Here is a 57,052-nt window from a genome sequence, read left to right on the forward strand (position 1 = left end):
AAATTGAACGTGGTTCCGCTAACCCTTCCATCCAAACATTAAAAGTATTAGCTAAAGCTCTTGATGTTCCAACATTTAGTTTTTTACTCGAAGAAACAAATACAGATGATTTAATCGTACGGTCCAATCAACGAAAAAAAATGATTATTGATAATTTATCCTATGAATTGTTATCACCAGATTTCACAGGAAATTTAGCAACAACACTTATGACTGTGCCTCCGAACACTTCTTCCTCGGAAAATCTTCTAGAGCATAAAGGAGAAGAAGTTGCATTTGTTTTAGAAGGGAAGATTACAGTGTATTTAGATGAAGAAGAGTATATATTAGAAACTGGTGATAGTGTAAAGATACCAGCGTATTTAAAACATAAATGGATAAATAATTTTAATCAAAATGCAGTTGTCTTATTTTCAGTTACCCCACCTATCTTCTAATACATTCAGCTAAAAATACAGTAAAAGGGCAATATATAAATAATATGTATTGCCCTTTTACTGATGGTTGTAAAGAGAGACAAAATAAAAAGATATCGGTTCATACAATGTATAAAAATACTAAAAAAACAGCAACACACGAATAATCGTTCGCGTGTTGCTGTTTTTATTTTTTCGGAAGCAATACAATACCTATACTAATCATAACAAAAATAAGTAACTGCTGCATAGATAGACCAAATAATAACGGAACTTGATCACTTATAAGCGAAATAAAAATATGGGCAGTTCCTTCTACAATTAGAAAATAACTTATGTATTTTCTAGTTCCTAGTCTCTCCTTTTGTACCCACAACCATCCCATTATACAAATTGCTATAATGATTTCATACATGTATATAGGATGATAAGAAAACTTTGAATCATAAAGTTTCATTCCCCACGGCATTGTTGTCTGCAAACCAACCTTTTGATGGAATAAAAAATAGAAAATGATGATGCTCCCTATTCCAAATGGAAGTATGTCTAATAAAATAGAAAGCGAGTAATCAACCTTTTTACTACGCCATACAATATATCCGCTTGCAATGAAACAACCAATTATAATGTGATGAGTACTCCCTACAGCTAATAACGCTTGCCATGGCGATTGAAAAGCCCACCCTGGATTCAAAATTACTGGTGCGAATTTCCATGTTAAAATAATGATTAAAAATCCATTTGTTATGGCATCCATCATTCTTTCATATAAAAGACCTTGACTTTTCATTTTTAATTTCATGAGCATGAGTCCAAACAAACTTCCCACTATGGGAGAAATCGGCTGTATTTTTACCATCCATTCCATCATTCCATGAACTCCTTTTACTGCTCAATCAATTGTTTAAATTTCTTTTCCAATTGATCCGGGGGTAATACTCCGCGTGCTTGGTCTACAATAATTCCATCTTTATCAACAAAAAACGTTGTTGGTAATGAAAAAACTTTATAATCAAGACCAGCCACTCCATCCATGTCTAGTAAAACAGGAAACTTAAATCCGAAACGATCCGCAAATGCCTTTGCTTCTTGTACTGGATCGCTCACCGTTGCATTAACCGCAAAAATTTCGATTTCTCCTTTATATTTATCATAAAGATGTACTAAGTCCGGTGCTTCCATCTCACATGGACCACACCATGATGCCCAAAAGTTAATAATATACGGTTTACCTTTTGCATCATTTAATGAATAAAGCTTTCCATCTAATCCTTTAAGTGTAATTTTCGGTGCCTTAAATCCTACTTGAGGTAATACTTCTTTCTCTTGCTGTGCTGCTTGTTTCGCTTTCCGTTCTTTTTCTTCTTGCTTGGAATTATAAAAGTTAACTCCAGCCCAAATAAGTACTCCAGCCAGTATAATTGCAATTAGTTTTTTCACTTTCTTTCCCCCTATTTTTTAAAATCCTGTAAATCCATCAAATAACCTGATAAAGAATGCTGTTATTTTCGTCATTTGGTTCGTATAAAGTAAAATACCTGTCAAAATCATCATGCTACCGCCAATTTTCATCATGGCACTGGCATATGTAACGATCCATTTGACCTTACTTATAAAAAATGCCATAACAAAGAACGGAACCGCAAACCCAAGTGTATAAGCTGTAATATAAAGAAGTGCCTCATCTGGGTTAGTTGCACCGAGCATTAATACTGCTGAGAATATTGGTCCCACGCATGGTGTCCATCCAGCTGCATATGTCATACCAACAAAAATAGAACGAATATATCCAGTTGATTTACTTTTATAATGAAATTTCTTTTCAGACATAAGCCATTTCGGTTGAATGAGCCCTGTCATAAATAAACCCATAATAATAATAAAGATTCCACCGATTTGTTGAATAAGTCTTTGATTGGATGAAAATGTTACACCAATCCAACTTACAGATAAACCTAATGCATAAAATATAACGGAAAAACCGATTATAAAAAACAATGTGTGCATCAGTGCTGTTTTTTGCATCATACCGCGTTTTTCTTTTAAATCTTGAATAGAAACACCTGTAATATACGATAAATAAGATGGATATAGTGGCAACGAACAGGGTGATACAAACGAAAGAATCCCTGCACCTACTACAAGCCATATCGTTAAATCTGCTGCGTTCATTTTACTCCTCCTACAAAACACTACAAAAAGTAGTGTTCGATATTAAAAAAAGAGGCTATATGCACTCTCCAATAATCAGTACAAACGAAATAAGAAATAGCCCCATAGTCATGTAAACAGAATTCGTATGTAACGGCATGCTGAGCTTTATAGATGACGGGCTAACAATTTGTTCAATACGTAAATTGATTGCCGTCTTCGCAAAAGAAGCTGTTATAAACGGATTAGATGCTGTTTTTATTTTCATTAATTTTAACAGTGCACTACCTAATTCAAACGATGATTTCATTTGATCCATCGCATATTTGTCCGCCAATAGCTCCTGATACGTATGATAACGCTGTAACATCCCTTTCAATACCGGGATATATACCATTCCTTCAGCTAACACCGTAAACAGAAACAATTTTAAGGGATCAAGATTTTTTTGATGATATTCCTCATGTAATACAATTGCATCGATTTCTTCTTCTGAAAAAGATTGAAATAGACCTTCTGAAAGGACAATTTTTGGATGAATGACTCCGATAGTAAATGCTGCAACTTCTAATGACGGCAACAAGTACAATTGTTTTTCTTTACGAGTAATCCTAACTAGATTCCTCTTTAATTTTTGGCTATAGAAAAACTGCTTCCATACTCTTTTACACATAACAAATAAGGTGAATAATAACAAGCTTCCCATTACGATGCGAATGATTGATAATTCTCTCATGTGCTTTTGCAACTCAAATAGACAAAACTGTGATAGAAAAAATGCCTTATTTCCGAAGAAAAATGGATATGTAACGTAGTACACTAACATACCAAAAAAGAGAATACTAATGATGCTTGCTAACAATATCATTTTTCGTATTTGCCACTTCATCACACTAGTCCTCTTTTTTCAGTTGATTGAGTTTTTCTTCTAACTTCTTTATTAAAACTGGATCAGCTTGGTCTAGTTCATCTAACATGTGATTCACAACGAGATCACCAAATTCCCCCATCAATTCCTGTGTCATTTTCTTTGTTTGATTTGATAAAAAGGACTCTTTTGTTTGTACAGCACGGTATACACCGCTTCTTTTTACCATTTGTTTTTGCAAGTGTCCTTTTTCTACTAAGCGATTCATTACAGTCATTACTGTATTAAAATTCACAGGAGAATCTTCACCTAGTTTTTGCTGAACTTCTTTGATGGTAATATCCGGGGTATTCCAAATAATCTCCATAATCTTCGCTTCGAGCGGTCCAAAGAAATGGTTTAATCCTTGCTCATTTAATTTATAGTTTTGGGTAAACATACTATGTCTCCTTTCACACTACAAATTGTAGTATAAAATAAACGAAAGGTCAAATATAGATTTAGTGAACTACCCACCACTTAACGACCTTACAGTCTGTTTGAAGTGGGAGCTTCAAAAGTCAACAGACTTTCTCTTTTATTGCTAATTCTCCTCCACAAGCCTACTCGCTGGGCCACGCCCTTCTCGTTCCTTGAGGAAGGGGACTTCTTTTCGGAACATATGTTAAAATACCGTACATCCCTTTTCCTTATTCATGCACGCTTTTTCATTTTCATCTTTTGTTACAGAAGGAAAGAAACTTCTCTACAGCGAAACTTTATCAATAACAAAAATCTATTAGGTGGTGATTCATTATGAAATTAGCTGTAATTGGTGGAGGTTACTTTGAACAAACAGATCATTTCCATATAAATCAACGACTTATAGAGGTAACTGGGAAACAATCTCCAAGAGTATTGTTTATCCCAACAGCAAGCAATGATGATGAAGAGTATATAAAAGACTTTAGAGAAACATTTGAAAAGCAGTTACAATGTGATGTTCACATTCTATGCTGCATAAAAGAATGTCCTAGCGAAGATAAAATAAGTGAAATGATCCATTTTGCGGACCTTATCTATCTAGGCGGAGGAAATTATATCAATATGCTTGAAAAGTGGAAGGAAAACAAAATAGATGAAAAGTTAATAGCTGCCTTGCACAATGAAACATTCATTGCAGGGTATAGCGCTGGTGCTATGTGCTGGTTTACAACCGGGCTTCGTTCTAATTATAAAGGAGATGGTTATGTAGAAAGCGATGGCTGGAATATAATAAATAAACATCTCTGTCCTCATTACAATCAGCCAGATAGAGCAACCGCCTTCCATCTATTCTTACAAAACCACGCACGTAACATCGAAGGAATCGCTTTAGAGGATAACTGTGCTTTATATATAACCGAAAATTCCTTTGAGATTATCGGAGATCCAGAGAAAGCTTGGGAATTCTATATGCATGATGGAACACTCATGAGACACCATTTCGATGTAACTTTAAAAAGTTATTTATGAGTACTCATATAAAATAAAAGTGTCCCTAAACTAGAAAGCCCAGGGACACTTTTATTTGTTTTCTATTTAACTAACAAGCCTCGCAATCCGTTTCTTCTGCCATGAAAATTTATAGTACGCGTATTGTAAAATTAAACTTACAATAAACGCTGCTGGATATCCAATCCATATACCTTCTATACCAAGATCCGTATGGTATGATAAGAAATAAGCAACCGGTACTTCCACAAGCCAAATCGATACAACACCGATAATAGTTGGCCATAGTACGGTTCCGCTCGCCCGCATCGTCGCACCAATAATTTGTGCATGACCGAAAATTAAATAACTCCAAAGCGTAATCATAACTAAACTATGCGCAATTTCAATTGTATCTGGATTTGTTAGGAACAGTGATAAAATCTCTCTTGAAAACATGTAAATTAGAGCGATTAATACACCACCGATAATATAGTTCAGCACAATCCCAGCTCGAACGACTTTCTGTAATCGATCGAATTGATTCGCACCAATGGATTGTGCAGCAAAAATAGATACAGTAATCCCAAGGCTAACTGCTGGCATTTGTACATAACTTGCGACTTGGTTCACGACTCCATAGGCTGCAGTCGCATCAGAACCGAAGCGATTTACAAATGCAATTACTGCAATTTCAGATAACGAAACTAAGATCATATTAATACTTGCAGGAATACCAAGGCGTAATAATAACTTTAATAATTCCCAATCCATACGAAGGTATTTTCGGACTGTTTCATCCAATTGCAATGGATGGTTTTTCTTCTTTAAATAAATAAGCATGACAACAAATGTTATAATTGTTGATATAACAGAGGCATAAGCAGCGCCATACACATCAAGCTTCGGCATTCCGAGCCAGCCAAAAATAAGAATAGGTAATAATATCATGTTCAGTACTGTACTAACAATCAAGAAATAAAATGGCGTTTTAGAATCTCCTGTACCTCGCATAAATGTTGTATATGCAAAATATAAGAATAAAACCGGCATGGAAATAAATAAAATACGTGCATAATGTACACTCATATCAATAATATTTTCCGGTGTCCCCATAAAGCGCATAATATCCATGGCAAATACATTTCCTACTACTGCCAAAACAACTCCTATGATAAACGTAAATGTAAGTGTTGTACCAACAATAGCCTTTAAACGCTCCTCATTACGCGCTCCAAAAGCCTGACCAATTAAAATGGAACTACCAGATCCGATTCCAATTACAAACGAAACAAGTAAGAAAAACAATGGAAAGAATGCTGAAATAGCAGCTAAATCTTGTTCACCAAGCCATCGTCCTACCACTACCATCCCAAACAACTGTCCAACTGATTGTAATACATTACTTAAAAGTAAGGGAACTAAAAACATGGACATTGATTTCCATATTGGCTTCCCTTCTTTTTGTTGATTTTGTGATTCTACACCTTCTTGAATATTATTTGCCGGTGATTTCAACTTTCATTTCTCCTTTTATTAAGAGATTGCTCGGTTGTACCCGCGCTCTCCATATGGCTGCAATTCCTCCAGCCACTTCTCTTCTAATTTTTTCAATTCTTCCTTAGCATTAAAATACCCAGTCTCTTTCTTTTTCAAGACTTCTAGCACTTCAAATTCAAAGGCATCTGCACCGTATTGCTTCCAGTCTTCTTGCAATGTTCTATTTGTATGAGAACCTACATTGAGTTCAAAACGTCTACCACTCATCGTCTTTAAATTCGTCGTACTCTCAATATACATTTTTTGGTTTTTTGTATTTGTAATACGATAAATACCTGCTTTAACCTCTATCTCTTTGTATCGTTGTTTTAATTCTGCTCTTCTATTCATTTTCCTTTCCCCTTCCTTATAACTTCACCCAATATTGACTTCCATCAGGCGTTCGATCTAAAAAACCATATTCAATTAAATACCTTCTTAAAGTTACAAAGTCTGGATATACACTTTCCAAAACTTCATTCACTTCTTTTTCTGTGTACTTTTCGTTACTATTAAATTTTTTTATTAAATGACGTAATATAATTAATTTACGTTTTTGTTTTTTCGGAAATTTTGCCAGTGGACCGTCTAATCCTTCTGTAAAATGCAACTTTAATACTTCATCATTTTCTTCTTCCGTAATATTGTACCGATCGTCCACCATCGTAGCTGTTCTATGAATAGGTACAAATTTAGATGGCACTTTTGATTTTTCTTCGGACAGTTCCATGAGTGCTAAAAATACTTTCGCTTGCTTCATCTTCTCACGCAATGTGAAGCGATGATTACGAATTGTCGATGTACTGCCCCCATCCATCTCTTTCACAATTTCTTTATCATTGAATCCCATGTAAAAAAATTGAACCATCTTCTTTTGCAAATCCGTTAAACCTGTATATTTTTTATCAAGGTTCAATAAATAATCAAACATAGACGTATGCTCATTTTGAATGTGTAATTGTACAAACTTCTCGGCTTCATATAAAACTTGATTGTCTTGATAAATTACACCTTTTATAAATGACTCCCCACAAGCTAAACAAATATATTCTTCTGCTTCTTCTTCAAACACATACCCTTTCTTTAATTCTTCGATTGACGCATCCCAAAACTTCTCTGAAATATCATTCATACTAAACAATCCTCCAAGTAGTTTATTATAAACACAAACAAATCACGATATCGTTTATTATCACTTCATCATCTTAACACAACTAAAATAAACATTTCAATATTTTGTTTATCCATTTTATAAACATTTTTAAAATCGTTTAGATAAAAAACAAATCCCTATTAAAGGAAAAATATCCCCATTTGAAAGTATTAGATAAACTCGCTAATAAATATTATTAGCGGGTCTTTACTTATAAACAAAATATAGTTAACTTAATAAAAATGTACAATTCCTCACTTTAAACCTCTATATGCATATATTATAAATAATTAAGAAAGGAGGAATATAATGGAGAATACAGACAATAAACCTTATGTAAACACTGGACAAGGTGTATTTACATCATTAAAACTTCAGGCTGCTATAGATCAAGCTTTTCGAATCCCTGTATTTTTAAGTACTATAAATACGCTTAACCAACTACAACAACAATTTCTAGATCGATTGATTCTTGAAATTGAACAAGCTCTTCTTTTCCCACGTACAATCCCACGAAGTGATCAATACCCTGAGTCACCATTAACAAGTATACGACGAATGATTTTATCAAGTTATGGTTTAGTAGCAGTAAATTTCCAAATGTTTTTTGTGCAAGGAATTAGAACCAATGTAGGAGCATTTCAACCTCAAGATCCATTTTGGGAAGGAACTCCTTTTTCACAGATTGAACCTTCCATGGGGTATCAATATGGGCTTCCGTTATTATTAATTCGAGAAACAGGAACTGATGTTAACAGAGGAATTTGGCAATTAGGAAATGCTCCATTTTTAATTTTAGATTGGAATTCTGAAACACAATCCATAGATTCATTTTTTAATAGTGTTTCATGGAGGCAGTTTTTTGCAAACTGGACTGGTCATGTAAGAAATGGCTATTATCTTCAAACAGAACCACAGTTTAAATATTAACTTTTAATCTTCTTTTAGGACTAACTCTCTCTTTTGGTTAGTCTTTTTTCATTATTTCACCATAAAAAAAGCCAAAATTCTCAATTTAGAATCTTGGCTCTTCATTATTCATTAATGCTTATTCTTTCGGTGCAATCATTTTCTTCGGATCTACAATTTCATCGAACTGTTCTTCTGTTAATAATCCTGATTGTAATGCTGCTTCTTTTAACGTTAATCCCTCTTTATGAGCATGCTTCGCAATTTTCGCTGCATTTTCATATCCAATATGTGGATTTAATGCTGTAACTAGCATTAAAGAACGATTTACATTCTGGTTAATCACTTCTTCATTCGCTTCAATACCGACCGCACATTTATCATTGAACGAAATCGTCGCATCGGCTAATAAACGAGCTGATTGTAAGAAATTATATGCAATTACCGGTTTAAATACGTTTAACTCAAAGTTACCTTGGCTCGCTGCAAAGCCAATCGTTGCATCATTTCCCATAACTTGCGCTGCCACCATTGTTAATGCTTCACTTTGCGTTGGATTTACTTTACCCGGCATAATTGAACTTCCTGGCTCATTTGCAGGAATAATAATTTCACCAAGACCACTACGTGGACCACTTGCGAGCCAACGTACATCGTTTGCAATTTTCATTAAGTCAGCTGCTAATGCTTTTAATGCACCATGTGCAAACACAGCCTCATCATGACTTGTTAATGCATGAAACTTATTTGGCGCTGATACAAATTGCTTACCTGTAAACTGGCTAATTTCCTCTGCTACCATCTCACCAAATTTAGGATGAGCATTAATGCCTGTTCCAACTGCAGTACCACCAATCGCAAGTTCCTTCATATATGTATTGCTATCAGCAATCATACGCTCCGTTTTTTCTAGCATACGATGCCAACCACTAATTTCTTGCCCTAATGTTAAAGGTGTTGCATCTTGCAAATGCGTACGACCGATTTTAATAATATTTTGAAACTCATTTACTTTTTTCTCTAACGTTTCCTTTAATTTTATAATTGCTGGTAACACTTGATTTTCTACCGCGATCACGCAAGCAACGTGAAGCGCTGTTGGAAATGTGTCATTTGAACTTTGGGACATATTCACATCATCATTTGGATGAATATGTACATCAAGTCCTTTTTCTTTTAAAATTTGATTTCCTCGGTTTGCGATTACTTCATTCACATTCATATTCGATTGTGTTCCGCTACCCGTTTGCCATACAACAAGTGGGAAATGTTCATTCCATTTTCCTGCTAAAATTTCATCAACCGCTTCTACGATTGCATGAGCCTTCTCCTCGGATAACTTTCCTAACTTCTCGTTGCTAATTGCTGCACTCTTCTTTAAAATTGCAAATGCTTGCACAATTTCAAGTGGCATATGCTCCGTTCCAATCGGAAAGTTTTCTTTACTGCGTTGTGTTTGCGCTGCCCATAATTTATCAGCTGGAACTTTCATTTCTCCTAAAGTATCTCTTTCAATTCTGTACTCCATGTTTTCATCCCCTTGAAAATATAATTGCTACGTTTTTATTGTAACAGACTTCCCTTCAAATGATAAGGATTCTCACTCTTATTTACTCATAATTCTATATTTAAAAAATTATGTTTCAGATGGATCAGGTGATAAAAACCAACCGCAAACGCCAATCGCAATTAATACGATATAAAAAATAGCTTTCCACGTAACTGATTGAGGGAAATCCTTATCGATGATTCCAACCATAGGATGTGCTAACGTTGAAATAATAAGCTTCACACCAACCCACCCAACAATCATAAATGCCGCTGTTTCAAGACCAGGTCTTTCACGCAACAACTTCACAAAGTAGGTAGCTGCGAATCGCATAATAATTAAACCAGCCATTCCACCAGTTAAAATGACGAAAAATCTTCCTGCATCAAGACCACCTACCATCCCTTTATTTAGTGGTGTAATAGTTAAAGTAAGAGCCACTGCAGCTAAAATTGAATCAATCGCAAATGCAGTATCTGTAATCTCTACTTTCAGAACTGTTAACCAAAAACCACTTTTCTTTTTCGAAGTATGTTCTTCAATCTTTTTTCCCTGCTCTCCACGCTTTTCTCTTTGCCACTTCTTTTTTCGATATACTTTAACCAAACTTCTAGCAGAAAGAAACAATAAATAAATCGCACCAATCGCTTGCATCTGCCATACATTCACAAGAAATGAAATTAAAAATAATGATCCAAATCGAAATAGGAATGCTCCAAACAATCCATAAAACAATGCCTTTTTCCTATCATCTTCAGGTAAGTGCTTAACCATAATAGCAAGCACAAGAGCATTATCCGCCGATAAAACCCCTTCTAATGCGATAAGAATTAATATAATTCCCCCATACTCCAACAATAATGATTCGGCCATAGCTCTCCTCCTGTTTTTGATACTATATATTTTGCTTTCTCATAGGGGAAATATACGAATATCACCAGAAACGAAACAACCCGTAAGTTCGCATTGAACTTACGGGTTGACTTAATATTATAAGGTAAAAACATCTCTAATGAACCAATAATAGAGATAATTCTATATATTATGATGCCTGTTTTCCTTTTTTAGCATCATCAACATACCAGATGAATTTCCCTGTATATCCGTATATAACTGCTAGTGCTAATGATACGAAGCTCATCCACATGAATGGAATGTATGATAATGTTGCGACACCTAAAATACCAGCCATAAAGATACCATTATCAGACCATGGAACCATACCTGAAGTTAGCGTTCCACCTACCTCTGAATTACGTGCTAATATACGGCGATCAAGTTTTAATTTATCATAGCTGTCTTGCATAATTTTTGGTGTTAAAATAAGTGATACGTACATCGCACAGCCAAATACGTTTGCTAGGAAAGCAACAATTAATGTAGACAGCGTTACATTTCCTGCAGAGTTTAGTTTCTTCTCAAATTTTGATACAATTACTTTTAAAACACCTAGTTTTTCAAGTAACCCTCCGAAACCTAATCCAAAAATAATAACAGCTACTGAACCAAGCATACCATTGATTCCGCCGCGATTTAGCAACTTATCAATGAAATCCACACCTGATTCAATAGAGAAACCGTTATATGCTGTTCCAATTGCATCTCCAAAGTGCATACCTTGGAACAATGTTGCCCAAACTGCACCGAGAAGCGCACCCATCGCAATTGTTGGCATTGATGGTTTTTTCATTGCTAATAGTGCAATAACAATAACAGCTGGAACAAGCATCCATATTTTAATATCAAATTGCTTTAATAATGCCTCTTTTAAAAATTCAACTCTGTTTAAATCAACATTGTCTCCACCATACATCCAACCAGCAACTGTAAACATAATTCCGGTAATAATGTACGCTGGAACATCTAGTACAAGCATCGCACGAACGTGCGCAATAACATCTACTTTTGCCATTGAAGCAGCAAGTACTGTACTATCAGAAAGCGGAGATAACTTGTCCCCAAAGTATGCTCCTGAAAGTACTGCTCCGGCAACTAATGGAAGTGGTAAGCCAAGACCTTCACCGATTGCCATCATGGCAATACCAGCTGTACCAACTGTTCCCCACGATGTACCTGTTGCAATCGAAGTAATGGAACAAATAATTAATGTTGCTAATAAGAATATGCTCGGATGAATGAATTCTAATCCGTAGTAAATCAATGTCGGTACAACACCGCCAGCAATCCATGTTCCAATTAGTGCTCCTACAGCAACTAAGATGAGAATAGCTTCTAATCCGTTGGAAATTCCCTTTGTAATTGCATCTTGCAATTCTTGATAACGAAACCCTAGCCTTAGTCCAAGCGCAATTACTAAAAACCATGAAATAAATAGCGCTAATTGGATAGGCAAATTAAAGATCGTTTGAAAGGAAAAGACAACAGCAAGAAACAGTAATAAAAGAATAATGATTTCTGGAATCGATGGTAATCTTACACTTTTCATTTGCTTCTCTCCTTACAAGTCGATAACATGATGTATGTCGCCTAATATGTACTTTTGTATAAAATGCACACAAGCAAAATACAATTTTCACATTATTCCGATTTGTTTTTTTAGTATAATAAATATACACCTTTTCTATTGTAAAAGTAGAGCCGATATTTCGCAATGAAAATTATTAAAAAACCGTATTTTTATTTATACTTGCCTAAAAACAACCTAAAAGGCAAAAAAACTGCTGAACTAAATCGTTCAACAGTTTTGTGTTTTTTCTATCATTTCATTATATAGATATCCCCTTAATATATGAAAGAAAACCTCCATTAATGCACCAGGTCTTTTCTTTTAAAATCATACAAGCTTAATGCTAAAAAAATTGAAAAGTGTAAAACTAAAATTCCCACTCCTAAAAGTACACCATCATGATTTAAGATTTTCTCATGAAACTTTGTGTAACCAAAAATGTAATAAGAATTCAAGGATAGCCCTAAACTTCCGAATATATTCTGTTATTCTTTTTTAATTAATAATTTATATATATTTCTTTACGTCTTCTACCTTTATTCCTTAGCAGTACTAATAACTATTTCAAATTATCACTGCGGCAAAGCATCATACACATATGGGTCCTTCGGCGTTTCTATTTTTTCTGCTTTATTTAGTTTTACAAGTGGAAATAGCGTCCCTTTATATGTCGTTTCATCTAGTGTCCCTGTTACTTTCACCCATATTTCTTCTGGAAGATTTTTCACATCTTTACCTGAAACAATCATTCCCCAAACAGAAGCATCAGCAACACAACATGTAATTCCATAACGAGCAACTACTATTTCATCCCCCTTTACTTCTTTATCATGATAAACAAAACCCGTAAATGTGATTTCTTTCCCTTTAAATCCAAGCACATCTTGACCAATTACATTCATCGTTTGAATATAAGTTTCATTATTTACTTGAATTGTATTTTGCTTCATTAAGCTTTTTTCTAATTCTTCTTCCGACTGCTTTGGTTTAGGAAGTTTTTGAATGGGTTCTTCTTCTTGATCAACTAATATCTCTCTCCAGTCGGAATTTTTGGACTGTTGCTTCGCTCCTGCACTTTGATTCATACCACGATTTGCTGCTACGCTACCATCAATTGTTACATTAGAAAATAAAAAGGCACTTACAATTGGAATAAAAAATATTGCATATAACGTAAAAATTCCAATTTTTGATTTTGGCACGGTATGATTTTCGCAGCAATCACATTTTCTTTTTTTCTCCCCTTTCCCATTCCATACTTGTAAGCAACCTAAAATGAGCGAAAGAAAAAACGCGAAATAGATAAATTTTATCATTTTAGGTGCAATAAAATTAGCAATATTCCCTGTTACCAATAATTTGAACAAGAGCATTGCAAACCCAAGTAAAATAACACCTCGAATATATGCATGAAATTCTTGTTTACTTTGCTTTTTCATTATCATCATCTCCTAACTCATCGCAAACTGAACAACGATATATACACTCATCGTGACAATTCCAATAAAGAAGAAAACAAATCTTTTTTGAAAGTAAGCAAATAACATCAATGTATTTTTCAAATCTAACATCGGACCAAATACTAGAAAAGCAACGAGTGCTTTTACTGAAAATATATGACCAAATGATGCTGCGATAAATGCATCTGCTTCTGAACAAAGTGATAGTACATATCCAAATGCCATCATAACAAATGGTGAAATCACTTCACTATTTGCAACTTCTGCAAGCACATTACGATTTAAAAATGTCTGAAATAAACTGGCTAAGAACGCACCAATTAATAAATACTTGCCTGTATCAAAAAATTCATCCACGCCATGACTTATTACATCTCGCCAACTTTTTTTCTTCTCATCATGAGAAATGACCTTTTGCTCTTTCACAATGCTTTTATTGCGGTAAACATAATACATAACTAAACCTATCAATAACGCAACGAATAGAGCCAATCCAAAACGAGCATATACAATATGAAGATTTGTTCGAAATGCATAATACGTTGATAAAAACACAATTGGATTTAAAATTGGAGCACTTACTAAAATCACTATTCCTATATGCGTGGGTAAACCTTTCTGAATGAGACGTCTTACTACAGGAATGATGACGCACTCACACATAGGAAAAAGGGCACCAACAAATGCCGCAGGAATCATCGCAACAATTGCTGATTTTGGTAATATTTTTCGAATCATCTCCTCTGTCACAAACACTTGAATGACTGAAGAAACAAGAACTCCTAATAAAATAAAAGGTACTGCCTCAAAGAAAATACTTAAAAAAATTGTATTTACGTTCAGCCATTCTTTCGGAATACTCTTGTGTAAGTTTGATAAACTTGTAAAATCTACAAAAAATAATAAAAAAAGAAAGATTGCAATGAGGAACGTGCCAATTAACTCTTTTGAAATTCTATTAAAAACCAACTTCCCCGCCTCCATTTTATTCATATTTAAACGTATGCTTGTCCTCTTTTTCTATGACAACACCCAAACATTTTTCATACTTCATTTTTATTCACAAATCGGAACCATTATGATTTATTCTTGCATTTCTTTATAAAGTCATTTATCATAAAACGTAATCATTACGATTTAAAAGGAGGAATATACAATGAAAAAGGTACCCATTACCGTATTAAGTGGTTTTTTAGGTTCTGGAAAAACAACATTATTGAATCATATTTTGACAAATAGAGAGGGCTTAAAAGTAGCTGTCATTGTAAATGATATGAGCGAAGTAAATATTGATGCTGCTCTTGTGAAACAAGGAGGTTTTTCTCGTACAGAAGAAAAATTAGTAGAGATTCAAAACGGTTGCATTTGTTGCACACTTCGAGAAGATTTAATCATTGAAGTAAATCGTCTTGTTGAGGCAGGAGATATTGACTATATTGTGATTGAATCTTCTGGAATTAGTGAACCAATTCCTGTTGCACAAACATTTACATATATGGACGAAGAACTTAGCATTGATTTAACAAGTACATGTCGCCTTGATACAATGGTTACTGTAGTCGACTCCAATCGATTTTGGGATGACTTTGCTGCCGGGGAAAGTTTACTAGATCGAAAGCAAGCAATCGATGAAAGTGATACACGAGAAGTTATCGATCTACTAATAGATCAAATTGAGTTTGCAAATGTTATTCTTTTGAACAAAGTGGATTTACTAGAAAAAGAAGATATCCTCGAACTCCATCTTCTATTACAAAAATTAAATCCTAGTGCAAAAATTATTGAATCTTCATTTAGCACAGTACCACTAAATGAAATTTTAAATACGAATTTATTTAATTATGATGAAGCAAGTCAAGCAGCTGGTTGGATTCAAGAGTTAAATAATGATCACCATACGCCAGAAACAGAAGAATACGGCATTAGTTCCTTTGTTTATCGCCGCAAGCGTCCATTTCATCCTGTTCGACTTATGCATTGGTTAAAAAAATGGCCTTTGGATGTTGTAAGAGCGAAAGGCTTTTTTTGGCTCGCATCTCGTAATCATATGATGGGACTTTTATCTCAAGCTGGTTCTTCGATTACCATCCAGGGAGCTGGTGAATGGATTGCAGCATTACCAGAAGCTGAGCAGCAGCAAATACTTATAGAAGAGCCCGGAATACTAAAGAATTGGGATGAGCAGTACGGAGATCGAATAACAGAACTAGTCTTTATTGGAGTTGAAATGAATCAATATGAAATTGAACGTTCTTTAGATACGTGCTTATTAACCGAAGAAGAAATGAAACAGAATTGGGACAATTTTGTTGATCCAATTCCACCTTTCACCGTTGTATCATAATATAAAGTAAAAAAATAAGATGGTTTCCTTAAATGGTTATCATCTTATTTCAAATTATTTTTTAGGTTTATTTATTACATTCCCCCATATAATAAGTACAATTGTACTTATCACAACAAAAACCCCATAGCTAATCTCCGCAGCGTCACCAATTGCTTCTAATCCAAATGGCAAAAGAGCGGTAGCAATTCCTATTACATAAGAAAAAAACCCTGCTATTTTAGCAAGTTTTTTCTTATCTCCTATAAACGTCTCTTCTTGATATCCAGTAAGAAGAAATAACCTCTTTTTTATATGAGTTTGGTATCCTAGAATAATAATTAACATACCTACAAGAAAACAAATGATAAATCCGCCAATCATCAAATCCCCCCCTTTACAATATTTTATCATAATTACATCTAGCAGTTATTGTTTTAAATGTTTTAAATGTTTTAAAATTCCGTTTATTTTTTACATTACTTGTGATATATTGCATATTGTATTCAATATTCAAATTAAATTTCCTTTCCGAAAGGAGGATTTATCTATGGATTCAGGAAGATTGAAAGGCATTATTATGGTCATTACGGGGGCAAGTTTATGGGGATTATCTGGAACTGCTGCACAACAACTTTTTCAACAAGAAAATGTCTCTACAGAATGGTTAGTTACAATCCGCTTACTTATATCCGGAAGTATTCTGCTCTTATTCTCCTCATTTGGTAGTAAAAAATCAGAAGTATTCGGCATTTGGAAACAAAAGGCCGATGCAAACAAAATGATTCTGTTTGGATTGTTAGGAATGCTTGCAGTACAATACACCTATTTTGCATCTATTAAGGAAGGTAATGCTGCAGTTGCAACATTATTACAATATTTAGCGCCGATATTTATCACTGTTTACCTTATCTTTAAATGGAATATTCGTCCTACGAAAATCGATTTTATTTCTATCGCCCTCTCTTTAATCGGAACCTTTTTCTTACTAACGAATGGATCCATTGATAATTTGGCTGTTTCAACACCGGCTATCATTTGGGGTATTTTATCTGGTCTGTCACTAGCATTCTACAGCCTTTATTCAAAGGAATTATTAGAGAAATGGTCTTCATCTGTCATTGTTGGATGGAGCATGATTATTGGAGGAATTGGTGTAACCACCTTACACTTTTTATCCACGAACGAGTTTATTTTATTATCAGGCATGAAATATTTACAGCCTAACAACCTGTTTCTCATTGTATTCGTTGTGATTTTCGGAACACTCATCGCATTTTATTTATATTTAGACAGCATACGGTATCTTACACCAAAAGAAACTACATTATTTGGTTGTACAGAGCCACTAGCAGCTATCATTTCTTCGATTTTAATTTTGCATGTTCCGCTTCAATCATTTCAATTATTAGGCGCTCTTTGCGTTATTGTAATGGTACTTGTACTAAGCCAAAAACCAGATGAAGGAAAACCTAAATTACAACTTGTCGAGACAAAAAAGCAAAATATTAAATGAAAGGAAATATTTTATTATGCCTATTCCTCCAAACTATCGAAAGCAAGAAAGAGTATCCGCTAAGTCACTTGTGTTAAATCAATTACAGAATTGGATTATTGAAGGTGTTTTACAACCTGATGAAAAAATTAATGATGGAGAGCTAGCAGAAGCCTTAGGTGTCAGTAGAACACCCGTTAGAGAGGCGTTACAAGTCTTAGAGCTTTCGGGTCTAGTGGAGATGATCCCTGGTCAAAAAACGAAAATTTCTCCTATAAAATTAAAAGATGTATCTGTCATTTATGAAACGATCGCTGGCCTTCATACTATTATTGGAAAACAAGCAATTCATCAAATAAACGAAACTGACCTGATAAGACTTTCTGAAATAAACAAAGCGTTTCAAAATGCCATAGATGAAAAAAATTCAAAACAAGCATTACACTTAGATATACAATTTCATAATACAATCGTATCCATCGCTAAAAATACATATATCGAACCCTTCTTAGCAAACATACAACTTCATGTATTACGTCTTGAATACCTTTTTTTCCAGAACTTCATTCCTGCACGTCAATCGATTGAAGAACACAATTTAATCATCGAAGCATTAAAAAACCAGGATGCAGCACATATAGAACAAATCATGTCTCAAAACTGGCTACGGCCGATGAAAGAAATCCAAAAAATAATCTCTATGGAATAATGAAAAGAGCCGTTTACGTATTCTCTCAACACAAACGGCTCTTTCTTTACAATTCTATATGACTATGCACGAATCTCGGCATATTTCTCAATGTCGCTATACTCTTTTTCTAGTTCCTCTAAGGAAAGCTCGTATAATTGTCGGTCGAGAACTTTAAACACCCCTGCCCCAATTAACTGATCAATTAACTGCCTTTTACGATTTTCAACAGCAAAACGGAGTTGACTACTCATCTTTTTAAAAAACTCCTTTCTACAATTATTGAAAATGATAATCTTTGTCAATTACCACTTTGATTATAAAAGATGATACTTTATAAGTAAAGTAATTTGATGAAATATTTACCTTACAAACTGTTTGTGGCCACATTATATATATGTATGTTACCAGAGGATGTTTATGACACTTTTTATCATCTTTTTTCTTTCATAATACGCAGTCTGCTTCAATATGACTAAATTTCCCTTCCACTTCCACTTGAATTGTCACATGTTCTACATGAAACTTTTCTTTCAATACATTTGATGCCTGAACTAATACAACTTGTGTATCATCTTCCTTTTCTACAACAAGATGACAAGTTAAAACTTGAAAATCCGATGTCACCGACCATATGTGTAAATCGTGGACCTCTTTTACAATTGCAATGTTTAATAATGTATCTTTCACTTCTTCTATATTAATATGCCCCGGTGTACCTTCCATCAATATATGAACGGTATCACGTGTTACACGCCAGCCACTTATTATGACTAATATGGAAACGAGGATACTGGCAATTGGATCGGCAGCCGTCCATCCAAAAAACTTAATGAGTAATGCAGCTATAATCGCTCCTACTGAACCTAGCAAATCACCTAATACATGTAAAAATGCGCTTCGTACATTTAAATTTTCTTTTACATCTCCGCCTCGCGTTAAAATCCATGCTGATGTAATATTAATAAATAACCCAAAAACAGCGATGAGTAACATCCCATTACTAGCAATCTCTACTGGTTCTTGAAAACGGCGAATTGCTTCGATAAAAATGTATATCGAAATAACGATAAGAACGACACCATTACATAATGCGGCTAACATTTCAATTCGCTTATACCCGTACGTTTTTTCTAAAGTCGTTTTTTTTCTCCAATTTTAAAAGCCAGCAAACTTAAAGCAAGAGATACTGCGTCACTTAGCATATGCCCAGCATCTGATAAAAGTGCTAAACTATTCGTTACAAATCCGCCAATGACCTCGGCAATCATAAATCCCGTCGTTAATATGAATGCTATCATTAATGCTTTTTTATTTTGTGAATGACCATGATGATGTGAATGTCCCATGTAGATCCCCTTCAAAAACAATATCTACATATTATCATGTGACAAACCTTACTAATTTATCCAAGTCTATTCACTTATACCCCTATCTACGATCCACCCCTTCACTTATACCCCTTTCGTTATTCCTACTACTATTTCCTTTTTCTCAATCAAAAATAAGACTACTTCTTTTTCTTTCTCATATTATTTAATACTGTTAAGAAATGAAAAGGAGGCTATAAAATTGAAGCGATTATTCCTTTGTATGGAACGTGAACTTCTTGTCGTGGAAGAAAGAAATGAAGAACTTCAAGTTCAATATCACTTACAAAATATGCAACCTACTTGTATTGCGGTTGACCCATTTCAACCAAATCGTATATATTGTGGAACATTTGGCCGGGGATTATGGCTAAGCGATGATAGGGGCGAGTCTTGGAGACCAATTGGAGATTCTTATCGTTATTTTGACTTTCCTAAAGAAGATGGCATTTTACATTCTGCTATTACTTCTATCTCTATAAGTCCTATTAAACAAGTTAATGGCTATGGTGTTGTTTATGTAGGAACAGAACCTAGTGCTTTGTTTTATTCAGAAAACGGCGGAGAAACATGGAGCGAGTGTAAAAATATGAAATCATTACTTTCCTCATATACATGGGCATTTCCACCACGCCCATTTACACATCATGTTCGCTGGATTACAGTCGATCCAAATAAACAAGATACGCTACATGTATCAATTGAAGCAGGAGCTGTTATCCAAAGTAAAGATAATGGCCAAACATGGGAGGATAAAAAATTCGGTGCTCCTATCGATGCTCACCAACTACTTATGCACCCACTGGCTCCAAATCGTCTTTACGCATCATGTGGCGATGGGTTTATGAGTGGTTCTGAACGTGCATACCTCGAAAGTTATAATAGCGGAAACAGTTGGATTTCTTGTAGCGAGGGCTTAGAACATCACTATTTATATAGTATGGCTATCGATCCAGGTGATTGTGATACGATACTTGTCTCTGCTGCACCAAATGCTGACCTAGCTCACCATCGTATACCTTATGAATCTTATATTTATCGAAAAACAAAAAACACTCCTTTCCAAAAAGTGCAACACGGGCTATCGTCAGCAATCGGAACTGTCATCTCTATGCTTGCAACAAATCCTGCCGAACCTCATACATTTTATACTTTAAATAATAATGGTGTATTTCAATCATTAGATAGCGGGCAGACTTGGGAGCAATTAAACATTCCTTGGAAAGAAGAATATAAAACGCAGCACCCCCACGCCTTATTAGTTACAACTTCTTAATAAAAGAAAAAGGACTGCTTATTTACAAGACAGTCCTTTCCTTTTTTATTTCTTTAAATCAATTATAATATCAGCTAAAACAATATCTCTACTTTTCGGCGCATGTAGACTAAGACTAAAATTCCACTCTCCTTTTATTTCTCTTTGATTTTCTGAAACATTTATACTCTGTATATCCCACTCAATATTTACCGCAAGTTATTTTACTACCAGCAAAATAACTTGCGGTCACTAAACCTACATATTTCCCTTCATCAACTTTAAAAATTTGATTACTTCCTGATACCCCATCCGATTCTTTTATTTTTAGAAAATCAAAAGTGCTAGGATTTTGCCCTAAGTCCTGATTACTTTCTATAGAATAGGTTAATGAAACTGTTTTCTCATCAAAAACCGCATCATTTACCGTAACTTTAATTCCGTTACTTTCTTTTGTCATATTTATTTCCGTGGCATGCTGTTTATAATCATAATGAGGCCCATTTTTTCCATCTGTATTCGTTTTATGATTCTCATAAAGACCTGTTCTGCCATTATCTAAAAATTGAAAAATATCTCCTACTATTGGAAGACTTCCGGCATAAGTAGGAAATCCCAATCCAAGCGTTGCAGCCTTTTTACAAAATTTCTATCGTTTGATTTCATTTCACAATTCCCCTTATTTTTTTGTAAAAGTTCTTATACCTTATATAACGTACAGGATAAATTTTTATCTCATCTTTTATGAATGAATTTAATTAATTGGAATATTATCCCTTCCTCTGTCCTATTGTCTCATACAAATATGGAATCGGAGAAAATTTTCTCAAGTCTACGATTTATTTAATATAGTATACTATTTATGATATTATTTTTTAATTTTGTGTACATTTTATTTCATTAATCTATTGTCATTTTACAATTTAAATTTAGGAGATGAGATGTATATGTGCGGAATTACGGGTTGGGTAGATTGGCAAGAGGATCTTTCAAATCAACATCATGTTTTAAAAGCTATGTCAAAGAGTATTGAGCATCGCGGTCCTGATGCAGAAGGCTTTTGGTTTTCACCGCGAGCTGCATTTGCACATCGTCGTTTAATTGTCATTGATCCAAAAGGTGGGACGCAGCCAAAAACATTTAAAGCGGGTGATTACACCTTCGCCATCACATATAATGGGGAGATTTACAATTTCCGCGAACTGAGAGAAATGCTCCAAAAACGTGGTCATACATTTCAGACACATTCAGATACAGAAGTACTATTGCACGCTTATTTAGAATGGCAGGAAGATTGTGTACAACATTTAAATGGGATCTTCGCATTTGCAATATGGGATGATCACAAACAACAGCTCTTTTTAGCAAGAGATCATTTAGGTGTCAAACCACTCTTTTATACAGAGCATAATCAAAGCATTATTTTTGGTTCTGAAATAAAAGCATTATTCGCTCATCCATCTGTCTCTGCTGAACTTGACACAGATGGTATCAATGAAATATTTGGATTAGGATTGTTTCGGACTCCAGGATGCGGCGTATTTAAACATATTAAAGAAGTACGTGCCGGGCATTATATAACATTCACTCGGGATAAAAAAGAAATGAAAAAATATTGGAAACTTGAAAGTAGACATCATATGGATAATTCAGAGCATACGGCTTCACATATTTTTTCCATCTTACAAGATACAGTAAAAAGACAATTAATTGCTGATGTACCTCTCGTTTGTATGTTATCCGGTGGTCTAGATTCTAGCGGCATTACCGCTCTAGCAGGTATAGAATTTGCTAAACACAACAAAACGCTTCACACCTATTCAATTGATTTTGTAAACAGCGCCAAAGATTTTGAACTAACGTTTGCTCGTACCGGCTTGGATGCTCCTTGGGTAAAACGCGTATCCGAGCATGTTGGAACTGCTCATCACGATATTGTTGTAAATGCAGAAGAATTAGCAAATCATTTATTCGTTCCTCTACATGCAAAGGATTTACCAAGTGCAGGTGAGATGGAAACTTCACTATATTTACTATTTCAAGAAATGAAAAAGGATGCAACTGTTGCTCTCTCTGGCGAATCTGCTGATGAAGTATTTGGTGGATATCCTTGGTTTCATCAAGAGGAGCTTTTATATGTCGATCAATTCCCTTGGCTCACAAATTGGCAACATTCATCCTTCATTTTATTAGACGATGTACGGCAGCAGTGCAATCTCGATTGTTATATCAATAATCGGTTCCAAGAGGCTGTTCTTGAAGTCCCTATCCTTGAAGGGGAAAGTAAAAAAGAAGCAAAACAGCGTCAAATGTTTTATTTATTCTTAACAAGATTTCTGCCATTTTTACTTGATCGAAAAGATCGCATGAGCATGGCTGTTGGTTTTGAAGTTCGTGTACCATTTTGTGATTACCGGCTTGTTGAATACTTATGGAACATACCTTTTGATATGAAAAGTATTGATAATATTGAAAAAGGAATTTTACGCCGAGCATTGCAAGGTGCATTACCTGACGATGTCCGAAACAGAAGAAAAAGTGCCTATCCTACTTCACAAGATCCGCATTATTTACAGTCCATCCGTAATTTGACGCTCGATATGTGCAGCAATAAAAACAATCCCATCTTCTCTCTCATCAATCATTCCATACTGCTTACAATGGCTAATCAAACAAACAAGGAAATCGATGACCTTGGAGCGAGAAGTGTAATGGAATACATGCTACAAATCAATGAATGGTTAAAAACCTATCACATTCATATTCATTAATAATAAAGAGAGCTTAGAATCTATATGTTCTAAGCTCTCTTTATTCGTATATTAGTTTGCACATTCTCTATTTTCTGTATCAATTGACCACCCAATAATAGTCGCACAATCTCTTCCCTTCCATTCAAGCACGTTCGCTAATGCAGACTCAATTTGAAGACAATCTCCTTTATATAGCACTTCAAGTAAGGAGCGATCATCATCAAACGTTTGCTTATCACACTCTAACACACCGTCTGTCGCCAAAACAATATGATTGATTCCCTTCTCTAATCCACGAACCCCAGAAGTGAAACATGGCGTATTAGCAGCAAACACATTTTTTCTTCCAATATACTCATAGAATTTACGTTTATTTAATCTCCCTTTTCCATTCTGTAATTGTTCTGAATGAAATAAATAAGCAAAGCACTCTCCTACTGATAACCAATACAAGAACTCACCTTTTCGTAAACAGATTAAACAAGCTAGTTCTTCATTTTCTTGTTCACTTTTCTCAATAAACGATTCATCTGTAAATAACGCCAATAAATACATATGTGTATGATGAAATGCAAGATGAATTGGGTATGAGAACAATTCCTGTAACTTCTCTTTTCTTTCAGAAATTGCTTCTATTATATAATGTATATTTTTCGTTTTATGATGAGCGTCAAAAATCATAACAAATTCAAATTCTAATTGCGTGTCCCACCAAGCTAGGACTGCATCTCCTCTTTCATACGCATCGCTCTCTTGATTCCCGCCATATATACCAACTGAAAGAGGACCGCATTTTTCAACATGCACTTGGTCTAAATACATCTTTTCATGACTAATCCATTTAAATGTATGCACTTCAATCATCCTCTCTCTTGCTATTTGTATGCCTTTACACTAAGAGTACCGTATATTGCAAGAAAAATAAACTTTTTCAATTTTTCTATGTAAAATAGAAGGAATTTAAATCTTACAAAACGAATATATCGTATTATAAGATATAAAAACTAATGGAGGAACTTAAATATGAAAAGTATTAATGCAAACTGGGAAACCATTTATTATCACTTACGATATGAATATGAAGGCAATCTTTCTCACCAAGCCATCCGAATTCTACAAATCATTTTCCGAGAGACGGAACCTACAATCGGCAAAGTAGCATCTGAATTAGGGTTATCTCATAATACAGCATCCGAACATGTGAAACGACTTATTCAAAAAAGATTCGTTATAAAAGAGCGAAATAAACATGATGAGCGAGTCGTTAATCTTGCATTGACTACAGAAGGTAAAGAAGTGTTAACGAAACATACATTATTAGATGAAGAAAAATTAAAAGTATTAGAATCCCAATTTTCAAAAGAAGAACAACAATTAATCGAAAAGGCCTTTTCATTACTAGCAAAGGAGTCAAAATATGCATTTCCTCGTTAAAGTCATCGTCTCTGCTTTAATTATTGGCGGTGTAACTGAATTTGCGAAGCATTATAGTACGCTTGGCGGTTTCATAGCTGCCCTTCCACTTATTAGTTTGCTCAGCTTGTTTTGGATTTCTGTTGAAGGCGGGAGCAAACAAGAGTTAAGTCAATTTGCTTTAGGAGTATTATATGGATTTCCTGCATCAGCACTCCTATTATTTATTGTTTATATTGGACTAAAAAATTCTTTTTCGCTAAGTACATCTGTACTATTCGGTATCGGTATTTGGTGTATCGCACTTGCTTGTCAAAAAATATTTCAATCCTAGAGGAGAATTACGATGAATCATTTTGTAGAAGTACTCGGAAAGAAGATGGAAGTTTGTATAAAAGGAACTGGTTCTCAAATCGTAGTGATTCAAACCGGAATGGGCTGTTCTTTTTATGATTGGATGCCAATTGCAGAGAAGCTTGCTCTCCATTATAAAGTTATTCTCTTTCATCGCCCCGGTTATGGGAAAAGCGAACTTCGTGACGAGCCGCGTACAACACTACAAGCAGCAAAAGAATTACGCGAATTATTACATGTGCTTACGAGTCGACAACCCATTATTTTAGTTGGGCATTCTTATGGAGGACTATGTGTACAGCAGTTTGCTATGTTGCACTCAGAACAATTAAACGCTGTTGTGCTTGTGGATTCTACTTCTATGGATTTACATCGATTAGGTGATCTTGATTTACCTGTCTCGGATCAAACCGACTCGGATGAAATATGGTTACAAAAATACATTGCCTATTCCAAGATGGATCAAAGCACTCTCTATACAGAATTACAATCTATGTTATCAAACCAATATAGTCATTTAACATCTCATGACCAAAAACAATATATGGATTTCTCTACTTCACCATCATTATATAAAGCGACTGCTTCAGAGCTTTTGAATTGGAAAACCTGTGCAAAGAAAATGAAACAACTTGAAGTAACATTAAAAACTCCATTGATTATCATCGGGAGGGATCCAAATTACTCCATTGAACAAATGGTTGAGAGTGGAATGCCATCTGAAGAAGCAATAAAGCTTGAAAATATGTGGCAAGAACTTATTCAAGAACAACTTATGCTCTCCCAAAATAGCCGGTATATCTTCGCTCAACATGCTAGTCATGGGATTGAACATGATAGACCAGATATTATTATTGATGCAGTTCATTCCATACAAAGAGGCGAAAAAAGTAACATTAGAAACCATGAATATTTCAATTAAATCTAGAAAAAAGGAAGCAGTTCTCACTGCTTCCCCACTCATCTATTCATAATCTTCCTCGTCTTCATCACCATCATAATACGAGTTTCCATTATTCACATATATAGGTCCATTGGCAACATCAACACGAAGTACCCATGCCCAAGGTACAGCTAACCGTTTATGTAACGCGCGCCAAAATTCCATTGATTTTCTTTCATACTCTTGGAATTCCTGGAGTATGTCTTTATAGGAGGAACCGTCTAACTGAACATTTGCTTCTAGCAAACGAGAATAGGCATAGTGCTGTAATTCTAGTTCAGCAGCAACTTCCATCTCTTCTGGCGTTGCCATTCCAATAATTGTTCCGTCAGGTGGTACAATTTCATATACGTTATGAACTTCAACGAGTCCTTCTGGATGATCTACTAACCCCTTCTCTTTTTCAAACATGTAAACAGCCTCCTTTATAACAAAATTTTTATGGTACAAAGGCATATTTCTCTAACAGCCGCTCTCTTTCCTTCTTTTTTGATAAAAAATTACAAAATATTCAACAGATGACCAGATTATTGTGCTGTCTTACTCATTTCCATCTTTTTCGCAGATATAAGCTTTTCTCCAACAAATGATAATTTATATACATCTGGCATCTCTAATTCTTTCCAAAAATCAAAACCGTATTGAGCATCAAAATAATTCATCATTAACACCATAATATTCCCATGCATTCCAATTACGATATTTTCCCCTTTATATCGCGTTAATATATGTTGTATACACTGAATTCCTCTCTTCTGCGCCGTATCATTTGATTCTCCCCCTTCAAAGGAAAAGGTCCAATTCTCCCATACTTTCATCATTGCTTTCTTAAAATCTATTACTGGCTCTTTACTTAATAGTCTTTCCCGTAAATTTTCTTCAATCTGTATTGGTAAGTTAAAGTGTTCGGCAACCCCTTGAACGGTCTGAATGGCTCGTTTATATGGACTAGATAATACAACATCTATTTGTTCCTCTTTTAATAAACCTGTCACAGTTTGTGCATCTTCCCATCCTTTTTCAGATAATGGACGTTCTCTTTCTTCTGGGGTATATGTAGAATGGGCATGGCGGACAAAATATATTTGAGTCATGAAATTCCCTCCTTTTATTTTCTATTTCAATTATTTCGATTCCATCTAGAGCAATTTCTTTCACTAGTTTTCACTGTTCAAAAACAAAAAGTGCCCTACAACACGCATCTTTTGTTTACATAATAAAATTATTTTTCTATATTTTTTTAAAATATCGTTACTGTATAATTTAAATTGTTCGGCTAACCCCCTTTTTAAATAAATAATGCACGATTAAATAGAGAATATAAACAATTACAAATACTCCTACAGCACTGAATATATCTATAGTGAAAGGCATGTAGTCCTTTGTTTGGATAGATATAATATGATGAATTTTATCAGATACTAGAATACTAAAAGGTAGAACAATCAAATAAAACAACGAAATCAGTGGCTTGTAAACATTTAATATCATACGATCTATTTCATCTAGTGAATAATCTAGCAGTTTCAATACATGAATGTCTCTCGTACTATCTTGGAAATTTAAAAGTAAAACAAAGTAAATTAATAAACATCCAAATACAGCACCAAGTACTTGAATAATTACAGCACTAGCACGATTAGAAACCGAATTCTTTTCTAACGTCTTTATTTTATCTTCCTGACCGGTAACTTTTGCATCTAAGTTGTTAGCATTTTGAGGCTTATCCTTAAAAAATATAACATTGTAAGATTCTCCTGGAATACCCAACCATTTTGCAAGTGATTCTTTTTTTGTATAAATCATATTCAGATTACCATTCATGCAAATATCTATTACTTTTTTCTCATACTTTTCAGAATCAAGAACAATTTGAACTGTATCACCTATCTTAATATTATAAATCTCACTTAATGCTTGATTCATGATGATACCGTTCGTTTGTTGTATGTCTATTACTTTATTCTTTTCATCTAATAATTTAAAATGATCAACTTCAGATTTAACTCCTAATATTTTAGTTGAAATTCGTTCATTATCTTTCAGTATCGTCACATTTTTTTCTATTCCCTTTGTAATGTTCTTATCTTCCAAATCTTTTTCTTGAAGCACACGAAAAGAAGCCGAGTACCGGTAATCTACTCCATTCGTTTGTAATTCCAATAGCTTCCCACTAGATTTATATAAAGAATAACTTGTTATAAATAAAACACTTGTTATAAATATAGTAAGAAGCAATAAAAAAACAGAACTCCATCTTCTTACAACAAATCGTAATGACATACCAATATTTCTCGGTAGTTTAACCGTATTTTTCCAGATTACTCTTTCTATCCAACTCTCACTTTCAATTGAAACATTATTTAAGAAGTTTGTTGTTTCTTGTTTTTGAAACCTTATAACAATTACATATGTAAAAAGTAAGACCAGTAATACTGGTAATACCACTCCTATCAATATGGTGATAGGAGCAACACTTTTCTCAAAAGAAGGAAAAAGAAAAGATTGCTTATACAAATTAATCATCACAGTGGAAGCTGGGTACCCTATTATTAAACCTAAAACGGACCCTATAAATGAAATCCATAAAGAAAATGCAAGAAACGCTTTGGAGACATCTCTGTCTGTAAAGCCAAGTGCGTGATAAATACCTATATCCACACGATTCATATCAAAATATTTTTTTAAGAACACGAAGTAAATAAATAGCGTAATGAGTAAAAAGCAAGTTAAAAACACAATCGCTAATATTTTATTGGATTCTAAACTCTTTTCTAATTCGGATTCACTTTTCATATCATATTTATTAGCATAATTTGTAATATCTTTTGAACTCAAAATTCTCTTTTCATTCATAGTAGGATTACTCTTATATTTCGCAGAATAGTAAACTTGTGCTTTTCCTGTTATCTCGTGAATTGTGTCATTTGAGGTTATAAACATTGTTCCCTTTGTTAAGTCTTGTTCCGTATCGTCGTATGGGATGAAAATTTGATAATCCGGTAAATACACTGAAGCAGTAATTTTCAACTTTTCCCCATCAATTTTCACAGTATCACCAATCTTTAGTTTCTTTTGCTCTAAATACTCTGGAAATACTGCAATCTCATATTTATTTTTGGGTAAATTTCCATTCATAACAATTGGGAAATTTATTTTTTGAGGGGTATTTATAAAATAATATACACTTCCTTGTTCAGTAATTTTTTTCATTTTCCTTTTCTCTGAATAAAACTGATACTCCTGCTCTAAATTCATTAAAGTATGTTCATTATCACCCTGTAATGAAAACCTAAAGTCTTCTTGGTTCTGATTTTGATAATATGTTCTTACTTTATTAAGGTTATTGTCAATTGAACATCTGACGAAAAAATACATAAAGGAAGTTAAAAATGACAGTAAAAGCAAAATAACAATATATTTTTTATTATGTAATAGTGTTGTTTTCATTTGCTTATTTATATTGTCCAATAATTTTGTCCTCCCTATATCTCAAATTCATTTTATCTGGATCTAAAGGATTTTTATTTTCTAAAACAGAATATATTTCTCCATTATTTACTGTAATAACTTCATCAGCTGTTTTAGCAATTTCAAGATTATGAGTAATAAAAACGATCGTAATATTAAACTTTTTTTTCACATTATGAACTAATTTCACTACGTTTTTACTATTCTCTTCATCCAAGGCTCCTGTTGCCTCATCACAAAATAAAATTTTAGGTTTTTTAATTAATGCTCTTCCTATAGCGACCCTTTGTTGTTCTCCACCAGAGAGTTCCGCTGGAAATTTATCTAATATATGATTAATCTTTAATAAGTTCGCTAATTGATCCAAATTTTTTAAATCTTGATTCTTAAAAGCCCCAATTTCAATATTTTCTCTAGCCGTAAGATAGGAAAGTAGATGATAACTTTGAAAAATTTGTCCAACATGCTCTCTTCTGAAAAGTCGAATTTGATCTTTACTCATGTTTGTAATATCTTTACCGTCTAAAATCACTTCTCCTGAACTTGGTGTTAATAATCCTGACATCACATTAAGCATAGTTGATTTTCCTGAACCACTTGGCCCCACAACCACTGTAAACTGATTCTTTTTTATTGTTATGCTAATATTTTTTAGTACTTTTTGATTATTGAATATTTTTGTTACGTGATTCAACTTTATAATTTGATCTGTCACACTCATACGCTTCTACACTCCATTCAATTATTTAGATTATGTAAAAACACATTTCCGACACTTATGTCGGTTTTGATTTGATAGTATCATATTAAAAATACCCCATCAATACATTTTACATTTTTAGGGAAATTAACTTTTTGAATTATTTTGTTTTTTATTATAGAATTACAAAGACGTACATTCTATATTTCGTATGAATATATGAATTTCAATTTTCTTTCATCGCAATTTTATTCCCTTATAGATATAAAATGTTGATTTTAAGAATCGATATACATTAAAAGTTCAATGCAGGTATAGGAGAAAAAGGTATGACAAAAAACGAAGTTAAAAAATCTGAAATGAAAAAAACACTAATTCTTGAATCAGCAAAAAAGGTTTTTATGAGAAAAGGTTATAACAATGTAACTATGCATGATATCGTTCAAGAAAGTGGAATTTCACGAGGAGGATTATACTATTACTATCAATCGGTTGAGGAAATTTTCCTCAATTTAATAGCATATGTACAACGAGCTGATGACCTTTCTTTACTTCCCTTAAATTCTTCTTCATATTCTTTCGTTGAAATATTTAACATATTTTTGAATGAACAAAAAAAAGAACTACTAGGGCAAGTTCAATCTTTACGTCCCATCATTTATGAGTATTATCTAAGCTTAGACAACACGGAACGTCGCCAAAAACTGAAAAAACATTACCACTATGTATATACTTATCTTAATCAATTTCTTTCTCTAAATGTTCGTAAAAGTTCGCAGGAAATAGAGCAACTAACGAATCACATTATTATTATTTTAGAAGGACTTTTTATACAATCGCTTACTACTACACTTACAGAGGCACAAATTAATTATGAATTTGAAAATTTACGTGTTTTAATTTTTAATAAGAAAAAAGCTTAATGCTTATTTCACTATAGAAAAATTTTATAATGATCCTAAATCTAAATTAACACGAAATTTTCGTTACTAGTTTCGTAATTTTACTAGCTGCTTGCTAGCCCGAAGCAAATAAAGTAGCCCTCATTTAAATGAAAATAAGGGCTGCTTTATTTCACAAGAAGCGATTTCTCCATTTATTAACACAACTATATCAGAATCTGCGTGACGTTTTTTCTCCATAAGACGCTGTGAATTCGGTGGCCCAATCACAACAGGCTCCTCATATTTAACATTGTATCGTATGATAAAAATGAAACTGCTGTGCCTATCTATGTTTTTATATAACAAAAAACATGCTCCAGAATGTCAGCATGTTTTGTGATACACTTCACATTGTTTAATTAAAAAATAAAACCATATTACTTACTGTGATGTAACATTAAATCATCAAATTCTTCTTCAATATGATTTAACTTTGCAATCCCTTCTTTCCATTTATGGATATAACGTGATACTCCAACAACAAATAAAGTGAAAATAGTAGAAAGAATAATGCCATATACAATCGTTACAGTATGCATAAATTACACTTCCTTGTAATAGGTTATGTACTTATTATATTCCTTTTTTTGATGAAATGGTGCGAATTCAAGTTTTTGTAACAAAATTGTTTTTTCTAATTATACAAAAAATATTACCATTAATAGGAGAAACCATAGGAAATTAAGGTTTCCCCCATATTTGAAATGTTATTCTACACCAACAGAAATCGTTTCTGGTAATGTACTTCCACCATCAATTACAATGTGTGTGCCTGTTATGTAACTTGATTCGTCAGATGCAAGAAAAGCAGCTAATTGCCCAACTTCTTCAATCTTTCCTAAACGTCCTAGTGGAACGCCTGAAGCGATTCCATCAATAACATGATTCGGTTCATTTGGATCAGATTCATTTGCAATTTGCTCTGCCATTGGCGTCATAATATAACCTGGACAAATTGCATTCACCGTAATATGGTGCTTCGCTACTTCACGAGCTAACGCTTTTGTAAATCCCCAAATTGCTGCTTTTGTCGTTGCATAGGCTGTTTCTCCTTCATCTGCAACTAGCGTTCCTGTTACAGAAGACATATTCACGATTTTCCCATAATTTCTCTCAATCATGTATGGCAAGACAGCTTTAGAAAAGTTCCACACACCATTAATATTCACTTGAAATTGAAAATCACGCATCTCATCTGACATATCTAAAAAATTAGCGAGTCGGATAACCCCTGCGTTATTCACTAATATATCAATTTTCCCATACTTTTCGTATGCATCTTTTGCGATTTCTTTTACAGCTGTAAAATCTGTTACATCTATTTGGTAACTAGCTGCTTCTAGCCCCTTACTTATAATTTCTTTTGCCGTCTCATGAACCTTGTCTGAAATATCAACAAGTAATACTTTTGCTCCTAACTCTGCAAACACATGTGCAATTCCCGCGCCATTTCCCATTGCGGCACCAGTAACAAAAGCTACTTTTCCATCTAATTTTCCCATTTCATAGCCCCCTTATGATTTGTAGAAAAGTTTCTCAACAACCTCATCATACCAAATATTACCTGATATTCTTGAAATTGTTCCATTTGTCAAAAAACGTTCAAAAAGAAAAGCCGTCGTAACAAACGACAGCTCATACATAGCTTTTAAATTATTATTCTATTGATTTTTCTTCGCTTCTATTTTTTCTTTTGCATTTTCAGCCTTATCCAATGCTTCTCCAACTTTTTTCTGTTTTTCCCTTGCTTCATCAATATTATCTACAGCTTTGATTACTTTATCAATACCTTCTTCATCCACTTTTCTTTGCTTCGCAACTCTTTCCTTTTCTTTTTCTTCAATGTCCTTTGCCTTCTGAAGCATATTTTCTGCATTTGATTTTACAGCTTTCTCGAGGATAGCATCCTTTTTCGCTTGCAACACTTGATTTGCATCATCTTTTGCCTCTAAATATTTACCATCTTTTAACGCCGATGCACCGTGATCCATCAGCTTAGCAACGTCCTTATAGGATTTTGTCTCTTCCGTAAATTTTTCCTCTTCAGCCTTTTCAAACCACATAACTGCATCGCTATATTTTTCATCTTGTAATGATTGCATGCCTGTTTCAATATACGTATCGTAGTTACTACAGCCAGTCATTAGAAAAAATAAACAAAACATAACAAAACTTATTTTTCTCATACTGTTTTTCTCCTCTTTCTTTGTTACACACTTTATTAAATGTATCATAACTAAAACATACTTTCAAAAAGAAAAAATCATCCAGTAAATATAACCGAATGATTTTTTTACATATAAATAATGAAATTACAAGTTCCCTTTCATATTATCTCTTAAAACAATGATTAATTCGATAATTTAAGCCGATACATCTACTTGTTTTTTCATTCTAGACTGCTTCATTCCTACAAGAACTACTAAAAATAGCCCACTTCCCAATATTAACATTACGATACTCGTTGGGAGCATATCCAATAAAAAACCAAACAAAATCATACCAAGCGGGGCAATTGCAGTAGCAATTGTTTCAAGTAGCCCAAAAACACGACCTAAGTATCCTGGATCTGTTGTTTTTTGAATATGTACTTGCATTGGAATATTTACTGCCATCATTGAAATACCACTAAGAAGCATAAAAACAATGTAATAAATAAAACTTGCTGCCTTTGGAATCTCAACGATTAATGGAAAGACAGTAAATAAACTTAAACTTGCAAACAAAAACAAGCTAATATAAATAGATCGAAACGGGTTATTTACTTCCTTACGAACAGATAAAACAATTGCACCAATTAACATTCCAACCGCTAACATACCTTCTACAGTGCCGAGTTGCTTAGAAGTTAAATGCAAGCTTTGCACAATAATATAGGGAAGCGCAACAAAAAGTGCACTAGAAAAAAAGTTTACCCAAAGAGCGACCTTCATAAGTCCATATATTTCATGCTGCTGTTTCACATATAACAATCCTTCTTTTATACTCGCAAAAAAATCTCCTTTCTCCTCTTCCACTTCTTTTTTATACAAATCAAATACGATAAATAATTGTACAATAGCAGCTAAAAAAAATGTAATTCCATTTAAAAGAAAAAAGGATGTAATAGAAAATAATCCAAATATTATCCCACCAATTATTGGTGCCAAAATTCTTGATAATGAATCAGCTGTCTGATTTAAAGCACTCGCTTTTTGAATACGTCCTACATCTACTAAACTTGGAATAGAGGAAGTAAATGATACAGAATAAAAACTTGCATAAATAGATAATAATGCTGCCGAAATATAAATGAATAGAAGCGATGCTCCAAATACAGTAGAAAGAATAAACATTGTAATCATTGTTAAACTACTTAACAAGTCCATACCAATAATAAGCCACCGCCGATTCACACGATCCGCTACCGCTCCAGCAATTGGACCACATACCACCCTCGGAACAGAACCACAAATAAGTGTAATTGCAAATCCAACTCCTGACCCTGTTGTTTTTAAAACATATAACCCCATTGCAAACGTATAAATACCTGCTCCTAATAAAGAACTCATTTTTCCAATCATCATCAAAATGATATTTCTTGTTGCGACTTTCATTCTTGAATCATTTTGACTTATGCTTGCATCTGCCATTATGCCACTCTCCCCTTAAAAGTTAAATTGTGTTAAACTTATTATATAATTACTTTTCAAATTTTGACAACAAAAAGTTTAATTGTATTTAACTTTTTGTGATAAAGGAGCAACTACATGGCTACTCTTGGTGAAAAAATTAAAGCATTGCGAAAAGAAAAACGTCTGACACAAACGGAATTAGCTGGCTCAGAATTGACGAAAAGCATGCTGAGTCAAATTGAAAATGGGAAAGCAACGCCTTCCATGAAGACATTACAATATCTTGCTAGTAAGCTTGAATGTGAAGCAAGTTTTTTACTTGAGGAAGACAATGAAGAAGTAACAAAGCTGATTCCCAAAATGGAACAAGCTATAAAAAACAATCAATTTGAAGAAGTGTTTCATATACTACTGCCCATTGTTCAAAAAGAGTTGCCACCTACTTTAAGTACAGCTCGTTTATATAAACAATTTATAAGCGTTGCATTTCATATGAAAGATTACAATATTCATTCCTATATTGAAAAAGCCGTAGAAATTTTTCAAAAGTATACTTTATATCGTGAGAGTACACAAACGAGTTTAAAGCTTTGTTATTTATTATTTGTTCAGAAAAAATACAAAGAATGCCTCAAACTTCTTACCTCTATTCGCAAGGAATATGAAGAAAAACAATTAGAAATGGATTTGATTATACAAATAGAACTTTTCTTATGTGAAGCAGTAGTTTTACTCGCATACGGTAATTATGAGGGATGCGAAAAAATCATCTTACAAGCCCTTGATTTCTCAAAAGAAAATCAAGTGTATTATAAAACAGACGAATTTTATCGAATTCTCTCTTATCAAAATGTACTAGTAGCCGATAAAGAGAAATATTTACACTATATAAAAAAATCCGAGCAATTCGCTATTTTTACGGAAAACACTTTATCCCTTGCGATTGTAGACATATTAAAAGCTTATTACTATAACACAATTACAAATGAATACACATTAGCCCTAGAACATCTGGAAATGTTCAGAAAAAAACTCAAAGATGAACAACTGTTCCGAGAAGATGGGGCATACTACGTTGAAAAGGGAAAATCTTTATATGGTCTCAAACGATACGAAGAAGCATTAAAAGCATTAGAACAAGCAACAATTCCAGATTATATGTTCCATCCACTAGATCAAGCATGGATCATAACCGGAGGAGCTTATCGTGCCCTTTGTTACATGGAGCTCCAAAATAATCAAAAAGCACTTCAAGAAGCAACAGAAGCCTTTCATGCGATACAAGAGTTCCCTGATTCGACATTTACTGCGTTTATTAAAGAAACATTACAAATAATACGAAAACTTTAAACTTATCTCAAAATGGTATATTATTCCTCCTATTTAGCAAAAATAATAAAGATGGGAGGAATGTAAGAATGAATGTACAACGTGCAAAAGAGCTTTCCGAGTCATCAGAACAAGCACATGTTAGTTTTCAAGGTATGCCTGTTATGATTCAACATGTTGATGAAAGTAACGAAACTGCCCGCATATATGATGCAACGAATCCAGATCGCGAATTAACCGTTCCAGTTAATAGCCTAGAAGAAATATAAGAGACCCCACTTCAGTTTTATTTGAAGTGGGATTTTTCTTTTGTACCGTATGAAATGAAGGGCTACTAATTTGTCTTTCCAAATCTTTTTACCATCACTGCACAAACAGCATAAATCCTCATTTTTTTAATACACATCTAATACGGTACGTGATATTTCAAAAAAACATTTTCATACCCAAAAAACACACGATTTAATCTTTATGATATGATACAATCCATAAGTATATTTGGAGGGATACGATGAAGGATACAAAGAAAAGTAATAACTCTTATTATGCAGTCATATTCACTTCCCAGCTTTCACAAGAAACGGCTGATTATAGCGATGTAGCTGAGGAAATGGAGAAGCTCGCTAAAGAACAACCTGGGTTTATAGACGTTGAAAGCATACGGGATACATCTGGCTTTGGGATTACAATTTCATATTGGGAGTCACTTGAAGCAATTAAACAATGGAGAGAAAATGCAGCACATACTATAGCAAGACAAAGAGGTCGTGAACAATGGTATGAACAGTTCCATATGCGGATTTGCCGTGTTGAAAAAGAATACGATTTTCATAGGAAAGGGGTGTAATTTATGAATCAAAAAGTGGCTCTTATTGTTGTACATGAAATATATGGCGTAAATGAACATATGCAGAATATAGTATCACGTTTTTCTTCAACATCGGTTGATGTATTCTGCCCGAATCTTTTACAACTAGATTCTCCTTTTCATTATGATGAACAAAAAGCTTATTCCCATTTTATGAAAAACGTTGGATTTCAACATGGAAAAGAGAAAATTGAAGAAATGATTCAAACACTTTCAAAAGACTATCTACACATAGGTCTCATAGGTTTTAGTGTTGGAGCAACCATCTCTTGGCTATGCAGTAACCATCCAAAAGTTCATTTTATTATTGGCTGCTACGGCTCTCGAATACGAGACTATTCTTATATTACTCCTACATGTCCTACTCTTTTAATTTTTCCAGAAATAGAATGGAACTGTTCAGTTTCTTCTCTTATTACAACATTGCAAGAACAAAACAACCCATTTCTACATATAAAACAGCTTCCAGGAGATCATGGATTTCTAGATCCTTATACTGTAAAATATAACGAAGAATCTGCAAAACAAGCATATGAAATGATAAATTCCTTTCTTCCAAAAACTATAACAAAACAAATGTATTAAAGGAGTTTTTGTATGTCATTTACACTACTATTACTTACTTTCGTTTTTCTAATCACTCTCATAACATTGGCTTTGATTTTTATCACTCTTAAAAATCAAAAATATTTAAACCGTCCTTATCGACATTCTCTTATCGTTATAACTTTATTTCTTGGACATTGGATCTTAGTTTTGACTAGCTTCTACGCATTACTTCCTGACTATATAAGCGATTTTATTTTTCTACCTATCTGGTATTTTCTTTGTATTTTAGGATTTATGGTTTTCATAAAAGAATGGAAAAATAACCGAATCATCTCTGTATCCGTCGGCGCTTTCTCTTGTATTAGTCTACTCTTTGGTATACTATTACAAGGAATTTCTAAAATGTAAGTTTGTGTTACAGGAGCTGAACTTTTGGAATCAGCTCCTTGTTTACAGAACAGTCCATGTGTTTTACTTAAAAATTACTATGTTCCATCCAAATAGGAATAAATAGATATAGTGCATACGCAATAACCATCCAAATTGTGAAAGATAAAATTTGCTGTGATGAAAGTGCTGAAAAAATGCTAGAAGAATAATAGAGAAGGAAAGTATCTAAAAACAGTCCGATTCCGGTGCCGAAAATCCCTAATTTTATGAGGGCATATCGCGATGAATCTATTTTTTGATACAACCACATTACGATGTATAAAGATAATGCTGTACCGATTTCTAGAAAAAGGAGCCTATTCATAAATGAAGGTGCGGATATTTCTACTAAAACAGCCGCTCCAAATACATAAAAAAATATTGACGCCGCAAACCAAATACCTACAGAAAACAAAATAGTCATCCACAATTTATTCTTCACTATTTTCTTTCCCTTCCTGCAAAGAAACTGCCTTTTCTATAAACATCTCCAATCCATCATACGTTTCTTCCATATTAAACGCTGGATTCAATAATACTTGCAATGCCAATCCATCAATTAATGCATTACACATAACACTCCAAGTTTCATTTGAAATTCCTTCAATCAGTGATGTTTCTCCCCATATTTGCGCTAGTCCCTTTTGTAATTCTTGATTTTCATAATTTAGCAATTCACCAAGTCTTTCTTTTATCGTTTCGTTTTGCAATCCACTGGCTACTAATTGAAAAAACAAATGATGGTACATAGAATCTTGTTTGCATCTACTTTTAGCGGAATGTAACACTTTTTCTATCGAAAAACCCGTTTCAACCTGTGACCACGATGACTTGCAAAATGACTCCGTTACTTCAAGTAATAGTTGCTCCTTCGTTTTAAAATGATAATATACAGTCCCTTGTGTAACATGGGCTCTTTCTGCAACTGCTTTTAACGTTAGCTTTTCCATACCTTGTTCAGCAATCATCTCTTTTGCTGATCGTAGCAATTGTTGCTTATTTACAACATTCGGCTTTGCCATTTTATCCCCTCCTATAATTAAGTTAGTTAGATAACTAACTTAATTATACAGAAAAATCAAACAAATAAAAAGAGGAAGAAAAGCCTAAAATCAACTTCTCTTTCCTCTCGTTTTTTTATGGGATTGCATTGTCATGGAATCACAAGGTGTGTAATATATTTGCGGAGTTGCTTTATTAACAAGCATTGTAAAGGTAAGTAGACCAATAATAAAGAAGATAAATAACGTAAACAGAACAACACCTATTGTTAAAATGAGCATAACACCACCCCTTTTAAAATCAAGATATTACACTTTTCGATATAATATGAGCGAAATCCTTGTTATATGAACAAACGTAACAAAATAATCACAATCACCCCAGTTAACACGGTTCCTAATAAACTCCTTGTATAGATAGCTACAAAAAATGTTGGAATTGCAGCAAGTAAATAATCCCATTGCATAGCTTTATTCATAAAAAGCACTTCAGCAAGAAGCGCTGCAAGTATTGCAATTGGTATATAACTTAACCATTTTAGTCCCCAATCTGGAATTTGTATTTTACTAAATACAATGAGCGGTAATAAACGAGGAATTAAAGTAACTACCCCCGCTCCAATTAAGAGTAATAACACATCTAATCTTACTTCCATTTTTCAATCACCACCCCGATTGTTGCTGCTGTAAGTGTTGCAATTATTACTGCAACGCTTGCTGGAACGAAGAAATGTATGCTATATACAATTACCATTGCTGCAATCGCAACACTAAGATGAATTGCTAATTTTGGATGACTACTCATTAATTGCAGCACAAATAATCCAATAAACATAGCTGGTAATGCATAATCCATACCATACGTATGAGGATTTGGTATCCACTCACCAAAAATACCACCTATGACATTCGCAATGATCCAGTTTAAGTATGCTGTCACATTTAAACCAAGCATCCAGCTCTCACTTAAATACTTCTTTTTTGAAGCTTGCTGAACCGCAAGACCAAATGTTTCATCTGTAATTTGCGAGCCAATGATCATATTTTTCAAGAAAGGGACTTTCATTAAATACGGTGCGAGCGCAGCACTCATTAACAGATGACGTAAATTCACAAAAAATACAGTGAAAATAATTGCAGAAGTAGGTGCTCCAGCTGCAAACATACCAGCGAGTATGAATTGTGAGGAACCAGCATAAATCAAAGTAGACATTAATGCTATTTCTGCTAATGAAAATCCCGCTGTTTTTTCAATTACACCAGCTGCGATACCAATACTTAAATACCCTAGTACAGTTGGTAAACAGTCTTTCACTCCTTGCTGAAATGTTTCATTCCCATGCATCGTCATCTGTGCTTCAGCCCTGGCCATCACTCTTCCCCCTTCGTTTCTTGCATCAAGCGTTTCCCCGTTACAACGTGAACTAAATCTGCATTACCACGCCATAATGCATCTAATTTATCAGGACCAAATTCCTTTGTAATTTCTTCAACCATGATATCATGACGAATATATTCTGTGGCGACAAGCACTAATGCTGGATCATATGTTGTAACAGCCCATGATGTACTATGTTCTGAAAAATTAGCAATAAGTACCTCTTTCCCATCTCGTGCAACAACTGTTAACTGTCCACCCATCCGCTCTTTCACAACATCCGGGGTCATATAATTATGATGAAAAGTTGTGCCAATTTTCATTTGAGGTGCCCCAAAAAGTATTGAAAAAACATGTACACCAGCCTGTTCTATTTTGTGAATAAGAGACTCTAGCTCAGTTACCTGCTGTTCCCATACAGAAATCCATAACTCTTCTTCTGCACGCTCAATCATGTTACTTATTTCCTTTAAAATTTGTTCATCCGTACGAATATGAGAGATTACATCTACTTGGCGCTCTTGCTCCAAACAATTTAATTTTTGATCAAGAAAATCAAATGATTTTTCAAAATCCTTTCTCATGCGGTTCATTAATTCAGTTGCCGATACAGGGACATATTTAACTGGTTCTGAAGGTACTAAATGAGCTGCACCTTTATCCATTAATTTACCGAGTACTTCATAAATCATAGAACGCGGTACTCCTGTTTGCTTACTAATTTCATATCCCGTTGCCGGATAATGCTTTAATAAACCGATGTATGCTTTGCATTCATATTGCGAAAATCCTAACTTTTGCAATTCTTTCATGACTTCATCCACTGTAATCCCTCATTTCAATTTACCTCTATTTGTATTTACATGACAGCACGTACTTCAAAACGACGGTTTTGCTTTCCTTTACTCTTTACTTTATCTATAACAAGAGTGCCAATTTCATTTGTATATTTTACATGCGTTCCCCCACATGCTTGCTCATCAATATCTTGAATAGTTACAATGCGAATTTCTTGGATGGAAGTTGGTAGAAGATTGATTGCTGTTTTAATCATTCCTGCGTGGTTTTCTGCTTCTTCGCGGCTGATAAATCTAGTCGAAATTTCTTTATTTTGCTGAATCAATTGATTCGTCTCTGCTTCAATATCAGCAACTTGTTCGCTCGTTAACTCTTGTAATTCGTTAAAATCAATACGCGCTTTATCAGGGGAAATTTGATTTCCTGTACATAATGCACCGTACTTTTCATATACCACTGCTCCAATAAGGTGTAGTAAAGAATGGTGGCGCATTAAGTTATGACGGCGCTCCCAATCAATTTCTAACTGTACTGGTCCAACCTTAAGATAGGCTCCATCTTTCACATAGTGAACAATTTCACCTTGCTCTTTCTTTACTTTTATAACCTCAAAAGTATGCCCACCTTGTGTAAATACACCTGTATCACATTCCTGTCCTCCACCAGTTGGATAAAATATCGTTTCCCTTACAAATACTCTATCTCCATCAACTTTTGTTACCTCTGTTTGACAGCTTTTTTTATATGCATCTTGTAAAAATAATGCTTCTGTCATGTTCCCACTCCTTTAGTAGTTATTGTTATACCTACTAATATAAAAAGAAAAAAATGATTCGTCAATAAAATTCTGAATTTTTTAATTAACACCAAACAGACTATCTTTATAGCAAGATAGCCTGACTACATTTATTCCTCTGTTAATAACAGCAACTAGCTCTCAGTAGAGAATCTCTTCCTTTCTACTAAGAGCTTCGATACATTATATTTCTATATACTTATTTCAGTTTCTCATATTCTTTCAAAGCATCTTTTAATGTTAAGGTTAATGGTTCTGGAAGACTCTCTAACGAAAACCAACCAATTTCACTAATGGCATGTTGTTCCAAGTTTTCTGCTATCCCATTCGTTACTTTTGCAATATACGTCGGACATACCCAATGCGCTCCTTCATCAGGTAAAATGTGATTCGTCACACATAATAGCGACGTAAGTTCGATCTCTAGTCCTACCTCTTCTTCAATTTCCCTAATAACGGTATCTTCCGCTGTTTCCATCCATTCTATTTTTCCACCAGGGAGACTCCAGTGCCCTTGCTCCGGTCCCTTCTTTCGCTGCACAAGCAGTAATTCACCCTGCTCGTTTAAAATAAATGCCCCGACACCGACACGTGGATATAATTGTTGGTTCATATGAAATTCTCCTCTTAATTAATAAGTTTTCTTAATTTTAACACAAAAAATAATAGAGCTACTTTCTATCAGCTTTATAAAAACTAATAGAAAGTAGCTCTCATTGTTTCATAGACATCATTTGCTCTCTCGTATTCACTTTGTTATGATACACTTTACTTTTTCCCAAATATTGTTTACATATATTTACAAAAGACGGTAATGTTCGAATTTGATCAATATCTGTGCTTTCTATAAAATGATTCATTTGATTTGTCATTTCATTTAGGCTTGAAATGAGTTCTTCTTTTTCACGTCTTAACCTTTCATTTTCATTACGAAGATTTTGAATCTCCTTTTGTATCTCTTGCATACTATCTTCTTTTATATGTCCAGCTGCCATACTTGAAAGTGTATAAATTCCTTTCATAAATTGATATAGTTCTTGTTTCTCTCCCTCTACACCAATTGTTTCAAAATTATCGACAATCCCTGATAATATTGTAACTAAATTTGTTTCTATCTTTTCTTTTTGAGCCACTACGCCCTTTACTTCATCCCTCTTCTCTACATACTGTACCGACTCTTGTTTTTTCTTACGCCCTGGCTTCCCTTTTTTTATATCTTCAAATGGAATTTCTTGATTTTTTAATTTATAATACGTATTTTGCAATTGACTTTCTGTTTTCGGGAATAATTGCAGATTCTCCTTACTAATTGCCTTTGAAGTACCTGAAATATTTAAATTATAATGCTGACAAAATTGGTACGTAGCATATAAAAATTCTAATTCAGATTTCAACCACATTATTTGAGAGTGTTCGTATGCAAATAAACCACCCATCTTTTCAATATCTCTTTGGAAAGCCGTCATTTTACTATATAAATCCATTGATTCTTCATATGTTACATGGAGTTCTTTCTCTATTTTTCTGCATTCTTCTTCTACCTTTTGAACATTGCTTGTTCCATTTGTAATATTTTTCAAAAGATCTAGTACATGAATTGCCGTCTGTTGGTACATTTCTATTCACTCCCACTCAGCATTTTTGCAATTTCCACGCCTTCTTTTTTCTTTTATAAAAATAAAAAAATATTATAAAAATATTTTATAATATTTCTGAATTGTTAGTCAAATGCACGTAAAATTGACACATTCTATTTTTATATTAAGATTATTATATAGTAATATGAGGGGGATCTAGATGGAACATAATATTTTAAAAGTCATTGCACTAGCAGAAAAGCTAAAATATGAAATGAGACATAGCTGGCTTTCAAACGGGCGTCAGGAAAGTGTTGCCGAACACACTTGGCGTATGTCGCTTATGGCTGTTTTAGTTCAGCCTTATTTAGATAAAGAAGTAAACACGGAAAAGTTATTAAAAATGGTTATTATCCATGACCTTGTGGAAGCGGAGGCTGGAGACATCCCTGCTTTTGACACAATGAACAGCGAACAATTACAGCTGCAAAAACAAGAAAATGAACGGAAAGCCATTTTGAATATTAAGCATACATTAGAAGGTTCTCTTGGGGATGAACTATATAATTTATGGATGGAGTTTGAAGCAAAAGAAACATACGAGGCAAAAGTAGCAAACGCTCTTGATAAATTAGAAGTTAAAATTCAGCATAATGAAGCGGACATTGATACGTGGCTTCCAATTGAACATAAAATGACATTCCAAGTTGCTAAACATACAGACTTTGATTCATTCCTATCCAAATTACAAAAAATAATTGAACAAGAAGGCGAAAAGAAACTAATCGCCGCTGGTATTGATGTCGAGGCATGTAAACAGTAACAGCTCATTATTAATGAGCTGTTTTTTCATACTTTAATATGAGTCCTCCCCATCCCTTTTATCGATTTCATTTAACCACATAAAGATTAAAATTATAAATAAGAATCACATTCAAATTATGAGGAGGATTATTTATGATTAAAGGATTATACGAAGCGCATCTACCCGTTCGCAATTTAGAAACATCCATACCATTCTATGAATCATTAGGTTTAAAATTATTTAAAAGATATGAGGATACTGCCTTCTTTTGGATTGTAGAAGAGCAAAGTTGGCTCGGACTTTGGGAAGGAGAAGAATATAAAACTCCGTATCATCCTTCTCTTCGCCATATCGCATTTCAAGTGGACTTCGAGTTTCTTCATACATCTATTCAGTGGCTGAAAGACCGAAACATTGAACCAGTTCCATTTGGGAATCGAACTACCACCGAACCTTTCGTTCGTCCTAACCAAGGCAATGCTTCGGTTTATTTTAAGGATCCTGATGATAATAGTATTGAGTTTATTAGTTTCGTTCATGTTCCTGATGAATTAAAACATATGACAGAGAAACTTTCTTTAGAAGAGTGGAATCAATTTTTAGAAAAGTAACCAAAAAGCTAGCATAAATGATACATATGCTAGCTTTTTTAGTGTTCTATTCAAGTCGCTGTAAATGAGATAGTATATTCTTATTTTCTTTATTTACATTAAAATTGATACTCATATACAATGTAATCAAAAATATTTGTAAATCCTAAGCTCTCTGCTATAGCAATTGAAGGTTTATTCACTTCCATACAGTCCCAATAAGGCACATACCCCTGTTTAAAACATTCTTGAACAAATGCATGTGCGACTTTCTTGGCAAGACTCTTCCCTCTATGTTCCGGAATTGTCTCGATATTTGCCGTATGCGTATTCCCACTTACAAATCCTGAAAAACAAAGACTCACAACTTGATTCCCATGTAAAATGACACATCCGATTCCTTTTTCAAAAAATAATTCTACCGAATTCCAAAATGATGTAATTTGCGAAACGAAAAATGATTGTTCAAGTAAAGAGTATGTCACAAGATTTTCCTTCGTTACTTTTAATACTGTATATGTCTCATTAATCGTTGGTTCATTATATATTTTGTACGCATCTTCATATAATGTGTATACTTTTTGGTTGGATTCCTCGTATGATTGTTCACACAATATTTCTCTAATTGCACAATCCCACCCTACTTGATGACCAAATCCTTCAAACCACTTCAAGTCCAAGCGGTTTGCTTCTTGTGCAATTTGTTCCCTTAAATCTTTTTTTATTTCAAGGTTAAACATTGTATTATTAGCATCACCAATAAATACAAAACCGTCTAAATTCCCAAGCCAAACTAAACCAGACCGCGGTTCGCTTACATTGTCAACAAATATGCGGCCCGAATTATTCCCTTCAATAATCGCTTGCACTTCAATATGCCTTTCCTTGTCTACAAGATGGTTACAATTCATAAACTGATCTTTCTGCAATTCGTATATCATCTTTTTTCTTTCCCTTCCTATTTATCAGAGCTACATATACTCTATGAATCTCTGCAATAACTTTCTATCTTCTGGAAAAGAAAGGATAATACCTTCTATTTCTTCACTGCTTTTCCAACCCACTTCATAAATCAATCCATCCGGATCACAAATTTCTTTATTTCCTCCAATTACCTCTACCACATAATACACAATATGAACATCATATCCATTACTATTGCCCTTCTTTTCGTACACACTTTTGATGATACATACATCATATCCCGTTTCCTCTTTAACCTCTCGTATACAACACTCCTCAAACGTTTCCTCAGACCATTTTCCACCAGATGGAACAGACCATTTTCGTTCTGCTTCTTCCACATCTGGGCGCCCTTGCAATACCATTAACAATTTCCCATCATCATTTTTACATAATGCCGCTGCCCCTTGAAATATTCCCATTTCTCTTCCCCCATCCCTTAAAATAAAACCATATTTCCTGTTCGTTTCGCATGTTTCTCTGCTTTTCGAACAAGCACATATGATACCCCAATTAAAATAATTAATATACTAGCTAACAACCCTAACTCTGGAAGTACATTTATAATACTTTTGCCTTCCATTAATAATGAGCGGAAAATTTGAAGTACATACGTTAATGGAAACAGTGCTGCTAATACTTTACCCCATAGTGGTAATACAATAATTGGAATACGTACACCAGCAAAAAATTGCATCGGTTCTTCTAATATAGTAAATAGGATACTAGCATCCCGTGAAAATAAGAAAATAGTATTTAAGCACCCACCCCACACAACAGCTGAAATGCATAAAATGAGAAAGGCAAATACAATATTTTCAACCGGCGGCATAGGTCTATCATTTAGAAACAATGCGATTAGGATAGAAAAAAATGTGAACATCCAAACTCCTTCTATTAAATTAGCTCCGGCCCTACAGTACATCATCCATACACGTGATGCTGGTGTTAAAAAGATGAGTTCAAGTGTTCCATTTTGGCGTTCCCATGACATTTGCCATGCGGATTGCACGAGGCTCCAAAAAAAAACATATCCGATATAACCAGTAATGAGAAAAAAGCTAATTTGCTTCGGATCCATCCATTTCGCAAGCGGATTACCACTTGATGTATCAAATGGTTTTACAGAAAAATATGCCGTTGCAAAGAGTAGCACTGGCCAAATAAATAACGAAAAATAAACCATCTTACTGTGGAAATGATTACGATGACTCTTTTTCCATTCTGCCAAAAACATATTCATGCACTCACCTCACTTGCAAGTTGTAATATTGCGTCTTCCAATCTAGCTTTATGCGTCTCTAGCTGTAAGATACGAATTTGATATTTTGTTAATAGTGATAATACTATTGTTGTCATATCGAAGGATGCTTTAAGTTCATATCGTATATATTCACCCCTATGTTCTCTTTCAAATTGAATTTCCTTCAGTCCTAACGAATGCTCAAATCTTTCTATTATTTCATCTTGCACACCTGGAATTACAATTTCCAACCGATATTCACGGACAATCGATTGAATAATATTTTCTGGCGTCCCTTCATACAATAATCTCCCCTTTTCAATAATATAAAGACGATTACAAAGCTCCTCTACTTCTTCGAGATAATGGCTTGTTAATAAAATTCCTTTATTTTGTTCCTTTGCCAAACGATAGACCATTTCTCTCAATTTTTTCGCTACAGGTGCATCTAGCCCTAATGTTGGTTCGTCAAGAAATAAATAGTCCGGGTCATTAATAAGGCCTCTTGCAATTTGCAGGCGTTGTTTCATCCCTTTTGAATATCGTTCTACAGGTGTATGAGCTGCTTCTTGTAGTTCTACTTGCTGCAGAAGAAACTGAATACGCTCCTCTAATTCAAATCCTTTTAATCCATACAAACTTCCAAAGTACTGCAAATTTTCATATCCTGTTAAACGCCAATATAACATGCGTTCTCCACCTGCTATCATATTAAGCTTTTTCTTTATAAATAAATCTTGCTTCGTGCTATCCATCCCATCAATTTCAATCGTACCTGAAGTTGGTTCTAGAAGCGTCGCTAGCATTTTTATCGTTGTTGTCTTCCCAGCACCATTCACACCTAATAGTCCTACAATTTCACCTTTTTGAATTGTTAAATCCAATCCATTTACCGCTTCAACTACTCTTTTCTTTTTACGAAAAAAGCCTACTTTCTCTTTCAACTCATACCGCTTTACAAGTTGCTTTGCTTGTATCATACGAAATCCCCCTATGCAAAATTTTTTTCAATCACATACTTCTCCATTCGTTTCATCGTCCATACACCTGCAATAAAATAAGCCACTCCTAATCCTGATAACCACATCAGTTCCATTTGTATGGAAGCTACATTCCCTCCCTCAATCACGCACAATCGAAATGCTGATAAACCATGTGAAAGTGGCATAAATAAACTCATAGGCTGTAAAAATGAAGGCAGATAACCTACTGGAAAGAACACTCCACTTACAAGGCTCATAAAAATAAACAATGTATTTTGCGTTAAATATGTATCCCGAAAATAGAGCATAAAAGCGCCAAGAACTAAAGCTTGGGCAAATATAGCAAAAAAGAAAATAACAAATAAAAGCAATATTGAGGTCATATCCACTTCTCGAAACTGCAATCCAAAAAATAAACCAAAAGTAAAAATCGCAAGAAATTCTAGTCCCACTCGTAATACGCCTTGTGCTGCTGCTCCCAAAAAATACCCTTGCCGAGATGATGGCGTTAATAATAAAACATCAAGTGTCCCTTCCCGAAGTTCCGTAATCAACGTCCGGCTCACAATCATTAATAAAGAAACAGCAAAAGAATAAAAAATAGCTCCTAATATAACATAAGAAAGATAATCATCCGTCTTCCCTAATTTCGTGAAATTCGCATCCAACTTTCCTTGAAACATAAAATGATACGTTAAATAAGCAAACAATACGATATATACACCAGTTAAAATATGTCCTAGAAAAAAGGACCATGGGTATGCTCTACGCATCGTATAAAAATCACGACGAAATGTAGCCTTAAACGTTAGCCACATGTTCTCCCCTCCTCTGTTTTTTGAACAATTGGAAAATCCATAAATTGATCTAAATCAACACGAATTTGTTCTAATCGGTCTCGATTTGTTTTATAAAATACGTAATAACCTTTTCGTTCTTTTTGTATAAGACCTGTAGATTCTAACATTTTTAAATGGTTTGAAACCGTCGATTTTGTAAGGTTATATCGCTCTGTTAATTGCTGCGTGCAAAAAGTTTGAAAGGATAAATCCCTAAGCATTTTTAATCTCGTTTCATCTGATATCGCTTGTAAAATGCGTATAAGATCCTTTGGCACTTCATCTACAAATGAGGATGCAACCTCCACCTCATAGTAAACTTTTATATGAGTAGAAATCAGATTATCTATTAATAAATGAGGTGCAACAAAAGTAGATGGATACAATGTGATTGCTGATAAATCCTCATAACGATATTGCCACGTACGAGCTTTTAAAAATGTTATTTCCTTTTCATCAATTAAAAATCTCGGATGCAAATTTTTAGAAAGAGACAATGGATTTTGTTTAATTATTTCTTTCACATCATATACAGATTGCTCTAACCATGGTTCAATGCGGAACAGCTCACGTGCAAAATAACGCTGATGATACGTAAGTAAAAAATCACAAACCATATCTTTTTCTAAATCCGAAAACATTCCCTGAAATCTCTTGATATTTGTCGCCCGTAATTTTTCAATTCCTTCTTCTACATAAGCTTCTTGCTGAAACTCAGAGCACCAATCTATAAAACGAAACCAATCATCACTTTTTTCATTAGTCTCATATAATACTTCTTTTTCTTCTTTCTCCATCTGATTCAATACATTTTCCGCCCACTTTAATCGTTTCACATGGTGAGCAGGATTACATAACACGTGTAAGCTTATTAACATTTCGCGAAATGGTGAATATACAACTTTGACATGTCGCTGAAACCATGATGTAACTTGCAATATAACTTCTCCTCTCTTTGATTCGTTTTCCATCGAATCAATTTTATAATTTTGCAAAATTATTCAGTATATTAACAACTTACCATGTAAACGTCAATGGAAAATTTGAAATATTTTCATAAAAAAAGCAAATCTGCTCCTCACAAATTTGCTTTCCAATCTTTATCGTTTATTAAACCCTTTTTTATTCAAAAACTCCTTCATATGCATTCGTTTCTCTTTTGACATGAAGGCGCTCATTGATCCTGTCCATGTTACATCCTTTTGATTTGTAGATCTTCCCTTATAATATTCATTCGTTATTCGATCATATTCTTCTAGTAATTCATCATATTTATTTTCGTCATATGCGTTTTCATGTAAAATTGCTGCGACTGGTAAACGCGGTTTCACTGCATGGCTTTCATCAGGTACCCCAACTGTCATTCCAAACACCGGGTACACCTTATCTGGCAGATGAAGCAAATCGCTCACCTCTTTTGGATTATTACGAATTCCTCCAATGTAACAAATACCGTATCCTAGTGATTCTGCAGCAAGCGCTAAGTTTTGTGCAAATAAGGATGCATCTACTGTAGCTACAATAAAGTCCTCTGCGCTATCATGTTTAATTTCTTTTTCATGTTTCTCACATGCTATTTCTAAACGCTTCAAATCTGCGCAGCAAACAAAGAATGCCGCACAATCTTTCACATGACGATTACCTGATAACTCTGCCAATTGCGCTTTTAGTGATTCATCTGTTACATATATAACCGAATACGCTTGGACAAAATGCGATGATGCTGCATGCTGAGCTGCCTGTACCATTCTTTCGATTATATTTTTTGGTATTGGTTCATTTTTATATTTGCGGACTGATGTGTGTCGTTCCATGGTATGTATCGTTTCATTCATACTTTCCCCACCCTTTATAATCTGAATACTTAATAAGTAACACAATCTTTTGCTACATACAAAGGATATGCTCATCGGGTAATAATCATACAAAAGGACCAATCTTTACGATTGATCCTTTTGTACATATTAAGCTGTTCTCAATACTTTAATACCTTTCATAATATTCCATAAGAAATAGTAAATTCCTACAATTGCAAAGACGACATATGTTACAACAATTCCAATTTCAACACTCGTAGACTCTCCAAAGCTTAAACCAAACACACCTGAGAGTGCCAGTCCGCTAAACAAAATTGCAAATGGGAGAACGTGTGTCCACAATGCTTTTTTTGCATGATATTTCACATCATCTTCCGCAATAAAGTAGACGATAATCGGAAATAGAAACGGTGCAAAGAAAATGCTAAAGTAACAAATTGAAGATAAAATATTATTGCCTTTCATACGATTCACCTCTAAAGTTTCATTGTTTTTGTTACCTTTATTATGTCATGCAACTACTTTAGAAACTATCGCTTTACCTTTCACTCAAATTACAGTTTTGTAAGATTTATCCCGCATTAAGGGGCAGTAAGATCCCTATCTCAAAATTCAGCGAAAACAAAGAAGTTAGACAGGGATCAACTGCCCGTAAAAGCCCGATTGGTGAAGACTAATAATCAGTGAAGGATGAAAAACTTCCCCACTGATTAAATTTTCACTTTATCACTATATACGATTCATTAACCAATACTGTGTAATCGCAAAATATTCCCTCACATTTGATTGAATAATAATCGGTTTCGGTGTTTTCGCAGAAAGCCCCTCTACCTTCAGGCCTTGTTTTTCAGCAATTTTTTTGGCCCGAAACATATGAAAGTCATTTGTAACAATCATCCCTTTTTTCTTACTTGCTGGAATAAGTTCCTTTGAGAATTCAATATTTTCATCTGTATTTGTAGAACGATCTTCCATAATAATTCTTTGTTCTGCAATATTTTTCTTCATTAATCCTTGTTTCATAGCCAATGCTTCCGAAATATCTTCACCTTTCCCTTTACCACCAGATACAATGACGATCGTTTGTTCATGTATCTTCAAATATTCCGCAGCTTTATCGATGCGATATTGTAAAGAATAGGAAGGCTCCGTTCCTTTCACCTTCGCACCTAAAAGTATCATGTAGTCTGCATCACCTGGCACTTTCATATGTCCATGCTTATAAATGTTATATTGTAAAATACCCATATAACCTATTACGATCATAATTAAAATCAAGCTATACTTAATAATTTTTTTCTTCTTTAACATCTACACATACTCCTATTTTTCTCTATATTCCCATCATAATATCCACTTGTTTATTTGTACATCCCAACTCTCCAATTCACCCTTATTTATCCTCAAAAGGTAATATTTATAATTGATATGGGAATATTGAGTAAAGTGTACACTATCTACAGCACGAATTTTGTATAAGAGGTGCAGACATTGATTGCTTTTTTATGTAATGTAACATTCTTTTTTTTATTGTTTATTATAGCGATTAAACTATTAGGAAAATCAGCATTGGCACAGCTTACACCACATGATTTTGGTGCCATTATTTTTTTATCCTACTTAGCATTTCAAGCTATACCAGTCGATGGGATATGGGAAGGTATTGTTGGTATGGTTGTTATTACATGTCTTCACCTTTTCATTACGAAGCTTAGTTTACTAAATAAACTCAATCGTTTTATCCTTGGTCAACCTACAATTCTAATTAAACATGGAAATATCCTATTCGAGAACTTAAAACAAAGTAGATATCCAATAGCTGAGTTACTTTCTAACCTTAGAGTAGCGGGATATCCTAACGTAAACGAAATCGAATATGCGATTTTAGAAGCAAATGGCGCAATTAGCATTTTACCTAAAAGAGAACTTGTTCCTCTTACTCCTAAAGATATGGATATAGATGTTACATATGCCGGTCTACCAATCGCCCTTATTGTTGATGCGCATATCCAATATGATAATTTAAAATTAATCCATAAAAATGAGAAATGGCTCCGTAATGAATTACTAAAAAAAGGATTTGAAGACATCCAAAACGTTGCATTTGCTTCTGTTCAAGAAACAGATGGCTCTTTTACAGTTAGTTTAAAAAATAAGAAATCCCCTTAATTTATTAAGGGGATTTCTATCATACTACATGCTCTCTTTCTATATTCCGTACTGATACAGGATGAGAAACACGATTCATTCCAAATACGATAATCGCTGTTAGTAACTCTGCGACTGGCATTACAAGCCAAATTCCATTTACACCAAACAACTTTGGCATAATCCATAGGAGTGGAATAATGAGTAATAAACCACGGCTCAAAATAATAAAGATGGACTTTCTTGTTTGTCTCACTGACTGAAAATATTCTCCATATACAATGTTATAACCTAAAAATACATATTGAATAAAGAAAAGACTAATCCCCGTTACAGTTAGTGTAAGTAATTCTGTTGATTGGACATCAAATAGACCAATAATGTATTTCCCAAAGAATAATCCAATCACAATCGCCACACATCCAAGTGTAACAGCTATTTTTACCGCAAAGTGTAATCCTTCTTTCAACCGTTCAGGTAAATTTGCCCCGTAATGAAAACTTGCAATTGGTTGTAATGCTGCTCCAACGCCAAAGAACAACAATAGTGTCATCGAGTGAATACTATTGACCATTGCATATGAGGCAACACCTAATTCTCCCGCATATTGAATAAAGGCTATATTAAATCCAATTGTTACAATTGCTACTGTTATTTCTGCGGTGAAACTTGGAAAACCAATCACCATAATTTGTTTAACTGTATTCCATTCAAAATGAAATTTCGTCCATTTTAAAATACTACTTTTTCTAAAGAAATGACTTAGTAATACAAGAAAACCAATTGCTGCTGACAAAATAGTCGCTGCTGCCGCCCCTGTTACGCCCCAACCAAACATAAAAATAAAGATATAATCAAAGACAATATTTAATAACGCTGTTACAACAAGCCCCGCCATCGCTAAATTTGGATTTCCATCGTTTCGTATAAATGTACTTAAAATATTTTCTAATACGTATATCATTCCAAATGTTAATAATACAGTTAGATAGTCTAAGGCATACGGCAAGATTACTTCATTCGCTCCAAATAAATAAGCTAAATCTTCTATTGTCCATAAACAAATAGCCATTAATAAACCAACAATTACAACAGCTACTATCATAGATTGTGTAAAGATTGATCTTGCTCGCTCTATTTTATTTTCACCTAATGCAATAGAGTATAGTGTAGCCCCGCCCATTCCAATCCACAATGATATAGAGAAAAAAATGGAAAAGGCTGGGACAGCAACGTTTACTCCAGCTAAGCCATTCGCTCCGACGCCCCTGCTAATCATAACGGCATCGATTACAATATTCACCGACATTAATACCATTCCAAGAACCGATGGTATTAAATAAGATATAAATAAACTTTTTATTGGTCTTTCTCTTAACTTCTCAGTTGTTTCCATAACAAAATGCTCCTTTACAATTCTCTGTTCACATTTTAAACCTTCAAGTTACTTGAAGGTCAAGTGAGAATTTAACATGCATTTTTGTTATACAACCTTTTATTTCTTTTTTATTACTGGAATTTGTATCTCCGTAACTTGCTCTTCTGGATTCTCCGTCACAGACCAGTCAATTAAAGCGAGCTCAATTGCATCTCCAGACACTTCATATCCTTTCTCCTTAATATCCATTAACAGATTCTTGTAAGTTCCATCCGTTTCTTCATATGGTCCATGGTGATAAGAGCAAGCGAACATCCCTTCTTTAAATTCCTCTGAAGTAGTAATTTGAAACGGCATATAATCAAGAAGAATAAAAACACTATTGTATGATTGAAATTCATTTTGAAGCAACCCTTCTTTTGACACTGTCACACCTAAATCTCCTGAAAATAAACTATCATCTATTTGCTTCATATTTTTTTGAAGTGAGTGGATATAGTACTCAAACATATCATCTGTTATATTCGGTGCGATAGCTAACGCTGTAATTTTTCTCTTTGGTAATTTCTTAAATGTCACATGATTCGCTTTTGAAGCAGTAGCTTCTTTCATCATTTCAATTTTATGATTCATTTTTGCCAATGCATATTCAATTTCCCTTTGTTTCTTCAGCATCATTTCTTGTTGTTTTTCTAGCAAATTTAAAGCATAGGATGGATTTCTCTCATCAATATACGTCTTGATTTCTTTCAAAGAAATATTTAACTGACGTAAAAATTTAATGGTATCTAAAAGTGAAAATTGATCGATCGTATAGTACCGATAATTTGTTTGTGGATCAACAATGGATGGATGAAAAATACCTTTTTCATCATAATAACGTAACGTTGATTCCGCAATATTATGCATTTTTGCCATTTCCCCAATTGTAAACCGTTGATTGAATAACATATTTCCTTCTCCATTTCTTTCAAATAGATTTATTCCTTCAAATAAATTTATTTTCCTATTCTTCATTATATAGACATATATTTCTTATTCAAAATGAATCATTCTCAATGAAAATTTGCCAATTTAACGTTGATTTTTCTTGAAAGTTATTATATATTTATTACAGGTTCAAATTACAAGTTCAAAAGAACCTGTATAAAGACCTCTTGTTTGATGTGTGTTACATAGTGTTTTACATTAAGCAAACTCCGAGAAATCGTATAATAAAAACAATAATGAAAAGGGGAGATGAGATGGAATTTTTCTTTCAAATTGCGTTAATTTTATTAAGTACGAAAATTGCTGGTGACATTAGCGTTAGACTAGGTCAACCTTCTGTACTCGGAAAGTTAATCGTCGGTATTGTAATCGGTCCTGCAGTATTAGGATGGGTAAACAATTCAGATTTACTTACACAGTTAAGTGAAGTAGGAGTTATTCTCCTGATGTTCATGGCCGGTCTAGAAACAGACTTAAAAGAACTAAACGCAAATCGTAATTCTTCATTGGCAGTTGCTATTGGTGGTATCGTTCTTCCATTTGCAGGTGGTTACGTTGCAGGACTTGTCATTGGAATGGAACAAGCAAATGCTGTCTTTTTAGGATTACTATTATGTGCAACAAGTGTTAGTATCTCCGTACAAACACTTCGTGACTTAGGAAAAATGAAAACAAAAGAAAGTACAACAATGCTGGGTGCAGCTGTTTTTGATGATATTCTCGTTGTTATTTTACTCGCTTTTGCAATGAGTTTCCTAGGATCAGCTGATGTAAACTTAACTATCATTATCTTGAAAAAGGTTGTCTTCTTCGCATCTATTATCTTAATTGGTTGGAAAGGCGTTCCAATGATTATGCGCTGGTTATCACCACTGCGTGTCTCAGAATCTATCATTAGTGCAGCTCTTATCATTTGTTTCGCTTTCGCATACTTTGGTGAAATACTAGGAATCGCTGGAATTATCGGTGCATTTGCAGCAGGTATTGCGATTTCTCAAACAAATTATAAACATGAAGTAGAAAAGAAAGTAGAACCAATTGCTTATGCAATGTTCGTTCCAATCTTCTTTGTAAGTATCGGTATGAACATTACATTTGCAGGTATTGGAGATAAAGTATGGTTTATCTTAGCATTAACAATCATCGCTGTGTTAACAAAGCTAATTGGTTGCGGATTCGGAGCCCGTATAACAGGATTTGATTTCCAATCTTCTACAATTATCGGATCTGGCATGGTTTCCCGCGGTGAAGTCGCTCTTATCATTGCAGGGCAGGGGCTTACTT

Annotated in this window: 67 protein-coding genes and 1 pseudogene (2 of these 68 cut by a window edge); 21 read left to right on the top strand and 47 right to left on the bottom strand. The window is 34.1% G+C overall.

Going from position 1 to position 57,052, the window contains the following annotated elements:
- Positions 1-437 carry the 3' portion of a helix-turn-helix domain-containing protein gene (locus AC1M36_RS13425; RefSeq protein ID WP_336451904.1) on the top strand. Its footprint begins 109 nt before the window's first position, so the window shows 437 of its 546 coding nt (coding positions 110-546); its start codon lies off the left edge, out of view; its stop codon occupies positions 435-437.
- Positions 438-603: 166 nt separating this feature from the next.
- Here AC1M36_RS13425 and AC1M36_RS13430 read toward each other — a convergent pair whose 3' ends face one another.
- Genes AC1M36_RS13430 through AC1M36_RS13450 form a run of 5 tightly spaced genes read right to left on the bottom strand, consistent with a single transcriptional unit; the run spans position 604 to position 3,874 of the window.
- Entirely contained in the window at positions 604-1,287 is a 684-nt protein-coding gene (locus AC1M36_RS13430; protein ID WP_336451903.1) for a prolipoprotein diacylglyceryl transferase family protein, read from the bottom strand.
- A 14-nt stretch (positions 1,288-1,301) separates the two neighbouring features.
- Positions 1,302-1,856, bottom strand: a complete 555-nt coding sequence (locus tag AC1M36_RS13435) for a TlpA family protein disulfide reductase (RefSeq protein ID WP_479845949.1) — start codon at positions 1,854-1,856, stop codon at positions 1,302-1,304.
- An 18-nt stretch (positions 1,857-1,874) separates the two neighbouring features.
- On the bottom strand, positions 1,875-2,588 hold the full coding sequence (locus AC1M36_RS13440; protein WP_336451901.1) for a cytochrome c biogenesis CcdA family protein: 714 nt from the start codon (positions 2,586-2,588) through the stop codon (positions 1,875-1,877).
- Between the two features lie 55 nt (positions 2,589-2,643).
- Complete coding sequence (locus AC1M36_RS13445) at positions 2,644-3,456, bottom strand: M56 family metallopeptidase (protein ID WP_336451900.1); 813 nt, start codon at positions 3,454-3,456, stop codon at positions 2,644-2,646.
- A 4-nt stretch (positions 3,457-3,460) separates the two neighbouring features.
- Entirely contained in the window at positions 3,461-3,874 is a 414-nt protein-coding gene (locus AC1M36_RS13450) for a BlaI/MecI/CopY family transcriptional regulator (RefSeq protein WP_336451899.1), read from the bottom strand.
- Positions 3,875-4,230: 356 nt separating this feature from the next.
- Here AC1M36_RS13450 and AC1M36_RS13455 point away from each other — a divergent pair, with 356 nt between their 5' ends.
- Positions 4,231-4,929 carry a Type 1 glutamine amidotransferase-like domain-containing protein gene (locus AC1M36_RS13455; protein WP_336451898.1) on the top strand — a complete coding sequence of 233 codons (699 nt, stop codon included), beginning with the start codon at positions 4,231-4,233 and terminating at the stop codon, positions 4,927-4,929.
- A 66-nt stretch (positions 4,930-4,995) separates the two neighbouring features.
- Here AC1M36_RS13455 and AC1M36_RS13460 read toward each other — a convergent pair whose 3' ends face one another.
- Genes AC1M36_RS13460 through AC1M36_RS13470 form a run of 3 tightly spaced genes read right to left on the bottom strand, consistent with a single transcriptional unit; the run spans position 4,996 to position 7,558 of the window.
- The gene (locus tag AC1M36_RS13460; protein WP_431612887.1) at positions 4,996-6,405 is read right to left on the bottom strand and encodes an MATE family efflux transporter; all 1,410 of its coding nucleotides are present in this window, start codon (positions 6,403-6,405) and stop codon (positions 4,996-4,998) included.
- Positions 6,406-6,423: 18 nt separating this feature from the next.
- Positions 6,424-6,777 carry a GIY-YIG nuclease family protein gene (locus AC1M36_RS13465; protein WP_431612886.1) on the bottom strand — a complete coding sequence of 118 codons (354 nt, stop codon included), beginning with the start codon at positions 6,775-6,777 and terminating at the stop codon, positions 6,424-6,426.
- Between the two features lie 16 nt (positions 6,778-6,793).
- The gene (locus AC1M36_RS13470) at positions 6,794-7,558 is read right to left on the bottom strand and encodes a DUF2087 domain-containing protein (protein ID WP_336451895.1); all 765 of its coding nucleotides are present in this window, start codon (positions 7,556-7,558) and stop codon (positions 6,794-6,796) included.
- A 330-nt stretch (positions 7,559-7,888) separates the two neighbouring features.
- Between AC1M36_RS13470 and AC1M36_RS13475 the strand changes: the two genes are divergently transcribed.
- Complete coding sequence (locus tag AC1M36_RS13475; RefSeq protein WP_336451894.1) at positions 7,889-8,509, top strand: hypothetical protein; 621 nt, start codon at positions 7,889-7,891, stop codon at positions 8,507-8,509.
- 118 nt (positions 8,510-8,627) lie between these two features.
- On the opposite strand, the gene fumC is transcribed toward AC1M36_RS13475, so the two are convergent.
- From fumC to AC1M36_RS13500, 5 genes are all read right to left on the bottom strand, one after another.
- A complete protein-coding gene (gene fumC, locus AC1M36_RS13480) occupies positions 8,628-10,016 on the bottom strand; it encodes a class II fumarate hydratase (protein WP_336451893.1) in 1,389 nt (462 codons plus the stop codon).
- A gap of 108 nt (positions 10,017-10,124) precedes the next feature.
- Positions 10,125-10,910 carry a TerC family protein gene (locus AC1M36_RS13485; RefSeq protein ID WP_336451892.1) on the bottom strand — a complete coding sequence of 262 codons (786 nt, stop codon included), beginning with the start codon at positions 10,908-10,910 and terminating at the stop codon, positions 10,125-10,127.
- Between the two features lie 169 nt (positions 10,911-11,079).
- Positions 11,080-12,483 (bottom strand): Na+/H+ antiporter NhaC, encoded by a 1,404-nt coding sequence (gene nhaC / locus AC1M36_RS13490; RefSeq protein ID WP_336451891.1) that lies wholly within the window; start codon positions 12,481-12,483, stop codon positions 11,080-11,082.
- 593 nt (positions 12,484-13,076) lie between these two features.
- Entirely contained in the window at positions 13,077-13,943 is an 867-nt protein-coding gene (locus AC1M36_RS13495; RefSeq protein WP_336451890.1) for a TIGR03943 family putative permease subunit, read from the bottom strand.
- Positions 13,944-13,955: 12 nt separating this feature from the next.
- Positions 13,956-14,948, bottom strand: a complete 993-nt coding sequence (locus tag AC1M36_RS13500) for a permease (protein WP_336451984.1) — start codon at positions 14,946-14,948, stop codon at positions 13,956-13,958.
- A 172-nt stretch (positions 14,949-15,120) separates the two neighbouring features.
- Between AC1M36_RS13500 and AC1M36_RS13505 the strand changes: the two genes are divergently transcribed.
- Positions 15,121-16,308 carry a GTP-binding protein gene (locus tag AC1M36_RS13505; RefSeq protein WP_336451889.1) on the top strand — a complete coding sequence of 396 codons (1,188 nt, stop codon included), beginning with the start codon at positions 15,121-15,123 and terminating at the stop codon, positions 16,306-16,308.
- 54 nt (positions 16,309-16,362) lie between these two features.
- On the opposite strand, the gene AC1M36_RS13510 is transcribed toward AC1M36_RS13505, so the two are convergent.
- Entirely contained in the window at positions 16,363-16,671 is a 309-nt protein-coding gene (locus AC1M36_RS13510; protein WP_336451888.1) for a DUF3784 domain-containing protein, read from the bottom strand.
- 166 nt (positions 16,672-16,837) lie between these two features.
- Between AC1M36_RS13510 and AC1M36_RS13515 the strand changes: the two genes are divergently transcribed.
- Entirely contained in the window at positions 16,838-17,803 is a 966-nt protein-coding gene (locus tag AC1M36_RS13515) for a DMT family transporter (protein ID WP_431612885.1), read from the top strand.
- Positions 17,804-17,819: 16 nt separating this feature from the next.
- Positions 17,820-18,491: a GntR family transcriptional regulator gene (locus AC1M36_RS13520; RefSeq protein ID WP_336451886.1), complete on the top strand. Its 672-nt coding sequence runs from the start codon at positions 17,820-17,822 to the stop codon at positions 18,489-18,491.
- Positions 18,492-18,553: 62 nt separating this feature from the next.
- On the opposite strand, the gene fbpA is transcribed toward AC1M36_RS13520, so the two are convergent.
- Positions 18,554-18,724 carry a Fur-regulated basic protein FbpA gene (gene fbpA / locus AC1M36_RS13525; protein WP_336451885.1) on the bottom strand — a complete coding sequence of 57 codons (171 nt, stop codon included), beginning with the start codon at positions 18,722-18,724 and terminating at the stop codon, positions 18,554-18,556.
- Positions 18,725-18,917: 193 nt separating this feature from the next.
- Positions 18,918-19,819 (bottom strand): annotated as a pseudogene (locus AC1M36_RS13530) (cation diffusion facilitator family transporter).
- A gap of 223 nt (positions 19,820-20,042) precedes the next feature.
- Between AC1M36_RS13530 and AC1M36_RS13535 the strand changes: the two are divergent.
- Positions 20,043-21,116: a WD40/YVTN/BNR-like repeat-containing protein gene (locus AC1M36_RS13535; protein WP_336451884.1), complete on the top strand. Its 1,074-nt coding sequence runs from the start codon at positions 20,043-20,045 to the stop codon at positions 21,114-21,116.
- Positions 21,117-21,297: 181 nt separating this feature from the next.
- On the opposite strand, the gene AC1M36_RS13540 is transcribed toward AC1M36_RS13535, so the two are convergent.
- Positions 21,298-21,714: a DUF4179 domain-containing protein gene (locus tag AC1M36_RS13540; protein ID WP_336451883.1), complete on the bottom strand. Its 417-nt coding sequence runs from the start codon at positions 21,712-21,714 to the stop codon at positions 21,298-21,300.
- 328 nt (positions 21,715-22,042) lie between these two features.
- On the opposite strand from AC1M36_RS13540, the gene asnB reads away from it, so the two are divergent.
- On the top strand, positions 22,043-23,866 hold the full coding sequence (asnB, locus tag AC1M36_RS13545; RefSeq protein ID WP_431612884.1) for an asparagine synthase (glutamine-hydrolyzing): 1,824 nt from the start codon (positions 22,043-22,045) through the stop codon (positions 23,864-23,866).
- A 51-nt stretch (positions 23,867-23,917) separates the two neighbouring features.
- Here asnB and AC1M36_RS13550 read toward each other — a convergent pair whose 3' ends face one another.
- Positions 23,918-24,712, bottom strand: coding sequence for a PP2C family serine/threonine-protein phosphatase (locus AC1M36_RS13550; protein WP_336451881.1), 795 nt, complete (start codon positions 24,710-24,712; stop codon positions 23,918-23,920).
- Positions 24,713-24,871: 159 nt separating this feature from the next.
- On the opposite strand from AC1M36_RS13550, the gene AC1M36_RS13555 reads away from it, so the two are divergent.
- The 3 genes from AC1M36_RS13555 to AC1M36_RS13565 are packed head-to-tail and all read left to right on the top strand — an operon-like array spanning position 24,872 to position 26,537.
- Complete coding sequence (locus AC1M36_RS13555) at positions 24,872-25,282, top strand: MarR family winged helix-turn-helix transcriptional regulator (protein ID WP_336451880.1); 411 nt, start codon at positions 24,872-24,874, stop codon at positions 25,280-25,282.
- On the top strand, positions 25,266-25,595 hold the full coding sequence (locus AC1M36_RS13560) for a DUF3147 family protein (RefSeq protein ID WP_336451879.1): 330 nt from the start codon (positions 25,266-25,268) through the stop codon (positions 25,593-25,595). Before AC1M36_RS13555 ends, AC1M36_RS13560 begins: the two co-directional genes overlap by 17 nt.
- Positions 25,596-25,607: 12 nt before the next feature.
- Entirely contained in the window at positions 25,608-26,537 is a 930-nt protein-coding gene (locus AC1M36_RS13565; protein WP_336451878.1) for an alpha/beta hydrolase, read from the top strand.
- A gap of 42 nt (positions 26,538-26,579) precedes the next feature.
- On the opposite strand, the gene AC1M36_RS13570 is transcribed toward AC1M36_RS13565, so the two are convergent.
- The 4 genes from AC1M36_RS13570 to AC1M36_RS13585 all read right to left on the bottom strand — a co-directional run bounded on the left by AC1M36_RS13570 (position 26,580) and on the right by AC1M36_RS13585 (position 30,750).
- Complete coding sequence (locus AC1M36_RS13570; RefSeq protein WP_336451877.1) at positions 26,580-26,969, bottom strand: hypothetical protein; 390 nt, start codon at positions 26,967-26,969, stop codon at positions 26,580-26,582.
- 116 nt (positions 26,970-27,085) lie between these two features.
- Positions 27,086-27,652 (bottom strand): histidine phosphatase family protein, encoded by a 567-nt coding sequence (locus AC1M36_RS13575; protein WP_336451876.1) that lies wholly within the window; start codon positions 27,650-27,652, stop codon positions 27,086-27,088.
- Between the two features lie 169 nt (positions 27,653-27,821).
- On the bottom strand, positions 27,822-30,029 hold the full coding sequence (locus AC1M36_RS13580) for an ABC transporter permease (protein WP_479845950.1): 2,208 nt from the start codon (positions 30,027-30,029) through the stop codon (positions 27,822-27,824).
- A complete protein-coding gene (locus AC1M36_RS13585; protein ID WP_336451874.1) occupies positions 30,013-30,750 on the bottom strand; it encodes an ABC transporter ATP-binding protein in 738 nt (245 codons plus the stop codon). The genes AC1M36_RS13580 and AC1M36_RS13585 overlap by 17 nt, the downstream gene beginning before the upstream one ends.
- A gap of 308 nt (positions 30,751-31,058) precedes the next feature.
- Here AC1M36_RS13585 and AC1M36_RS13590 point away from each other — a divergent pair, with 308 nt between their 5' ends.
- Positions 31,059-31,652 (top strand): TetR/AcrR family transcriptional regulator, encoded by a 594-nt coding sequence (locus AC1M36_RS13590; RefSeq protein ID WP_336451873.1) that lies wholly within the window; start codon positions 31,059-31,061, stop codon positions 31,650-31,652.
- Positions 31,653-31,772: 120 nt separating this feature from the next.
- Here AC1M36_RS13590 and AC1M36_RS13595 read toward each other — a convergent pair whose 3' ends face one another.
- The 5 genes from AC1M36_RS13595 to AC1M36_RS13615 form a co-directional block, all read right to left on the bottom strand.
- Positions 31,773-31,901: a hypothetical protein gene (locus tag AC1M36_RS13595; RefSeq protein ID WP_336451872.1), complete on the bottom strand. Its 129-nt coding sequence runs from the start codon at positions 31,899-31,901 to the stop codon at positions 31,773-31,775.
- A gap of 149 nt (positions 31,902-32,050) precedes the next feature.
- Positions 32,051-32,212 (bottom strand): peptidase, encoded by a 162-nt coding sequence (locus tag AC1M36_RS13600; protein WP_241815458.1) that lies wholly within the window; start codon positions 32,210-32,212, stop codon positions 32,051-32,053.
- A gap of 168 nt (positions 32,213-32,380) precedes the next feature.
- The gene (gene ucpA, locus AC1M36_RS13605) at positions 32,381-33,175 is read right to left on the bottom strand and encodes an SDR family oxidoreductase UcpA (protein ID WP_336451871.1); all 795 of its coding nucleotides are present in this window, start codon (positions 33,173-33,175) and stop codon (positions 32,381-32,383) included.
- A gap of 159 nt (positions 33,176-33,334) precedes the next feature.
- Positions 33,335-33,859 carry a hypothetical protein gene (locus AC1M36_RS13610; RefSeq protein WP_336451870.1) on the bottom strand — a complete coding sequence of 175 codons (525 nt, stop codon included), beginning with the start codon at positions 33,857-33,859 and terminating at the stop codon, positions 33,335-33,337.
- A gap of 177 nt (positions 33,860-34,036) precedes the next feature.
- Positions 34,037-35,305: an MFS transporter gene (locus AC1M36_RS13615; protein ID WP_336451869.1), complete on the bottom strand. Its 1,269-nt coding sequence runs from the start codon at positions 35,303-35,305 to the stop codon at positions 34,037-34,039.
- A 117-nt stretch (positions 35,306-35,422) separates the two neighbouring features.
- Here AC1M36_RS13615 and AC1M36_RS13620 point away from each other — a divergent pair, with 117 nt between their 5' ends.
- The 5 genes from AC1M36_RS13620 to AC1M36_RS13640 all read left to right on the top strand — a co-directional run bounded on the left by AC1M36_RS13620 (position 35,423) and on the right by AC1M36_RS13640 (position 38,441).
- Entirely contained in the window at positions 35,423-36,637 is a 1,215-nt protein-coding gene (locus AC1M36_RS13620; protein ID WP_336451868.1) for a helix-turn-helix transcriptional regulator, read from the top strand.
- A 68-nt stretch (positions 36,638-36,705) separates the two neighbouring features.
- Positions 36,706-36,885 carry an H-type small acid-soluble spore protein gene (locus AC1M36_RS13625; protein WP_006094378.1) on the top strand — a complete coding sequence of 60 codons (180 nt, stop codon included), beginning with the start codon at positions 36,706-36,708 and terminating at the stop codon, positions 36,883-36,885.
- A 242-nt stretch (positions 36,886-37,127) separates the two neighbouring features.
- Positions 37,128-37,463, top strand: a complete 336-nt coding sequence (locus AC1M36_RS13630; RefSeq protein ID WP_336451867.1) for an antibiotic biosynthesis monooxygenase family protein — start codon at positions 37,128-37,130, stop codon at positions 37,461-37,463.
- A 3-nt stretch (positions 37,464-37,466) separates the two neighbouring features.
- Positions 37,467-38,069, top strand: coding sequence for a dienelactone hydrolase family protein (locus AC1M36_RS13635; RefSeq protein ID WP_336451866.1), 603 nt, complete (start codon positions 37,467-37,469; stop codon positions 38,067-38,069).
- Positions 38,070-38,081: 12 nt separating this feature from the next.
- Complete coding sequence (locus tag AC1M36_RS13640) at positions 38,082-38,441, top strand: hypothetical protein (RefSeq protein WP_336451865.1); 360 nt, start codon at positions 38,082-38,084, stop codon at positions 38,439-38,441.
- A 67-nt stretch (positions 38,442-38,508) separates the two neighbouring features.
- On the opposite strand, the gene AC1M36_RS13645 is transcribed toward AC1M36_RS13640, so the two are convergent.
- From AC1M36_RS13645 to AC1M36_RS13685, 9 genes are all read right to left on the bottom strand, one after another.
- Positions 38,509-38,904 carry a hypothetical protein gene (locus tag AC1M36_RS13645; RefSeq protein ID WP_336451864.1) on the bottom strand — a complete coding sequence of 132 codons (396 nt, stop codon included), beginning with the start codon at positions 38,902-38,904 and terminating at the stop codon, positions 38,509-38,511.
- Positions 38,894-39,484, bottom strand: coding sequence for a TetR/AcrR family transcriptional regulator (locus tag AC1M36_RS13650; protein WP_336451863.1), 591 nt, complete (start codon positions 39,482-39,484; stop codon positions 38,894-38,896). The genes AC1M36_RS13645 and AC1M36_RS13650 overlap by 11 nt, the downstream gene beginning before the upstream one ends.
- A 90-nt stretch (positions 39,485-39,574) precedes the next feature.
- The gene (locus AC1M36_RS13655) at positions 39,575-39,745 is read right to left on the bottom strand and encodes a DUF3951 domain-containing protein (RefSeq protein WP_336451862.1); all 171 of its coding nucleotides are present in this window, start codon (positions 39,743-39,745) and stop codon (positions 39,575-39,577) included.
- A 62-nt stretch (positions 39,746-39,807) separates the two neighbouring features.
- A complete protein-coding gene (locus tag AC1M36_RS13660; protein WP_336451861.1) occupies positions 39,808-40,119 on the bottom strand; it encodes an AzlD domain-containing protein in 312 nt (103 codons plus the stop codon).
- A complete protein-coding gene (locus AC1M36_RS13665; RefSeq protein ID WP_336451860.1) occupies positions 40,110-40,835 on the bottom strand; it encodes an AzlC family ABC transporter permease in 726 nt (241 codons plus the stop codon). The genes AC1M36_RS13660 and AC1M36_RS13665 overlap by 10 nt, the downstream gene beginning before the upstream one ends.
- Positions 40,835-41,665 (bottom strand): TrmB family transcriptional regulator, encoded by an 831-nt coding sequence (locus AC1M36_RS13670; RefSeq protein WP_336451859.1) that lies wholly within the window; start codon positions 41,663-41,665, stop codon positions 40,835-40,837. Before AC1M36_RS13670 ends, AC1M36_RS13665 begins: the two co-directional genes overlap by 1 nt.
- 35 nt (positions 41,666-41,700) lie before the next feature.
- A complete protein-coding gene (locus AC1M36_RS13675) occupies positions 41,701-42,414 on the bottom strand; it encodes an alanyl-tRNA editing protein (RefSeq protein ID WP_336451858.1) in 714 nt (237 codons plus the stop codon).
- Positions 42,415-42,634: 220 nt separating this feature from the next.
- Positions 42,635-43,048 (bottom strand): NUDIX hydrolase, encoded by a 414-nt coding sequence (locus AC1M36_RS13680; RefSeq protein WP_479845951.1) that lies wholly within the window; start codon positions 43,046-43,048, stop codon positions 42,635-42,637.
- 100 nt (positions 43,049-43,148) lie between these two features.
- Positions 43,149-44,051, bottom strand: a complete 903-nt coding sequence (locus AC1M36_RS13685; RefSeq protein ID WP_479845952.1) for a DNA-binding domain-containing protein — start codon at positions 44,049-44,051, stop codon at positions 43,149-43,151.
- 181 nt (positions 44,052-44,232) lie between these two features.
- On the opposite strand from AC1M36_RS13685, the gene AC1M36_RS13690 reads away from it, so the two are divergent.
- Together AC1M36_RS13690 and AC1M36_RS13695 are read left to right on the top strand one after the other, a co-directional pair.
- Complete coding sequence (locus AC1M36_RS13690; protein WP_479845953.1) at positions 44,233-44,835, top strand: HD domain-containing protein; 603 nt, start codon at positions 44,233-44,235, stop codon at positions 44,833-44,835.
- Between the two features lie 134 nt (positions 44,836-44,969).
- Positions 44,970-45,428 carry a VOC family protein gene (locus AC1M36_RS13695; protein ID WP_479845954.1) on the top strand — a complete coding sequence of 153 codons (459 nt, stop codon included), beginning with the start codon at positions 44,970-44,972 and terminating at the stop codon, positions 45,426-45,428.
- A gap of 98 nt (positions 45,429-45,526) precedes the next feature.
- Here the strand turns inward: AC1M36_RS13695 and AC1M36_RS13700 are convergent, their stop codons facing one another.
- From AC1M36_RS13700 to AC1M36_RS13740, 9 genes are all read right to left on the bottom strand, one after another.
- Complete coding sequence (locus tag AC1M36_RS13700) at positions 45,527-46,348, bottom strand: GNAT family N-acetyltransferase (protein ID WP_479845955.1); 822 nt, start codon at positions 46,346-46,348, stop codon at positions 45,527-45,529.
- 30 nt (positions 46,349-46,378) lie between these two features.
- Positions 46,379-46,792 carry an NUDIX hydrolase gene (locus AC1M36_RS13705; RefSeq protein ID WP_336451854.1) on the bottom strand — a complete coding sequence of 138 codons (414 nt, stop codon included), beginning with the start codon at positions 46,790-46,792 and terminating at the stop codon, positions 46,379-46,381.
- A gap of 17 nt (positions 46,793-46,809) precedes the next feature.
- Positions 46,810-47,613, bottom strand: a complete 804-nt coding sequence (locus AC1M36_RS13710; protein WP_336451853.1) for an ABC transporter permease — start codon at positions 47,611-47,613, stop codon at positions 46,810-46,812.
- Complete coding sequence (locus AC1M36_RS13715; protein ID WP_479845956.1) at positions 47,610-48,593, bottom strand: ABC transporter ATP-binding protein; 984 nt, start codon at positions 48,591-48,593, stop codon at positions 47,610-47,612. Before AC1M36_RS13715 ends, AC1M36_RS13710 begins: the two co-directional genes overlap by 4 nt.
- 11 nt (positions 48,594-48,604) lie before the next feature.
- Complete coding sequence (locus AC1M36_RS13720) at positions 48,605-49,414, bottom strand: ABC transporter permease (protein WP_479845957.1); 810 nt, start codon at positions 49,412-49,414, stop codon at positions 48,605-48,607.
- Positions 49,405-50,373 carry an ArsR/SmtB family transcription factor gene (locus AC1M36_RS13725; protein WP_479845958.1) on the bottom strand — a complete coding sequence of 323 codons (969 nt, stop codon included), beginning with the start codon at positions 50,371-50,373 and terminating at the stop codon, positions 49,405-49,407. Before AC1M36_RS13725 ends, AC1M36_RS13720 begins: the two co-directional genes overlap by 10 nt.
- A 162-nt stretch (positions 50,374-50,535) precedes the next feature.
- Positions 50,536-51,270, bottom strand: a complete 735-nt coding sequence (nfsA, locus tag AC1M36_RS13730) for an oxygen-insensitive NADPH nitroreductase (RefSeq protein ID WP_336451849.1) — start codon at positions 51,268-51,270, stop codon at positions 50,536-50,538.
- Between the two features lie 129 nt (positions 51,271-51,399).
- On the bottom strand, positions 51,400-51,717 hold the full coding sequence (locus AC1M36_RS13735) for a magnetosome magnetite crystal formation protein family (protein ID WP_336451848.1): 318 nt from the start codon (positions 51,715-51,717) through the stop codon (positions 51,400-51,402).
- Positions 51,718-51,981: 264 nt separating this feature from the next.
- Positions 51,982-52,563: a YdcF family protein gene (locus AC1M36_RS13740; protein WP_336451847.1), complete on the bottom strand. Its 582-nt coding sequence runs from the start codon at positions 52,561-52,563 to the stop codon at positions 51,982-51,984.
- 180 nt (positions 52,564-52,743) lie between these two features.
- On the opposite strand from AC1M36_RS13740, the gene AC1M36_RS13745 reads away from it, so the two are divergent.
- Entirely contained in the window at positions 52,744-53,421 is a 678-nt protein-coding gene (locus AC1M36_RS13745; protein ID WP_336451846.1) for a DUF421 domain-containing protein, read from the top strand.
- A 19-nt stretch (positions 53,422-53,440) separates the two neighbouring features.
- On the opposite strand, the gene AC1M36_RS13750 is transcribed toward AC1M36_RS13745, so the two are convergent.
- Together AC1M36_RS13750 and AC1M36_RS13755 are read right to left on the bottom strand one after the other, a co-directional pair.
- The gene (locus AC1M36_RS13750) at positions 53,441-54,796 is read right to left on the bottom strand and encodes an MATE family efflux transporter (RefSeq protein WP_479845959.1); all 1,356 of its coding nucleotides are present in this window, start codon (positions 54,794-54,796) and stop codon (positions 53,441-53,443) included.
- Between the two features lie 99 nt (positions 54,797-54,895).
- Entirely contained in the window at positions 54,896-55,729 is an 834-nt protein-coding gene (locus tag AC1M36_RS13755) for a MerR family transcriptional regulator (protein WP_336451844.1), read from the bottom strand.
- Between the two features lie 293 nt (positions 55,730-56,022).
- Here AC1M36_RS13755 and AC1M36_RS13760 point away from each other — a divergent pair, with 293 nt between their 5' ends.
- Positions 56,023-57,052 carry the 5' portion of a cation:proton antiporter gene (locus tag AC1M36_RS13760; RefSeq protein ID WP_336451843.1) on the top strand. Its footprint extends 128 nt past the window's final position, so only the first 1,030 of its 1,158 coding nucleotides appear in the window; it begins with the start codon at positions 56,023-56,025; its stop codon lies beyond the right edge, outside the window.

This window comes from Bacillus sp. Medicinal_06, assembly GCF_056711665.1.

Excerpts from the sequence above, each read along its gene's own strand:
- AC1M36_RS13450 (WP_336451899.1), bottom strand. The coding sequence starts at position 3,874 with ATGTTTACCCAAAACTATAAATTAAATGAGCAAGGATTAAACCATTTC.
- AC1M36_RS13475 (WP_336451894.1), top strand. The coding sequence starts at position 7,889 with ATGGAGAATACAGACAATAAACCTTATGTAAACACTGGACAAGGTGTA.
- AC1M36_RS13565 (WP_336451878.1), top strand. The coding sequence starts at position 25,608 with ATGAATCATTTTGTAGAAGTACTCGGAAAGAAGATGGAAGTTTGTATA.
- nhaC (WP_336451891.1), bottom strand. The coding sequence starts at position 12,483 with ATGAAAAGTGTAAGATTACCATCGATTCCAGAAATCATTATTCTTTTA.
- AC1M36_RS13430 (WP_336451903.1), bottom strand. The coding sequence starts at position 1,287 with ATGATGGAATGGATGGTAAAAATACAGCCGATTTCTCCCATAGTGGGA.
- asnB (WP_431612884.1), top strand. The coding sequence starts at position 22,043 with ATGTGCGGAATTACGGGTTGGGTAGATTGGCAAGAGGATCTTTCAAAT.
- AC1M36_RS13620 (WP_336451868.1), top strand. The coding sequence starts at position 35,423 with ATGGCTACTCTTGGTGAAAAAATTAAAGCATTGCGAAAAGAAAAACGT.
- AC1M36_RS13520 (WP_336451886.1), top strand. The coding sequence starts at position 17,820 with ATGCCTATTCCTCCAAACTATCGAAAGCAAGAAAGAGTATCCGCTAAG.
- AC1M36_RS13585 (WP_336451874.1), bottom strand. The coding sequence starts at position 30,750 with ATGAGTGTGACAGATCAAATTATAAAGTTGAATCACGTAACAAAAATA.
- AC1M36_RS13615 (WP_336451869.1), bottom strand. The coding sequence starts at position 35,305 with ATGGCAGATGCAAGCATAAGTCAAAATGATTCAAGAATGAAAGTCGCA.
- AC1M36_RS13485 (WP_336451892.1), bottom strand. The coding sequence starts at position 10,910 with ATGGCCGAATCATTATTGTTGGAGTATGGGGGAATTATATTAATTCTT.
- ucpA (WP_336451871.1), bottom strand. The coding sequence starts at position 33,175 with ATGGGAAAATTAGATGGAAAAGTAGCTTTTGTTACTGGTGCCGCAATG.
- AC1M36_RS13720 (WP_479845957.1), bottom strand. The coding sequence starts at position 49,414 with ATGTGGCTAACGTTTAAGGCTACATTTCGTCGTGATTTTTATACGATG.
- AC1M36_RS13715 (WP_479845956.1), bottom strand. The coding sequence starts at position 48,593 with ATGATACAAGCAAAGCAACTTGTAAAGCGGTATGAGTTGAAAGAGAAA.
- AC1M36_RS13665 (WP_336451860.1), bottom strand. The coding sequence starts at position 40,835 with ATGGCCAGGGCTGAAGCACAGATGACGATGCATGGGAATGAAACATTT.
- AC1M36_RS13625 (WP_006094378.1), top strand. The coding sequence starts at position 36,706 with ATGAATGTACAACGTGCAAAAGAGCTTTCCGAGTCATCAGAACAAGCA.
- AC1M36_RS13685 (WP_479845952.1), bottom strand. The coding sequence starts at position 44,051 with ATGTACCAACAGACGGCAATTCATGTACTAGATCTTTTGAAAAATATT.
- AC1M36_RS13680 (WP_479845951.1), bottom strand. The coding sequence starts at position 43,048 with ATGAACCAACAATTATATCCACGTGTCGGTGTCGGGGCATTTATTTTA.
- AC1M36_RS13505 (WP_336451889.1), top strand. The coding sequence starts at position 15,121 with ATGAAAAAGGTACCCATTACCGTATTAAGTGGTTTTTTAGGTTCTGGA.
- AC1M36_RS13560 (WP_336451879.1), top strand. The coding sequence starts at position 25,266 with ATGCATTTCCTCGTTAAAGTCATCGTCTCTGCTTTAATTATTGGCGGT.
- AC1M36_RS13550 (WP_336451881.1), bottom strand. The coding sequence starts at position 24,712 with ATGATTGAAGTGCATACATTTAAATGGATTAGTCATGAAAAGATGTAT.
- AC1M36_RS13510 (WP_336451888.1), bottom strand. The coding sequence starts at position 16,671 with ATGATTGGCGGATTTATCATTTGTTTTCTTGTAGGTATGTTAATTATT.
- AC1M36_RS13630 (WP_336451867.1), top strand. The coding sequence starts at position 37,128 with ATGAAGGATACAAAGAAAAGTAATAACTCTTATTATGCAGTCATATTC.
- AC1M36_RS13735 (WP_336451848.1), bottom strand. The coding sequence starts at position 51,717 with ATGAAAGGCAATAATATTTTATCTTCAATTTGTTACTTTAGCATTTTC.
- AC1M36_RS13740 (WP_336451847.1), bottom strand. The coding sequence starts at position 52,563 with ATGTTAAAGAAGAAAAAAATTATTAAGTATAGCTTGATTTTAATTATG.
- AC1M36_RS13590 (WP_336451873.1), top strand. The coding sequence starts at position 31,059 with ATGACAAAAAACGAAGTTAAAAAATCTGAAATGAAAAAAACACTAATT.
- AC1M36_RS13705 (WP_336451854.1), bottom strand. The coding sequence starts at position 46,792 with ATGGGAATATTTCAAGGGGCAGCGGCATTATGTAAAAATGATGATGGG.
- AC1M36_RS13650 (WP_336451863.1), bottom strand. The coding sequence starts at position 39,484 with ATGGCAAAGCCGAATGTTGTAAATAAGCAACAATTGCTACGATCAGCA.
- AC1M36_RS13655 (WP_336451862.1), bottom strand. The coding sequence starts at position 39,745 with ATGCTCATTTTAACAATAGGTGTTGTTCTGTTTACGTTATTTATCTTC.
- AC1M36_RS13470 (WP_336451895.1), bottom strand. The coding sequence starts at position 7,558 with ATGAATGATATTTCAGAGAAGTTTTGGGATGCGTCAATCGAAGAATTA.
- AC1M36_RS13445 (WP_336451900.1), bottom strand. The coding sequence starts at position 3,456 with ATGAAGTGGCAAATACGAAAAATGATATTGTTAGCAAGCATCATTAGT.
- fbpA (WP_336451885.1), bottom strand. The coding sequence starts at position 18,724 with ATGAGTAGTCAACTCCGTTTTGCTGTTGAAAATCGTAAAAGGCAGTTA.
- AC1M36_RS13455 (WP_336451898.1), top strand. The coding sequence starts at position 4,231 with ATGAAATTAGCTGTAATTGGTGGAGGTTACTTTGAACAAACAGATCAT.
- nfsA (WP_336451849.1), bottom strand. The coding sequence starts at position 51,270 with ATGAATGAAACGATACATACCATGGAACGACACACATCAGTCCGCAAA.
- AC1M36_RS13515 (WP_431612885.1), top strand. The coding sequence starts at position 16,838 with ATGGATTCAGGAAGATTGAAAGGCATTATTATGGTCATTACGGGGGCA.
- AC1M36_RS13575 (WP_336451876.1), bottom strand. The coding sequence starts at position 27,652 with ATGACTCAAATATATTTTGTCCGCCATGCCCATTCTACATATACCCCA.
- AC1M36_RS13640 (WP_336451865.1), top strand. The coding sequence starts at position 38,082 with ATGTCATTTACACTACTATTACTTACTTTCGTTTTTCTAATCACTCTC.
- AC1M36_RS13610 (WP_336451870.1), bottom strand. The coding sequence starts at position 33,859 with ATGAGAAAAATAAGTTTTGTTATGTTTTGTTTATTTTTTCTAATGACT.
- AC1M36_RS13500 (WP_336451984.1), bottom strand. The coding sequence starts at position 14,948 with ATGGAGGCGGGGAAGTTGGTTTTTAATAGAATTTCAAAAGAGTTAATT.
- AC1M36_RS13635 (WP_336451866.1), top strand. The coding sequence starts at position 37,467 with ATGAATCAAAAAGTGGCTCTTATTGTTGTACATGAAATATATGGCGTA.
- AC1M36_RS13495 (WP_336451890.1), bottom strand. The coding sequence starts at position 13,943 with ATGAAAAAGCAAAGTAAACAAGAATTTCATGCATATATTCGAGGTGTT.
- AC1M36_RS13695 (WP_479845954.1), top strand. The coding sequence starts at position 44,970 with ATGATTAAAGGATTATACGAAGCGCATCTACCCGTTCGCAATTTAGAA.
- AC1M36_RS13750 (WP_479845959.1), bottom strand. The coding sequence starts at position 54,796 with ATGGAAACAACTGAGAAGTTAAGAGAAAGACCAATAAAAAGTTTATTT.
- AC1M36_RS13700 (WP_479845955.1), bottom strand. The coding sequence starts at position 46,348 with ATGATATACGAATTGCAGAAAGATCAGTTTATGAATTGTAACCATCTT.
- AC1M36_RS13555 (WP_336451880.1), top strand. The coding sequence starts at position 24,872 with ATGAAAAGTATTAATGCAAACTGGGAAACCATTTATTATCACTTACGA.
- AC1M36_RS13600 (WP_241815458.1), bottom strand. The coding sequence starts at position 32,212 with ATGCATACTGTAACGATTGTATATGGCATTATTCTTTCTACTATTTTC.
- AC1M36_RS13570 (WP_336451877.1), bottom strand. The coding sequence starts at position 26,969 with ATGTTTGAAAAAGAGAAGGGGTTAGTAGATCATCCAGAAGGACTCGTT.
- AC1M36_RS13465 (WP_431612886.1), bottom strand. The coding sequence starts at position 6,777 with ATGAATAGAAGAGCAGAATTAAAACAACGATACAAAGAGATAGAGGTT.
- AC1M36_RS13675 (WP_336451858.1), bottom strand. The coding sequence starts at position 42,414 with ATGACAGAAGCATTATTTTTACAAGATGCATATAAAAAAAGCTGTCAA.
- AC1M36_RS13755 (WP_336451844.1), bottom strand. The coding sequence starts at position 55,729 with ATGTTATTCAATCAACGGTTTACAATTGGGGAAATGGCAAAAATGCAT.
- AC1M36_RS13690 (WP_479845953.1), top strand. The coding sequence starts at position 44,233 with ATGGAACATAATATTTTAAAAGTCATTGCACTAGCAGAAAAGCTAAAA.
- AC1M36_RS13440 (WP_336451901.1), bottom strand. The coding sequence starts at position 2,588 with ATGAACGCAGCAGATTTAACGATATGGCTTGTAGTAGGTGCAGGGATT.
- fumC (WP_336451893.1), bottom strand. The coding sequence starts at position 10,016 with ATGGAGTACAGAATTGAAAGAGATACTTTAGGAGAAATGAAAGTTCCA.
- AC1M36_RS13660 (WP_336451861.1), bottom strand. The coding sequence starts at position 40,119 with ATGGAAGTAAGATTAGATGTGTTATTACTCTTAATTGGAGCGGGGGTA.
- AC1M36_RS13710 (WP_336451853.1), bottom strand. The coding sequence starts at position 47,613 with ATGAATATGTTTTTGGCAGAATGGAAAAAGAGTCATCGTAATCATTTC.